At 44.1% G+C, this 42618-nt stretch carries 32 protein-coding genes and 3 tRNA genes; 12 read left to right on the top strand and 23 right to left on the bottom strand.

Features of this window, described 5'->3' with window-relative positions; translation table 11 throughout:
* The first annotated feature begins 237 nt into the window (after window positions 1-237).
* Window positions 238-313 (top strand) — tRNA-Thr (locus AB5627_RS07070).
* 137 nt (window positions 314-450) lie between these two features.
* On the opposite strand, the gene AB5627_RS07065 is transcribed toward AB5627_RS07070, so the two are convergent.
* The 11 genes from AB5627_RS07065 to iorA all read right to left on the bottom strand — a co-directional run bounded on the left by AB5627_RS07065 (window position 451) and on the right by iorA (window position 16113).
* Window positions 451-1935 (bottom strand): glutamate synthase subunit beta, encoded by a 1485-nt coding sequence (locus tag AB5627_RS07065; protein ID WP_117903829.1) that lies wholly within the window; start codon window positions 1933-1935, stop codon window positions 451-453.
* Window positions 1936-2012: 77 nt separating this feature from the next.
* Window positions 2013-6554, bottom strand: coding sequence for a glutamate synthase large subunit (gltB, locus tag AB5627_RS07060; protein WP_195249714.1), 4542 nt, complete (start codon window positions 6552-6554; stop codon window positions 2013-2015).
* A 439-nt stretch (window positions 6555-6993) separates the two neighbouring features.
* Window positions 6994-7560, bottom strand: coding sequence for a M15 family metallopeptidase (locus AB5627_RS07055; protein WP_368369757.1), 567 nt, complete (start codon window positions 7558-7560; stop codon window positions 6994-6996).
* 53 nt (window positions 7561-7613) lie between these two features.
* Window positions 7614-9164, bottom strand: coding sequence for a L,D-transpeptidase family protein (locus AB5627_RS07050; RefSeq protein ID WP_368369756.1), 1551 nt, complete (start codon window positions 9162-9164; stop codon window positions 7614-7616).
* Between the two features lie 220 nt (window positions 9165-9384).
* Window positions 9385-10590 carry a transglutaminase domain-containing protein gene (locus tag AB5627_RS07045; protein WP_368369755.1) on the bottom strand — a complete coding sequence of 402 codons (1206 nt, stop codon included), beginning with the start codon at window positions 10588-10590 and terminating at the stop codon, window positions 9385-9387.
* 543 nt (window positions 10591-11133) lie between these two features.
* The gene (locus AB5627_RS07040) at window positions 11134-11304 is read right to left on the bottom strand and encodes a DUF362 domain-containing protein (protein WP_022287477.1); all 171 of its coding nucleotides are present in this window, start codon (window positions 11302-11304) and stop codon (window positions 11134-11136) included.
* A gap of 155 nt (window positions 11305-11459) precedes the next feature.
* Window positions 11460-11894 (bottom strand): ACT domain-containing protein, encoded by a 435-nt coding sequence (locus AB5627_RS07035; protein ID WP_022287478.1) that lies wholly within the window; start codon window positions 11892-11894, stop codon window positions 11460-11462.
* 18 nt (window positions 11895-11912) lie between these two features.
* A complete protein-coding gene (locus AB5627_RS07030) occupies window positions 11913-13220 on the bottom strand; it encodes a phenylacetate--CoA ligase family protein (RefSeq protein WP_041337511.1) in 1308 nt (435 codons plus the stop codon).
* A gap of 64 nt (window positions 13221-13284) precedes the next feature.
* Window positions 13285-13782: an HD domain-containing protein gene (locus AB5627_RS07025; protein WP_117856671.1), complete on the bottom strand. Its 498-nt coding sequence runs from the start codon at window positions 13780-13782 to the stop codon at window positions 13285-13287.
* A complete protein-coding gene (locus tag AB5627_RS07020; protein WP_022287481.1) occupies window positions 13782-14357 on the bottom strand; it encodes an indolepyruvate oxidoreductase subunit beta in 576 nt (191 codons plus the stop codon). Before AB5627_RS07020 ends, AB5627_RS07025 begins: the two co-directional genes overlap by 1 nt.
* Window positions 14358-14385: 28 nt before the next feature.
* Window positions 14386-16113 (bottom strand): indolepyruvate ferredoxin oxidoreductase subunit alpha, encoded by a 1728-nt coding sequence (gene iorA / locus AB5627_RS07015; RefSeq protein WP_022287482.1) that lies wholly within the window; start codon window positions 16111-16113, stop codon window positions 14386-14388.
* Window positions 16114-16704: 591 nt separating this feature from the next.
* Here iorA and AB5627_RS07010 point away from each other — a divergent pair.
* From AB5627_RS07010 to AB5627_RS06985, 6 genes are all read left to right on the top strand, one after another.
* Window positions 16705-17946, top strand: coding sequence for a galactokinase family protein (locus AB5627_RS07010; protein WP_330042906.1), 1242 nt, complete (start codon window positions 16705-16707; stop codon window positions 17944-17946).
* A gap of 13 nt (window positions 17947-17959) precedes the next feature.
* Window positions 17960-18496 (top strand): hypothetical protein, encoded by a 537-nt coding sequence (locus AB5627_RS07005; RefSeq protein WP_051706951.1) that lies wholly within the window; start codon window positions 17960-17962, stop codon window positions 18494-18496.
* Window positions 18497-18514: 18 nt separating this feature from the next.
* On the top strand, window positions 18515-19183 hold the full coding sequence (gene trmB / locus AB5627_RS07000; protein WP_041337508.1) for a tRNA (guanosine(46)-N7)-methyltransferase TrmB: 669 nt from the start codon (window positions 18515-18517) through the stop codon (window positions 19181-19183).
* A complete protein-coding gene (locus tag AB5627_RS06995) occupies window positions 19183-19677 on the top strand; it encodes a hypothetical protein (RefSeq protein ID WP_041337507.1) in 495 nt (164 codons plus the stop codon). Before trmB ends, AB5627_RS06995 begins: the two co-directional genes overlap by 1 nt.
* 111 nt (window positions 19678-19788) lie before the next feature.
* Window positions 19789-20280: an RNA polymerase sigma factor gene (locus AB5627_RS06990; protein ID WP_117864722.1), complete on the top strand. Its 492-nt coding sequence runs from the start codon at window positions 19789-19791 to the stop codon at window positions 20278-20280.
* Window positions 20277-21806: a hypothetical protein gene (locus AB5627_RS06985; RefSeq protein WP_022287488.1), complete on the top strand. Its 1530-nt coding sequence runs from the start codon at window positions 20277-20279 to the stop codon at window positions 21804-21806. The genes AB5627_RS06990 and AB5627_RS06985 overlap by 4 nt, the downstream gene beginning before the upstream one ends.
* Before the next feature lie 264 nt (window positions 21807-22070).
* Here AB5627_RS06985 and ilvC read toward each other — a convergent pair whose 3' ends face one another.
* From ilvC to ilvB, 3 genes are all read right to left on the bottom strand, one after another.
* Window positions 22071-23096, bottom strand: coding sequence for a ketol-acid reductoisomerase (ilvC, locus tag AB5627_RS06980; protein ID WP_022287489.1), 1026 nt, complete (start codon window positions 23094-23096; stop codon window positions 22071-22073).
* Between the two features lie 68 nt (window positions 23097-23164).
* Entirely contained in the window at window positions 23165-23662 is a 498-nt protein-coding gene (gene ilvN, locus AB5627_RS06975; protein ID WP_022287490.1) for an acetolactate synthase small subunit, read from the bottom strand.
* 118 nt (window positions 23663-23780) lie between these two features.
* Window positions 23781-25406: a biosynthetic-type acetolactate synthase large subunit gene (ilvB, locus tag AB5627_RS06970; protein ID WP_022287491.1), complete on the bottom strand. Its 1626-nt coding sequence runs from the start codon at window positions 25404-25406 to the stop codon at window positions 23781-23783.
* Between the two features lie 245 nt (window positions 25407-25651).
* On the opposite strand from ilvB, the gene AB5627_RS06965 reads away from it, so the two are divergent.
* Together AB5627_RS06965 and AB5627_RS06960 are read left to right on the top strand one after the other, a co-directional pair.
* Window positions 25652-25740: transfer RNA gene (locus AB5627_RS06965), tRNA-Ser, on the top strand.
* A gap of 22 nt (window positions 25741-25762) precedes the next feature.
* Window positions 25763-25852 (top strand) — tRNA-Ser (locus AB5627_RS06960).
* 109 nt (window positions 25853-25961) lie between these two features.
* On the opposite strand, the gene AB5627_RS06955 is transcribed toward AB5627_RS06960, so the two are convergent.
* The 5 genes from AB5627_RS06955 to AB5627_RS06935 all read right to left on the bottom strand — a co-directional run bounded on the left by AB5627_RS06955 (window position 25962) and on the right by AB5627_RS06935 (window position 34431).
* Complete coding sequence (locus tag AB5627_RS06955) at window positions 25962-26612, bottom strand: YitT family protein (RefSeq protein WP_022287492.1); 651 nt, start codon at window positions 26610-26612, stop codon at window positions 25962-25964.
* Between the two features lie 121 nt (window positions 26613-26733).
* A complete protein-coding gene (gene pckA / locus AB5627_RS06950; RefSeq protein WP_022287493.1) occupies window positions 26734-28338 on the bottom strand; it encodes a phosphoenolpyruvate carboxykinase (ATP) in 1605 nt (534 codons plus the stop codon).
* 508 nt (window positions 28339-28846) lie between these two features.
* The gene (locus AB5627_RS06945; RefSeq protein ID WP_368369754.1) at window positions 28847-30385 is read right to left on the bottom strand and encodes an NPXTG-anchored protein; all 1539 of its coding nucleotides are present in this window, start codon (window positions 30383-30385) and stop codon (window positions 28847-28849) included.
* A gap of 206 nt (window positions 30386-30591) precedes the next feature.
* Entirely contained in the window at window positions 30592-32508 is a 1917-nt protein-coding gene (locus tag AB5627_RS06940; RefSeq protein WP_368369753.1) for a GLUG motif-containing protein, read from the bottom strand.
* 204 nt (window positions 32509-32712) lie between these two features.
* Window positions 32713-34431: a GLUG motif-containing protein gene (locus tag AB5627_RS06935; RefSeq protein WP_333635024.1), complete on the bottom strand. Its 1719-nt coding sequence runs from the start codon at window positions 34429-34431 to the stop codon at window positions 32713-32715.
* A gap of 225 nt (window positions 34432-34656) precedes the next feature.
* On the opposite strand from AB5627_RS06935, the gene AB5627_RS06930 reads away from it, so the two are divergent.
* Both AB5627_RS06930 and AB5627_RS06925 read left to right on the top strand, forming a co-directional pair.
* On the top strand, window positions 34657-35370 hold the full coding sequence (locus tag AB5627_RS06930; protein ID WP_022286578.1) for a LytTR family DNA-binding domain-containing protein: 714 nt from the start codon (window positions 34657-34659) through the stop codon (window positions 35368-35370).
* Window positions 35370-36692, top strand: coding sequence for a sensor histidine kinase (locus tag AB5627_RS06925; RefSeq protein WP_022286579.1), 1323 nt, complete (start codon window positions 35370-35372; stop codon window positions 36690-36692). The genes AB5627_RS06930 and AB5627_RS06925 overlap by 1 nt, the downstream gene beginning before the upstream one ends.
* Window positions 36693-36760: 68 nt before the next feature.
* Here AB5627_RS06925 and AB5627_RS06920 read toward each other — a convergent pair whose 3' ends face one another.
* Both AB5627_RS06920 and AB5627_RS06915 read right to left on the bottom strand, forming a co-directional pair.
* On the bottom strand, window positions 36761-38320 hold the full coding sequence (locus AB5627_RS06920) for an RNA polymerase sigma factor (RefSeq protein WP_022286580.1): 1560 nt from the start codon (window positions 38318-38320) through the stop codon (window positions 36761-36763).
* Window positions 38307-38456, bottom strand: a complete 150-nt coding sequence (locus AB5627_RS06915; RefSeq protein ID WP_022286581.1) for a hypothetical protein — start codon at window positions 38454-38456, stop codon at window positions 38307-38309. Before AB5627_RS06915 ends, AB5627_RS06920 begins: the two co-directional genes overlap by 14 nt.
* A 345-nt stretch (window positions 38457-38801) precedes the next feature.
* Here AB5627_RS06915 and AB5627_RS06910 point away from each other — a divergent pair, with 345 nt between their 5' ends.
* Window positions 38802-39899, top strand: a complete 1098-nt coding sequence (locus AB5627_RS06910; RefSeq protein ID WP_022286582.1) for a glycerol dehydrogenase — start codon at window positions 38802-38804, stop codon at window positions 39897-39899.
* A gap of 161 nt (window positions 39900-40060) precedes the next feature.
* Here the strand turns inward: AB5627_RS06910 and AB5627_RS06905 are convergent, their stop codons facing one another.
* Window positions 40061-40831, bottom strand: a complete 771-nt coding sequence (locus AB5627_RS06905; RefSeq protein ID WP_265291073.1) for a hypothetical protein — start codon at window positions 40829-40831, stop codon at window positions 40061-40063.
* A gap of 664 nt (window positions 40832-41495) precedes the next feature.
* On the bottom strand, window positions 41496-42618 hold a 1123-nt coding region (locus tag AB5627_RS06900; RefSeq protein WP_368369752.1), incomplete at its 5' end, for a fibronectin type III domain-containing protein.

The raw sequence follows: 42618 nt of genomic DNA, 5'->3' as shown, positions 1-42618 counted from the left end.
GCGTGTTTACTTGCCTTACTGCCTGCTTGTGCGATTGTGCGATAGGGGGTAAAGGGTAATACTAACCTTTACCCCCTGCATACCTACTTCCGATTTTTTCGGATTTAGGCATAAAAAATAGATGTGATACGTTTCGTAACACATCTATTGTAAACCAACAGAATAGAGTAAAAAAGTTGTGAAAAGGGCTTGACAAAGCGGCAGAGATAGTGTATAATATATTACTGTAATTGGTTTGCTGCTATGGCTCAGTAGGTAGAGCACGTCCTTGGTAAGGACGAGGTCACCGGTTCAAGTCCGGTTAGCAGCTCCAGCAGGGACGTGTCCCTGCACCCAAATCCGCTATCATTTATGGTAGCGGATTTTTTTGTCGCCGCCCATGGGTACGATACCCTACACACAAAAAACACCGCCCGAACTCCTCGGACGGTGTTATATTTTTATCTCGTATTACAGATTTGTATACTCCATAAGGCTCTTATCCACCTCACGGGCAACATCTCTGCCCTCTCTGATAGCCCATACTACAAGTGACTGTCCTCTGCGCACGTCGCCTGCGGCAAAGACGTTCTTCACGTTCGTCTGATGTGTGCCGTCGGCTGTTGCGATATTCGTTCTGCCGTCTACCTCAACGCCAAAAGCCTTTGTGAGATAGCTTTCAGATCCCAGAAAGCCTGCCGCAATAAGAACAAGCTCGGTTTCTACCTTGTATTCGCTGCCCTCAACAGGCTTCATTATCGTTCTGCCTGACTTAGGGTCTTTCTCTGGGGAGAGCTTTACAAGCACTGCGCCCTTAAGATTGCCCTTTTTGTCTTTGAGAAACTCCTTGACAGTTGTCTGATAAACTCTCGGGTCATGACCGAACACACCGATAGCTTCCTCCTGACCATAATCTGTCTTGCAGACCATTGGCCACTGCGGCCATGGGTTGTTCTCAGCTCTCGTGTCAGGAAGCTTTGGCATCATTTCAAGCTGCAAAACGCTCTTTGCGCCATGTCTTACGCTTGTACCAACGCAGTCATTTCCTGTATCTCCGCCACCTATTACCATGACGTTCTTGCCCTTTGCGGAAATGTGGTTTTTATCCGTAAGACCGCCGTTCAGCAGCGCCTTAGTTGTGGATTTCAGAAAATCCACTGCAAAATAGATACCCTTTGCATCTCTGCCCTCGGCTTTGATATCTCTAGGATTTGAAGCACCACAACAAAGTATTACTCTGTCGAAGTCCTTGAGAAGCTCAGCCGCTGTGATATCCTTGCCCACATTAACGCCTGTGCGGAACTCGATGCCCTCTTCTTTCATTATGTTTATCTTGCGCTCGATTATCTGCTTTTCAAGCTTCATGTTCGGTATGCCGTACATAAGCAGACCGCCCACTCTGTCCTCACGCTCGAAAACCGTTACACTGTGACCTCTCTGATTGAGCTGGTCAGCGGCAGCAAGACCTGACGGGCCTGAGCCTATAACAGCGATAGTCTTTCCTGTCCTTACCTTTGGCACTCTTGCTGACGCATATCCGCAGGCATAGGCATTTTCAATAATGCCGTATTCGTTAGCCTTTGTGGTAACAGCGTCGCCGTTAGCTCCGCAGGTGCAGGCTTTTTCGCAAAGTGCAGGACAAACTCTTGATGTGAACTCAGGAAAATTGTTCGTCATATGAAGTCTGTAATATGCCTGCTCCCAGTTGCCCTTGTATATAAGGTCGTTCCATTCAGGGATAAGATTGTTAAGCGGACAGCCCGAAAATGCGTTGCCTATCTTCATTCCTGCCTGACAGAACGGCACACCGCAGTCCATACATCTTGCTCCCTGCTTCTGCTGCTCCTCCTTTGAAAGAGGAGTGTGAAATTCATTAAAATTCTTTATACGTTCCTCAACAGAGAACGCTGCTGCGTCCTCACGCTTATAGTCCATAAAACCAGTTGGCTTTCCCATATCTCAACTATACTTGCTTTCACGGCAAGTATATCCTCCTTTCGATTTTAAAAGTACAATATCTCATGTGCGCAGGCTTACTGCTTGCCGTTGATGATCTGATAGAATGCTTCTATCTGCGCCTGATCACTACTCATACCCTTTTCTTCCATTGAAGCTATAGCAGACATCATCTTCTTGTAATCGTGAGGGATTATCTTCTTGAACTTAGGCAGATATTCCTCAAAGTTATCAAGAATACGCTTGCCCTTTTCAGAGCCTGTTGCGTCAACGTGCTGCTGGATAAGGTCTTTGAGCTGAATTATATCGTACTTCTCCTTGACCTCAGAGAAAAGTACCATTTCCTTGTTGAGTCTTGTGTAAAGGTGTCTGTCCTCGTCAAGAACGTAAGCTACACCGCCCGACATACCTGCCGCAAAGTTTTTGCCCGTCTTGCCGATAACTACCACACAGCCGCCTGTCATATACTCACAGCCGTGGTCGCCAACGCCCTCGACAACTGCCACTGCGCCTGAGTTTCTTACGCAGAAACGCTCGCCTGCAACACCGTCGATGAACGCCTTACCGCTTGTTGCGCCGTAAAGTGCAACGTTACCGATAATGATATTGTCCTCGGCTTTGAAAGTGGAATCCTTTGGAGGATAAACAACGAGCTTACCGCCTGAAAGTCCCTTGCCGAAATAATCGTTAGAGTCGCCCACAAGCTCGAGGGTCAAGCCGTTCGGGATAAATGCGCCGAAGCTCTGTCCGCCTGAGCCGTTGCAGACTATCTTGTATGTATCGTCAGCAAGTGTGTTATAATACTTTCTTGTTATCTCTGAGCCGAAGATAGTACCGAATGAACGGTCTGTGTTCTTGACATTTACTGTGATAGACTTCTTCTCACCACTCTCAAGATTTTTCTCGAACTCCTTCATGAGTACCTTTTCATCAAGAGTGTTTTCAAGCTTGAAGTCATACTTGGATTTCTTGTTGTATTCTACCTTTTCTGAAACGTAATCAGAGTTGATGATATTAGAAAGGTCAACTTGTGCCGCAGTGCCTGTGATACCAGCCTTTGGCTTGATAAGGTCAATTCTTCCCACAAGCTCGTCAACTGTTCTTACGCCAAGCTTTGACATATATTCTCTAAGCTCGGAAGCCACGAATATCATAAAGTTCATTACATATTCAGGCTTGCCGGGGAACTTCTTTCTAAGCTCCGGGTTCTGTGTTGCAACACCAAATGGGCAAGTATCAAGATTACATACTCTCATCATTGCACAGCCGAGTGTTATCAGCGGAGCTGTTGCAAAGCCGAACTCCTCTGCGCCAAGGATCGCTGCGATAACAACATCACGGCCTGTCATGAGCTTGCCGTCTGTTTCGATAACGACCTTGTTTCTAAGACCGTTCTTGATAAGGGTCTGATGTGCTTCTGCAAGTCCAAGTTCCCATGGAAGTCCTGCATTGTAGATAGAGTTTCTCGGAGCCGCACCTGTACCGCCGTCATAGCCTGAGATAAGGATAACACCTGCGCCTGCCTTTGCAACGCCTGCCGCAACTGTACCAACACCGCACTCAGAAACAAGCTTTACAGAAATTCTTGCGTTCTTGTTTGCGTTTTTCAGGTCATAGATAAGCTGAGCCAAGTCCTCGATAGAGTAGATATCGTGGTGTGGCGGAGGTGAGATAAGCGACACGCCAGGTGTGGAGTGTCTTGTTTTAGCTATCCATGGATAAACCTTTTTGCCAGGGAGATGACCGCCCTCGCCAGGCTTTGCTCCCTGTGCCATTTTTATCTGTATCTCATCAGCAGATGTGAGGTATCTTGAAGTTACACCGAAACGTCCCGAAGCCACCTGCTTGATAGCTGAACATCTGTCCTCAGAAGTACCCTTTGTGAGAAGTCTGTCAAGGCTCTCACCGCCCTCGCCTGAGTTTGACTTGCCGTGAAGTCTGTTCATTGCGATAGCAAGTGCTTCATGAGCTTCCTGCGAGATAGAGCCGTAGGACATAGCGCCCGTCTTAAATCTTCTTACAATAGAATCAACGCTCTCAACTTCCTCCAGTGGAACAGGATTTTCAGCAAAGTTGAAATCCATAAGACCTCTGATGTTCACAGGGTCCATTTCCTCAGAGATAAGCTTTGAATACTTCTTGTATGTTTCATAGTCACCAGTCCTTGCAGCCTGCTGGAGCAGATAGATAGACTGAGGATTGTAGAGATGCTCCTCCTTGCCGCTTCTGAACTTGTGGCTTCCTCTTGATTCAAGCTCTGTGTCTGTGCCAAGTCCAAGAGGGTCAAAGGCTGATGTATGAAGTCTGTCAACATTTTTCTCGATGTCAGATATTGTGATACCGCCTATTCTGCTGACAGTACCTGTGAAATACTTGTTTATAACGTCCTGACCGATACCGATAGCCTCGAATATCTGTGAGCCTTGATATGACTGTATAGTAGAGATACCCATTTTTGAAGCTATCTTTACGATACCATGGAGAACAGCCGCATTATAATCGTCAACAGCGGCATAGTAATCCTTGTCGAGAAGGTCGTCAGCAATAAGCTCGTGGATAGTTTCCTGAGCAAGATAAGGGTTGATAGCGGAAGCACCATAGCCAAGCAGTGTTGCAAAATGATGAACTTCTCTAGGCTCGCCGCTTTCGAGGATAATAGCAAGAGATGTTCTCTTCTTTGTAACAACAAGGTGCTGATGAAGCGCTGATACTGCAAGCAGTGACGGGATAGCAAGGTGGTTCTCGTCAACTCCCCTGTCTGAAAGGATAAGGATATTTGCGCCCTCGCTGAACGCCTTGTCTGCTTCTATATAAAGTCTGTTTATAGCCTTTTCAAGTCTTGTGTTCTTATAATAAAGTATAGGGATAACAGCTACCTTAAAGCCAGGAATGTGCATATTCTTTATTTTAAGGATATCTGTTGAGGTAAGGATAGGGTCGTGTATCTTCATTACCTTGCAATTTTCAGGCTTTTCTTCAAGAATGTTGCCGTCCTCACCGATATAGACAGTTGTGGAGGTAACTATTTCCTCTCTGATAGCGTCTATAGGCGGATTTGTTACCTGTGCAAAGAGCTGTTTGAAGTAGTTGAACAGTGGCTGAGGCTCTTTTGAAAGCACCGCAAGCGGGCTGTCTGTACCCATAGCGGCAATAGACTCAGAGCCGTTCTTTGCCATTGGCAGGATAGATGTCATAACGTCCTCATAAGTATAGCCAAAAGCTTTCTGAAGTCTTTGTCTTTCCTCGTAGCCGTGTTCCTCTACCTTGATGTTTGGTATCTTAAGGTCTTTAAGTCTGACAAGGTTGCTGTCAAGCCACTCGCCGTAAGGCTGCTTTGAAGCGTAGTATTCCTTAAGCTCGTCATCGTCGATAACTCTGCCCTGAACAGTATCAACAAGAAGCATTTTGCCTGGGCGAAGTCGTTCCTTTTCAACGATATTGTCTGACGGGATAGGAAGTGCGCCAACCTCAGATGAAAGGATAAGATTGCCGTCCTTTGTGATATAATATCTTGACGGACGCAGACCGTTTCTGTCAAGCACTGCACCCATGATATCTCCGTCAGAGAAAAGGATAGAAGCAGGTCCGTCCCATGGCTCCATCATAGTTGCGTAATACTGATAGAAGTCTTTCTTAGCCTGACTCATCGTGCCGTTGTTATCCCATGGCTCAGGGATCGTTATCATGACAGCCAGTGGCAGATCCATTCCACTCATGACCAAAAATTCAAGTGTGTTGTCGAGCATTGCTGAGTCAGAGCCTTCTGTGTTTACAACAGGTGTGACTTTATCAAGGTCTCCCTTCAAATGCTCAGACTTCATCGTTTCCTCACGAGCGAGCATTTTATCAGCATTGCCTCTGATAGTGTTTATCTCACCGTTGTGAACGATCATTCTATTAGGATGAGCTCTCTGCCAGCTTGGGTTTGTGTTGGTAGAAAATCTTGAATGTACCATAGCGATAGCAGACTCGTAGTCCTTATCCTGAAGGTCAGGGAAGAACTTTCTGAGATCCTGCACAAGGAACATTCCTTTATATACTATAGTTCTGCTTGAAAGCGATACAACGTAGGTGTCCTCATTCGACTGCTCGAACACACGTCTTGCAACATATAGCTTGCGGTCAAAATCAAGACCCTTTTTAACGCCCTTTGGACGCTTGATGAAGCACTGCATTATGGCAGGCATACACTGGGCAGCTCTCTTGCCAAGCACCTCAGGCTTTGCAGGAACGACTCTCCAGCCAAGGATCTCCAGACCCTCTTTTTCGGCGATTATCTCAAACATCTTCTTTGCCTGATTTCTCGCAAGCTCGTTCTGTGGGAAGAAGAACATACCAACGGCATAGTCTCTCTCCTCGCCAAGCGTGATTCCAAGCTCAGCGGCGGCGATCTTCTTGAAGAATTTATGTGAGATCTGAAGCAGGATACCTACTCCGTCACCTGTTTTGCCCTCTGCGTCCTTACCAGCACGATGCTCAAGCGTTTCAACGATAGTCAGCGCATTTGCAACAGTATCGTGGCTCTTTTTGCCCTTAATGTTCACAACAGCACCTATTCCGCAGTTATCATGCTCGAATTTCGGTGAATACAGGCTTTTTACATTAGTCATATCCTCCATGCGTTCCATTTTTATCACCCTTTCCTGCCAAACTGTAAAAAAATTATAGCTTATCGTTCAGCAACGTATGTTATTTCACGGCTCATAGCCGATTTTTAGCTGTTTTTAATAAAAAAATTTGCAGGAAGAAATTAAAATCCTGCAATCCTGCATAAGCGCAAGTAAACCCAAAGCGTGGTTTTTCACACAAATGCAAGAAAATAGCCTTTTGCCGTCTTTTTTGGCGGCTTAATCATTATAACACACATTACAGCAAAATGCAAGAGCGAATGATAAAACTTGCATAAATTCATTATTAATTTTTAGTTAATCGGTATACATATATAACTTATGATTTCATATCGCTTTCCTAGGTAAACCTTGCAAACTAACGTAACAACGCTCTTTTCAGCTTATTTACAGCCATTTTCAGCGGAGAATCGTACTCTTTGTAAAAATGCTAATAATCCTTAGAATTGTTCCAGTCACCACCCCATTTCCAGCCATGACGCCTGAAAATGCAATAGCAAAGGTCTGTTCTGTCAATCTTGTGATCAAAAGCCTTGTCACGGTCTGCATACTCTGTAGCATTGGCAGGCATGACCTTATCCCCCACTATATAGGGATTTATAAGAGGGTTTATGTCTATCGCCCTGCCGTAACTGTGAGCCGAAATAGTGTTTGTACCAGCCACCACCCTATAGTTGAAGGCAGAGGAATTGTTATCCGCCATTGACCTTTCATCATCAGCGTCATACTCGTCCACGAGCTTGATTTTTTCTATCTCATAACCGCCCTCGAAAAGCTCATAGAAGATATCCAGAACCTCCTGCGCAAGCTTCCTCGCCACGATAAGCTCCCCAGACTGCACCTTATGCTCAAAGTCATAATATCTCACACGCAGATAGGCAAGGTCGCCCAGCTTCACATAGGGATTTTCCTTATAGGAAACGCCTTTGATACGCTCTATCACCTCATTTGGAAGCTCCTCAGCCGTAAAGCCCTCTCTGTATAATATCTTTTCCATAAAAAACACTCCTTACAAAAAGCGGTCAAGGCATGATACCTTGACCGTCCTTATTATTTATCCGCAGACTTGTAGTACATAACAACAGGCGTACCGTAAGGCACGTTGTCATAAACATATTTGGCGTCGTCATAGCTCATATTTATACAGCCGTGAGAGCCGTTGTATTTGTATATCTCACCGCCGAAATATCCGCCTCGCCACGTTGAATCGTGAAGACCTATTCCGCAGAGAGAAACGTTGTTCCAGAAGTTGCACTTTGTATCCCACTCGTCGCCATCGGCATTTGTGTCTTTCATACGCTTGTTGGTCTCCTTTGACCACAGCTTATAAACACCGGGGAGAGTTGTTCTCGCCTTAGATGTGGTCTGACCTGAAACTATATAGGTATCGAGCTTTTTCTTACCCTTTTCATAATACCACAGGTGCTGGTCGGTAAGGTCTATCTCGATATAAGTGTCGCCTATATCATCGTCCTTGCTTCTCGCAGACTCAACGCCTGTAAAGTCATAATAGCCGGTACTGTAATAGATAGGGTCTACCTTGTCAACGCTCTCGCCCTTTTCAAGCATATCCACAAGATCGTCACAAGTCTTTTCCTGATCTATCCACCAGCCGTATTTAGCATCAGAGCTTGTCGGCACGATTATGTCGCCCTGCAAAGTGGCGTGGAATTTTCTCTTAGTATTATATGTATCATACTTCTTTGCGAGCTTTTCCACATACTCCATGGCTTTCTTTCTGTCCACAGTGTAGCTTCCGTCATCTTTGAGCTTTATGATCTTCATAAGCTCCTCGCCCGTGAGAGTTTCTGTGGTGTAGTCAAAATCATATGTGACAGAAAGCTGGAAAACATCATTTCGTTTCTTGCAATCGTCCTCAAGGTCTGCGCTCTTCACCTCAGGAAGGGAATAACAACCTGTGTCTTTGTCAAGCTCAACGCTAAGCTCACCTGTCGCCACGCTTTGCGTAACATAAGCTTCAAGCTTTTTCATATCGGTTATCTTGTTTCCCTGCACCTCAGGGGTGATAACATAAGCCGTCTTATCCTCGTTAAGACCAAGCTTTGCATCGGCAGTTTCAACATCGCCCCAGTTTGCTTTCTCCACAAGTTTCTGAAGCTTCTCAACATCAAATGTGATGTCCTCATTAAAACTATAGGTGGAGTTCTGTATAAATCCAGAGAACCATGTTTTTCTGTTCACGCTGTCATAGATCTTCTGAAGCTCGTCCTTGCCGCTTAGTCTGTAATCAAAATCAGCTGTCTTGAAAACAACAGGCGTGCCGTCGATAGTTTTGACCGTAAGCTCATAAGGCATATCGTTCACCCCGAGCAGATCGCAAGCCTGTTCAAATGTCCTTCCGCCCACGTCAATGCCATTCACTGTTGTGCCGCTCAGGAATCTGTTGCTATAGTAAGCTCTTCCAATGAAATATCCTCCGCCCACAACTATCACGATAGCCGCTGCCGCAGTGCCGCAGATAATGCCGATATTGTTGCGTTTTTTCTTTCTTTTCTTATTCTTTGATGAACCTTTGACAGAGCTGTTTTTCTTCACAGATGCCGCAGTCTTTTTCTTTATTTTTGTGGAATTTTCCGTCATCAATTATCCTCCTGTACAAAATGACGTTCGGCATTTGCCGACAATGTATCAAGAATAATTATATCATGCTTTTTTCCTTTTGTCTATAGGATAGACTGAAAAATTTGTCACAAAAAGAGTGCCGGATATTATTATTTAATGTACAAATAAACGTACTGCAAACAAACTGCACGCAAACACAGAAAAAAATATCGGGCAGATAACTCCACCCGATACAATATCAATCTTTTATATACTTGTTCTTGACCTCGCTGTAGGTCTTGCAGAAGCGGTCATGGGAGATATACGCTCCCCAGCTCATGTTATCGTCCACCTGAGGGTCCATAACATATACCTGACCGTTTATCGTTACCTCCACCCACATATGATAGCCGTAACCGCCTGCCGCCATAGCGGTCTTGCCGTCAACGGTCTTTGCGTCAAAGCCTATGTAGCCAAGCATTGCGGCGTAAACGTAAGAATATTCTGTGCAAGTGCCGTAACCGTCCTCAAGAACAGCCTTGACAGGATTTGCCCAGCCGCCGTAATCGTAGACCGTGTTCTTTATAATATAATCGTAGCAAGCCACAGCCTTTTCGTAGTTTGTCATATCATCTGATATTATCTTATGGAGATATTTCAGAAGTATCTTTTCTTCCTTTGCGCTGAGCGTCGCCTTTGGATCAAGCACTGCAGAATTAAGTCGCTGTGCAGGGGTCTTGCCGTTGTCGACAACAGGCGCAGTGGTTGTAGTTGTAACAGGCTTTTTAGTTGTTGTCACCTTAGTGGTGGTGGTCTTTTTCTTGGTAGTAGTCACCGCAGGCGTTGAGGTCGTAACAGGGGCAGTTGTTGTCTTTGCAGTGGTAGTAGTTTTTGCAGTAGTAGTTTTCACTGTTGTAGTCTTTTTTGTAGCCTTTGAGGCAACAGTATCGCTGTCAGTAGTGCTGACAGGGGCGGAAGTAACAGCAGAAACCTTTGTTTCAGACTTTGAAGCCTGCTGAGTTTTCTTTGTCACAAGGCTTACTGATATGCTAAGCTTTGTGTCAGCGGAAGTCACGCTCTGCACTGCGGTCACTGACGCTGGCTTCTGTGATACTACAGAGGTCGTTACGCTCTCTGATCTCAAAGCTGTTTCGGAAGCTGACTTTGTTGCCTTTGTTGTTTCGCTTTTTGCAGTTTTTACAGCCTTTACAGCCTCGGTCTGAGAATTTTTCGCAGTTTCCTTGACGGCTGATGTTGTAAGAACAGTTGTGATATCCCCGATCTGCTCAGATGTTTCCTTGTCAGAAACAGCAGAAATGACCTTTGCATTTTCAGGCGGCATGACCGCACATGGCTGGATAACGTTTTTATCAAGTGTCGCAAAAGTCACAGCAGATACTGTCACAACTCCGCAGGCAGAAAGCACAGCCACACAGCGGGATATTCCCGACTTCAAATAACCCAATTCAGAACGCTCCTTTCAAATGTGATAAACTACACCATATTATAATGAATAAGGTTACAAAAGTCAAGGGGTGTTGTAATCAAATTGTAATTTTCAAGCCGTTTTTTCGCTCGTTTATGAAGTTTATATGAACGTCAAGTTACAACCATTGTACATTTTATATCCCAGGAACGACAATAAGGGTTCTATTTTTATCACTTTTAACAAATTTCGCAAAACTTTTATTAATAATACCGAAAAACGGACACCTGCGTTACAAAAGCCCATATTTTCCACGATATTTTACATATCTATCCACAAAATCACCCACGCAAAAAAAGAACGCAGACACAAGCCAGCGTTCCTTTTTTTGAAGTATATGAAGTATATATGGAGAAAAAAGTATATGTGTAAATTTCATCTTTTTGTCTTTCTCTTATTGTGTTTATATTATACTCCGCCAATGTGACAGTTTTATGATAATGTGCTGAAAACTAATACACAAAAAATAAGTGCAAAAAAACGCCTGCCATACGACAGACGTTTTCTCTTAGTTTAAGTAAATTACTCAGCCTGAGGTGCTCCTACAGGGCAAGTACCTGCGCAAGAACCGCAGTCGATGCACTCGTCAGCGTTAATAGCACACTTACCGTCAGCCTCGGAGATAGCTCCTACTGGACATGCGTCCATGCAAGCGCCGCAGCCGATGCACTCATCACTAATCTTATAAGCCATTTTCACAGACCTCCTTGCATAAATTCTACAAGTATCATATCAAATACTATACTTATATAATAACACATTTTCTGAAAAAATCAAGAGGTTTTCGGCATTTCATAAAAATTTCACATAGATTTTAAGTGATTTTTCGGTTAGTATTCACTAATCAGCTAGATGCTTGCCAATTCCTGCTGTGAGATAAGTGCAAATCCTGCTTCACTCAAAGCTTCCAGAGCGGCTGTAACGTTCTCTACTCTAAGGATAAGATAAGCCGTGTTTTCCTTAGTGTTTATGAATGCAGAATACATATACTCAACGCTGATGTTGTCATTGTAGAGAGCTTTCATTGCTTCTGAAAGTCCGCCTGGGCGGTCATTTATCTCCACTGCAAGCACCTGAGTGGTGGTAACGGAAAAGCCCTCTGTTTTCAAGGCTGAAACTGCTTTTTCAAAATCGTCAACGATAAGTCTGAGAATACCGAAATCCTTTGTGTCAGCAAGCGACATTGCACGGATATTCACATCATTATCCCCAAGTATTTTTGTAACGGCAGACAATCTGCCAGGTCTGTTTTCAATAAAAACCGAAAGCTGTTTTACTGTCATAAAATTACCCCCTGTCTTTTAGACAAGCTTTCTCTTGTCGATAACTCTTACTGCCTTGCCCTCAGAACGCGGAATGCTCTTTGGCTCAACAAGTCTTATCTTCGCCTTGATGCCAAGGATATTATGGATATCGTTGGATATCTTCTTTTCAAGATCCTCGATAGACTTGACAGTATCAGAGAACATATCGTCATTAAGCTCGACTCTTATCTCGAAAGTATCAGAATTGTTCACCCTGTCAACGACTATCTGATAGTTAGGGCTTGCCTTTGATATCTTAAGAAGCACTGACTCTATCTGCGATGGGAACACGTTTACGCCCTTAATGATGAGCATATCGTCGCTTCTGCCCATTGGCTTGCACATTTTGACAAGAGTTCTGCCACATGAGCATTTCTCTCTTGTAAGAATACAAATATCTCTTGTTCTGTATCTCAGCAGAGGGAAAGCTTCCTTTGTGATACTTGTGAATACAAGCTCGCCCTTTGAGCCTTCAGGAAGCACCTCTCCTGTGTCAGGGTCGATTATCTCTGCGATAAAGTTGTCCTCATTGATGTGCATACCGGACTGTGCTTCGCACTCGAAAGCTACGCCAGGACCGCTTGTTTCTGTCAGACCATAGATATCGTAAGCCTTGATACCAAGAAGCTTCTCTATCTCATGACGCATTTCCTCCGTCCAAGGCTCAGCACCGAAGATACCAGCTTTGAGTGTAAGCTCCTCTGGCTTTATGCCCATTTCCTTTACAGTTTCACCTATATAAGCGGCATATGACGGAGTACAGCACAGGATAGTAGAACCGAGATCCTGCATGAACTGTATCTGTCTTTCTGTGTTTCCTGATGACATTGGCAGAGTAAGACAGCCCACCTTATGAGAGCCGCCGTTAAGACCTGCTCCGCCTGTAAAAAGTCCATAGCCATATGCAACGTGGCAAACGTCGTCTTTTGTTCCGCCTGCGGCAACTATAGCTCTTGCACAGCAATTTTCCCAAAGGTCGATATCATGCTGAGTGTAGAAAGCCACAACTCTCTTGCCTGTGGTTCCGCTTGTGGAATGTATTCTCACGCACTCTGAAAGCGGCTTTGCAAGCAGACCGTAAGGATAAGCCTCACGCAGATCAGCCTTTGAAAGGAACGGCAGCTTGTGCAGGTCCTCAATGCCGTGGATATCATCAGGCGTTACGCCCTTTTCTTCCATAAGCTTCTTGTAGTATGGCACATTGTCCCAGACGTGCTTGACCTGCTTGACAAGTCTTTCGCTCTGGAGCTTTTTCATGTCCTCGTGCGCCATGCACTCGATCTCTTCGTTCCAATATTTTCCCATTGGAACACACCTCCTGTTAAAATGGTTTCGGTCATATTACTCGGGTATCAACTTTGCACAAGTATCATACGCCGTACATTTCTTCAAGCATCTTAATGCCTGTTTTCGTTTTGAACACCTTGTCACGGAAGCTTTTTATGCTCTCTTTGGAAAGGCTGTCCTCGAAAGCGTTCACAAGGAAATCTGCTTCCAAGAGTATCTGCCAGTCAAGCCCCTGGGCGCCCTCATAGGTGTGATGATGTGCGATAAGAAAGCACACCCTGTCTATGATATCCTCGTCAAAGTCAAGCTCTGTGAGCATTTTCCGTGCAGGCTCAGGACCTAACTGTTCCTGAAGCTTTCCGCCGCAGTGACCCTTGCCGTATCTCTCCTCCGCAGGCTTTATGCCTATATCATGCACCACCGACGCAACGTCAAGACAGTACATAGCACGGATATCAAGCCCCTCTGCCCTGCCGATAACACGGGCAAAGGTATGCACCTTTATAAAGTGCTGTATACGCTTAGGGTCGCCGCTGAAAAACTCGGTCATTTTTATGATAAGACCGCTTATCTCGTCCATTATTTTACCTCTCTGCCGAGAGCGAACGCCTTTTTATTCAGTTCAAGGAACTTTGCAGGAACACAGTTTTCAAGAGCCTTCTGCCAAACGTCCTCGTCAAAAGCCATTTTAGTTGACACAACACCCATGAGAACAACGTTTGAAGCCTTTGCAGTACCAGCCTGCTCTGCAAGTGCCAGTGCGTCAACAGCGATAACGTCAACGCCCTCTGCTTTAAGCTTGCCTATGATATCCTCAGGATAAACAGCCGCACCTGTGATAACAGGCATTGGGTCTATCTGCTGAGTTGAAGTGATGATATGTCCGCCCTTCTTGAGATATGAAACATATCTTGCGGCTTCAAGCTGTTCAAAGCTGATGATGATATCAGCTTCGCCTTTTTCAACTACAGGCGAGCATACCTCGCTGCCGTACTTAACGTATGTAACAACAGAGCCGCCACGCTGGCTCATTCCGTGTACCTCGCTGACCTTGACATCAAACCCCTGTGAGAGAAGCACGTTTCCTATTATTCTTGACGCAAGCAGTGAACCCTGTCCGCCTACGCCCACTATCATAATTGATCTTGTTTTCATTATTTACACCTCGAAATATATGTTATCATTAGTCGCATATCGCACCCAGCTTACACATTTCCTTGCATATGCCGCAGCCTACGCACTGTGTATGGTCGATAACGCACTTGCCGTCATGGATAGATATAGCAGGACAGCCTATCTTCAAGCACTGCTTACAGCCAACGCACTTATCCTTGTTTACCTTGAGAGGTGGATTGTGCTTTACATATTTAAGAAGTGCGCATGGACGTCTTGAAATAATAACGCTTGGTTCTTCCTTGGCAAGCTCTTCCTTGATAACAGCCTCTGTTTCAGCCATGTGATATGGGTCAACGACTCTTACGCTCTTGATACCAAGTGAATGGCAGAGCATTTCAAGGTCAACGGCATAAGCAGGGTCGCCCTTAAGGTTTTTACCGGTTGTAGGGTTCTGCTGATGACCCGTCATACCTGTGATAGAGTTATCGAGAATGATAACAGTTGAATTTGTGGAGTTATATGCAACGTTCACAAGACCTGTCATACCGCTGTGCATGAATGTAGAGTCACCGATAACGGCAACAGACTTCTTCTCAGCCTCTGCACCTCTTGCCTTGTTAAATCCGTGAAGTCCGCTGATAGAAGCACCCATGCAGATAGTTGAATCCATAGCACAAAGCGGTGCTGTTGCGCCGAGAGTGTAACAGCCGATATCGCCTGATACCATAACGCCCAGCTTATGCAGGCAATAGAACAGACCTCTGTGAGGACATCCCGGACACATAACAGGAGGTCTTACAGGCACGTTATCCTCAAATGTGATATACTCAGGCTTCTCGCCAAGTATCTTTTCAGCAACGATAGTCTGTGATATCTCGCCCATAAGGCTGAAAAGCTCCTTGCCGATAACGTTCACACCGTTCTTCTTGCAATGTGTTTCGATAACATCGTCAAGTTCCTCGATCACATAGACCTTTTCGCACTTTGCGGCAAAGTCCTTTATTATCTGAATTGGCATTGGGTTTACGATACCGAGTTTGAGATATGAAGCCTTGTCGCCAAGTGCTTCCTTTGCATACTGATATGAGATACCGCTTGTGATAACGCCTATCTTTGTATCGTTCATCTCTACCTTGTTGAGTGGTGAAGTTTCGGCATAATCAGCGATAGCTTTCATTCTTGCCTCAACAACAGGGTGACGGCGGATAGCGTTACCAGGCATCATAACATACTTCTGGATATTCTTTTCATATGGGATATTCTCCCTTTCCTCTCTCTCGCAAAGCTCAACAGCTGACTGAGAGTGAGAAACTCTGGTGGACAGTCTTACGATAACAGGAACATCGAACTTTTCAGAAAGCTCGAAAGCAGCCTTAGCAAACTCCTTGCACTCTCCTGAATCGGAAGGCTCTATCATCATTGTCTTAGAAGCGATAGCATGGTGACGTGAATCCTGCTCGTTCTGTGACGAGTGCATACCAGGGTCATCGGCGACAGCTATTACCATACCTGCCGTTACGCCTGTGTAGCCTGCTGTGTAAAGAGGGTCAGCGGCAACGTTAAGACCAACGTGCTTCATTCCGCAGAAGCTTCTTGCACCACCTATAGAAGCACCAAGAGCAACTTCCATTGCCACCTTTTCATTAGGCGCCCACTCAGCATATACCTCGTCATATTTTGCAACAGCTTCTGTTATCTCAGTTGACGGAGTACCAGGGTAAGATGATACAACCTTACAGCCTGCCTCATACAGACCTCTTGCAAACGCCTCGTTTCCAAGCATTAGTTTTTTCATACAATAAATCTTTCCTTTCACTGCACCGACCATTTTTTCGTGGTCGGTAGAAATAAACAATAATTAAAATAGATACAAGTAATTATACCACAAATTTCACCAAAATGCAACAACTTTTTTGATTTAAAGCACCAATAGAGCGTTATAAAAAGTTTGCTTACGGCAATTTTGTCAGTTTGCATAAAATATCAAGGGAGCTTCTGTGCAAAAATTCACCTATAGGCACACATACACGCACACATGAAACGTGCAGCGCACGTTTTGAGCAACAAAAAATAGATTGCCGACAGGCGATACAAGAGTGTTGCAAAAGGCTTAAACAAGCGGGACGTCGAGGGCGCCGTCCCCTACAATCAACGTAAATACGCTGTTTGTATGTAGGGGCGAACAGTGTTCGCCCGTTGATTTGACATTTTTGCAATAAAATAAATCGCCGCCAGGCGATACCATAATTCCTCATTCCTCACTCTTAACACTCCTCATTCCTCATTCTTACCTCCTCACTTGTTTAAAAAATTGTACTTGAAAAAAGAGCATAAATGTTGTATAATAACAAGGTATACTTATATTTACGTTCGGAGGATATACATAATGAAAAAATACACACTTGACGAGGTCTACACAGCCGATATGACAGCGTTTCAGAGAGAAAGATATAACAGAGTTGCAGATGAATTTGAAAAGCTTTTCGGTGAAAAGCCAACTGCTTTCTTCTCAGCTCCAGGCAGAACTGAGGTAGGCGGCAACCACACCGACCACAACTTCGGCTGTGTTCTTGCAGCAGGCGTTTCACTCGACGTTATTGCCGCTGTCGCTCCTGACAACGAAGAGAACGTTATTACAATAAAGTCCGAGGGCTTCCCAATGGACACTGTGAACGTTGATGACGACACTATCTACGAAGAGCAGAAAAACACATCTGCGGCACTTATAAGAGGTATGTCCGCAGGCTTTAAGAATAATGGTCACAATGTCGGAGGCTTCAAGGCTTATGCTACTTCAAACGTGCTCAAAGGCTCTGGACTTTCTTCATCTGCGGCTTATGAAGTGCTTATCGGAACTATCCTCAACGGTCTTTACAACGAGGGCGAGGTTTCTGCTGTGGAAATAGCTCAGATAGCTCAGTTTGCGGAAAATGTATATTTTGGCAAGCCGTCAGGTCTTATGGACCAAATGGCTTCATCAGTAGGCGGATTTATCACTATCGACTTTGCTGACGAAAAGCACCCTGTTATCGACTCTGTAAAGTTCGATTTCACAAAAAGCGGTCACGCACTGTGTATCGTTGACACAAAGGGCAACCATGCCGACCTCACCCCTGAGTATGCGGCTATCCCTGCGGAAATGAAGTCTGTTGCGGCTTTCTTTGGAAAAAAGGTGCTGAGAGAGATAACAAAGGAACAGCTTCTTGAAAACATCTGTGCCGTTAGAGAAAAGTGCAGTGACAGAGCTGTGCTTAGAGCGCTCCACTTCTTTGACGATAACGAGAGAGTTGGCAAGGAAGCTTCCGCACTTTCAGATGGCGACTTTGACGCTTTCCTTAGCCTTATCAATGAATCAGGCGATTCATCATTCAAATATCTTCAGAACATCTATGCTTCTTCTGCCCCAAACGAGCAGGGTCTTTCACTTGCTTTGTATCTTGCAAAGCAGGCTCTTGGCGGTGAGGGTGCTTGCAGAGTACACGGCGGTGGCTTTGCAGGAACTATCCAAGCGTTCGTACCTGAAAAGAAGCTTGAAGCTTTCAAGGCTGAAATGGAGAGAGTATTCGGCGAAGGCTCATGCTATGTGCTGTCCATAAGACCTGTTGGCGGCGTGCAGATCGACCTTTAATATAGGAGTTGTCATGAAAAATCCATTTGCAGGCTTGAAGAAAAAGCAGGTGAAGTTGCAGTTTTCCACCTGCGGAGAGATAATGATAGACGGACTTCCCTTTGCTTTCGGAGTGGAGAGTGCAGGGAAAGCGTCAGACAAAGGGCTTTGCGTTTCGATATCTGGTGAAGCTGTCAATGACGGACGTGTTACCTTTTCAAACCTTGAATACTACGAAAACCATGGCGGAAAGATAACCATTGTGAAGCATGGCTTTTCACTTGTCACCAAAAAGGACGGCAAGAAAATTTATCAGGCGAAGTTTACCAAAATACCTATCACCGAAAAGGACACCTCAATGCTTTTCAGAAAGCTCACCGAGGAAGAGGTCGTCCAACGGCTCAACTGCGAGATAGCTTTTAAGGTGACCCCTCATTTCAGCGGTGAGGACACACCCGAAGTCATGCTTACAGTTTATCCTTATGAAAATATGCTCACAGGGTCGGCTGTGCAGTGGCTAAAGGTCACGTCTGACAAGGACTATTTTCTGCACAAATATTCTAATAAATAACAGGAGAGTTTATCCCATATGAGAATGAGAAGAAAGAAAAATCTTGAGGCACGTCTTGAAGCCTGCGGAGATTATATTTTATATCTTGACCGTGACGAGAAGAATTTTCAGGACAAATCAAACAAACAGCTTATTGACTTTGAGAAGATATTCGGAAACAGCAATCCCCTTGTGCTGGAAATAGGCTGTGGAAAGGGTCAGTTTGCAAGAGAGATAGCAAAGAGAAATCCTGACAAGAATTTCCTTGCAGTAGAAAAAAGCAGTAACGTTATAGTTGATGCCGCACAAATGGCTATAGACGAGGGCATACCGAACCTGAGATTTGCAAGGGGCGAGGCTGAATATCTGGATTGCTTTATCCCTGAAAAGTCAGTGGAGTGTATCTATCTTAACTTTAGCTGTCCGTATCCTAAAAATACATATGCACGTCATAGGCTCACATACCGAGCTTTTCTTGAAATATACAGACGTATTCTTGTGGACAAGGGCGAGATATACCAAAAGACCGACAATATGCACTTCTTTGAGTTCTCCTTGGAGGAGTTCTCTGCGGCAAATTACGGACTTAAAAACATTTCTCTCGACCTTCACAACAGTGGCTTCGAGGGCAATATCGTAACGGAATATGAGAAGAAATTCTCAGACATGGGTATGCCTATCTACAGATTGGAGGCGTTCGTAAAATAATGAGCGAGCAGATAAATCCAATTGTCAGCGAGAAAGATATGGGTACTGACGGCAAGCTTCGCAAATGGTCAACAGGCAGAAAAGCCAAGTGGATAATTTGGATAGTCATAATCTTAGCAGTAGCACTCGGCTTCTGGCATCAGCACTATATGCGCTCCGACAGCCAGATAAAAGCCGTTTTCAATGACAATAAGACTAACTTTCAGACCACTGCGGAGTTTATGATAGAAAGCATTTCATGCGAAAAGCCGACACTACCAAAGGGCAAATGCTCCATTAAATCGCTCACTGAAAACAATGCCTGCAAGTCTGTGAAGAAAGAACTTGAGGAGTTGGAGCGCAGGAACGTTACATACATCGACAGCGACGGCTTGACAGTGAAATTCTATACCATTTATGATCATTACTATATTTACCGCTCACCCATAAGCTCATCAGGGGGCGAGGATAACCTCGGTGACGGGTGGTCTTATGTAAAAACAAGTAAAAGCTGATTTTTTATGGACGAAAAAAATTTTTTCGTCCATTTTTTTATGCAATCAAACGGTCTTTACATTCGTGTTATAGATGAAAGGCTTTTCAAAACAACAAAGGAGGTGACAGCTTTGACAAGAGATATTGACTACATAGTTGACAAATTTTCAGACGATATCTACCGAGCGGCACTGGCAGTCACAGGCAGCGTTCACGAGGCGGAGGATATAGTCAGCGAGGTCATAATAAAATATTTCACAAGGCAGGGTGAGCTTTTCTTCAATGATGACGAGCATCTTAAAGCGTGGCTGCTGAGAACGGCGATAAATCTATCCAAAGACCTGCTAAGGTCGGCAGGCAGACGTCTGCGTGCAGAAAATGAGGTAAGTGCAAGCAGCGATTTTTCATCACCTGATATGCAGATAGATGTGCAAAACGCTATAAACAGGCTGGATAAAAAATACAGGATAGTGCTTTATCTTTTTTATTATCAAGGCTGCAAGACCGATGAGATAGCCGACATTTTGGGAACAAGCAAGGGCACGGTCACATCAAGGCTGAAAAGAGCAAGAGAAAAACTAAAGCTTTCACTTTCAGACTACGAAAAGGAGATGAGCGTATGAACGAAAGAGATATAAAGAATTATTTTGCAAACGCAAGCCTATCGGAACAAAAGAAAGATCAGCTCAAAGAAACGCTCAAAAAGCGTTTTCCACAACAAAACGGAGATATAAATACGGATACTTTCACACCACAAACCGAGCCGACACAGCCTGCCATAGTCGCAAGACACAAGGGTGCAAAGGTAGTTGCGGCAGCGGCGGCAGTGGCGCTTGTAATGTCAGGCGGAATTTACATGACAAGAAATATCCATGACTACGAGCCGAACGCAGGCACAGCTCCACCTGCAAACAGCAGTGTATCCGGCGATACAGGTACACTGCAGTTGTGTTCAGCAGACTTTATAAAGCTTGCAGACACAGTGCTTGAAAGCGCAAATTTTACGGTAGGAAATCTCGACATAATACAAAACAGCCCTGCATACTGCGATATTGTCTACAGCGGCAACTATGACGAAAATATCGAGGGCAAGGAACACGGCACAAGGTATTACGTTGACCTGCTGGAGAAAACCGACAGCGGACTTCCAAGCGTGGATTTTTTGACAGATGATAACAGCTATGAGCCAAATTCTTTGGTAATCGATATCCTGTCGGAGATAAAAACCCTTGATGAGGACGCTTTTAACAAGGCGGTGAATTGCAGAATAGAAGCCCATATTGAGAATAACAACTGCAAGATAACCATTTCAGACAGCGATAACAGCGTTTCTCTCAAATACGGAAGCGGCGAAAGCTTCACTGAAAATGCCAAAATTATAGCTCAAACCCTCAAAAATGACCTGCTGGATATCTATGACGAAAGCTCTATGAAAAACCCAGACAATGCCATTTTTAGCTACTCCCCTGCTGACTATAATTATTACAACGATATCATGAACAGCAACAATACAACAGAATATGTAAAGTCAGACTATGCGCAAAATGGATATATCACAAACGAAAGTCTGAACCTCCTGACCCTGAATATCGTCAACGATTCGGACATACAGTTCAATATGGCGACAGATTATTTCACTGTGGATATGTTCACAAACAGATTTACTCTGTATAGCTACGCCAATGACGGAAGCTGGGCGGTGTATGATTCCGCTCCGTTTTCAAGCACCAGCACTGTGGAAGCTGACCCGTCAGCCACGGCGCAGTATATTTTTGAAAAGGCGCAGGCGCTTGTAACAAAGTATAACACCAGCGGCAAGAAGCTTCACTTTGACAATGTGACCTCACTCGACCTTGCGAAAGAGCTTGCAATGTCGTATGTGCCAGATATGGACAAAGAAGATAACATCACGCCGGAGCTTTTCGCATATGGACTTTGGGTAGAAACTCTGCCATATGACAAAGAGTCCAGCTCCTATGATTTATCCGGACTTGACTTTTCAATATACTTTGAAAAGGATAAGGACGGCAGTGCATATGATGTAACCCAGGTGGATGTCACAGTTGAGGGGGATATGGTTTATTCATACACCACTGATGAGCATGACAGCGTTGAAACTTATGACCAAAATGACAGTGCATTATCTTAACAAAACAATGTTGGTAGCTCGGTTGCTCACTAAACAAAGGTAGAGTTACCGAGCCACAAAATAATAGCTATACTCTAAAATAGAGTAGCGAGATAAAAAAACAAAGTTAGTCAACAAACTTGCTAATTAAACAATGGTAAAGTCACCGAGCCACAAAATAAAAGCTATGCTCCAAGATAGAGTAGCGAAGTAAAAAAAGAAAAAAGTGACCTGCAAAGTTAATTGCAAGTCGCTTTTCTTTATGCAATAATATTTATCTGCAAATTAGTTGTTGATGAGCTTCTCGTCATCGTTGTTCCAGCTGTAGAGCTTTCTGATCTCCTTACCAACCTTCTCAGAAGGATGCTCAGCGTGGAGCTTTCTCATAGCCTTGAAGTGTACCTGTGAACCTGCGTCAGACATATCAAGGAGGAAGTCCTTAGCGAATGTACCGTCCTGAATGTCAGACAGAACCTTCTTCATAGCCTTCTTAGTGTCCTCAGTAACGATCTTTGGACCTGTGACATAGTCGCCGTACTCAGCTGTGTTAGAGATAGAATATCTCATGCCCTCGAAACCTGACTGATAGATAAGGTCAACGATGAGCTTCATCTCATGGATACACTCAAAGTATGCGTTTCTTGGGTCATAACCAGCTTCGCAAAGTGTTTCAAAACCAGCCTGCATAAGTGCGCAAACACCACCGCAGAGAACTGCCTGCTCACCGAAGAGGTCTGTTTCTGTTTCTGTTCTGAATGTTGTCTCAAGAACACCTGCTCTTGCTCCGCCGATACCAAGTGCATATGCAAGTCCGATATCCTGTGCGTTGCCTGTTGCGTCCTGCTCAACTGCGATAAGGCAAGGTGTACCCTTACCAGCCTGATACTCAGAACGTACTGTGTGACCAGGAGCCTTAGGCGCGATCATGATAACATTGACATTCTTTGGTGGTACGATGCAGCCAAAGTGAATGTTAAAGCCGTGTGCGAATGCAAGAGTCTTACCCTCTGTGAGGTATGGCTCGATAGATTTCTTATAAAGTGCAGCCTGCTTCTCATCAGGAATAAGGATCATGATGATGTCAGATGTCTTTGCAGCTTCCTCAGTTGTCATAACTGTAAGACCCTGCTGCTCAGCCTTTGCCCAGCTCTTAGAACCTTCGTAAAGACCTACTACTACGTCAACACCGCTCTCCTTAAGGTTGAGTGCATGAGCGTGACCCTGTGAACCGTAACCGATAATGGCAACTCTCTTACCCTTGAGTACGTTAATGTCGCAATCCTGCTGATAGAATATTCTTGCCTGTGCCATTGTTAATTCCTCCAAATTCAGAAATTTAAGATTTATTTTATGTAGCCTTTCGGCTATATAATCAAAGTTTATTTGCCTGCATTGAATGTGTCAGAGCCTTTCTCTATTGCGATAGTGCCTGTTCTTACCATTTCGATTATTCCGTAAGGTGCTATGACCTCCTCAAATCTGCAAAGGTGAGCGTAAGTGTCGCAAAGCTCCAATGTCATTGTCGTAAGCGTTATATCCATGACCTTAGCCCCTGTGATATCCGCAATAGTCATTATCTCACTGCGTCTGTTTGCGACCGCAGACACCTTGACTATCATAAGTTCTCTTGCGAGATACTCATTAGCCTCAAATGTCTTTACCTTGATGACCTCTATAAGCTTATTGAGCTGTTTCTCGATCTGCTCAACTGTATGCTCGTCACCGTCAGCAACTATCGTTATTCTTGAAACGTCAGGGTCATGAGTTGGACCTACTGCAAGGCTCTCGATATTGAACCCACGTCTTGAAAACAGTCCGGAAATTCTTGATAGAACACCGCTGTGGTTTTCTACAAGAACTGAGATCGTATGTTTCATAAATCAACCTCCATAAGGAAACCTTTCCTTGTTTATTTATTATATCAGCTTATTATTAAAATTTTTTGAACGCAAACGCTATATACTGTAAACGCTACAGATAGTTAAAATATTGGCCTTATAATGTTGGCATATCCTTATCCACAACGACTTCAACAAGGCAAATGCCTTTATGTTCAGCAAGCATCTCGACGCCCTTTTCCATGGTCGCATCGTCATAAACTCTCATTGCAGGTATGCCATAAGCTTCTGCAAGCTTAATAAAGTCAGGAGAGCCGTCAAGAAAAACTGCTGTCTGTCTGTCATGATAGCCGTTTGTCTGAAGCTCTCTTACCATGCCAAGGCGGTTGTTTGTCATTACTACCACCTTTATATCAACACCGAACTGAACGGCTGTTGCAAGCTCCATGAACGACATCTGAAAAGCTCCGTCACCGCATATAGCAACTGTTGCTCTGCTGTTGTCAGCCATTTTTGCACCTATTGCCGCAGGCACAGAATAGCCCATCGTACCCATGCCGCCTGAGGTAAGAAGTCTGCCCTCTTTGCGGAACTTATATTCAGTGCAGGTCCATATCTGATTTTGTCCAACGTCCGCCACAACAGTAACATTGGCAGGCATTTTCTTTGCAAGCCTGTCGATAAACACCCTCGGATTAACAGTACCCTTTGCAGGCTCAACATACTTTCTCTCGCCCCCAAGGGTCTTGATGTGAGCTATCCACTCATCGTGCTTCATAGGCTTTGCAAGCTCCGTCATTTGCTGTAAAACAAGCTTTGCGTCACCAACGAGAGGCAGGTCAGCACCGATATTCTTGCCTATCTCCGCAGGGTCGATATCTATATGTATTATCTTAGTAGTTTTCTCCAGAGCCAAAGGTGTTTTAACGGCTCTGTCGCCAACTCTTGCACCCACAAGGAACAGCACGTCGCACTCGTTCACAGCGGCGTTTGCCATTTTAACACCGTGAGTTCCTATCATGCCGCAGAAAAGCTGGTCGTCATCAGGAAAAACAGAAATGCCCATCATAGTTGTGATAACAGGTATCTGCATAAGGTCGGCAAGCTCTCTTATCTCGTTCTCAGCGTGAGCGGCAAAAACGCCTCCGCCAATACAGATAAGCGGCTTCTCAGCCTCTTCCAGTGCCGCCATTACACGCCTTACCTGAACGTAGTTGCCCTTTGTGGTAGGCTTATAGCTTCTTATCTCGCACTTTTCAGGATACTCAAAGTCGATAACAGCTTTCTGAACGTCCATAGGGATATCTATAAGCACTGGACCCGGTCTGCCCGTACCTGCGATATAGAAAGCTTCCTTGAACACTCTCGCAGTGTCCTCAGGGTCTTTGAGAAGATAGCTGTGCTTAACGAACGGCTCAGCCGAGCCTGTAATGTCAGCCTCCTGAAAAACGTCAGAGCCTATCTGGTCGGTATTCACCTGACCTGTTATGCACACGATAGGTATAGAATCCGCATAAGCGGTAGCAATAGCAGTAATAAGATTAGTTGCACCCGGACCTGATGTAGCGATACAGACCGCAGGCTTGCCTGAAATTCGTGCATAGCCGTTAGCCGCATGACCACCGTTAGCTTCCTGTCTCACGAGCACCTGCCTGATGTCGTTTTCAGCATCCAGCAAAGCGTCATAGAAAGGACAGATAGCAGCTCCGGGATAGCCAAAGACGACTTTTACGTTCTCAGCTTTCAAACATTCAACCATAGCCTGACTTACAGTCATCTTCATAATAAAGTCGCCTCCATAAAAAATTTTCTGTATAAATTATCATATAAAGTGATAAAACATACAAAGCTGTGATTTATTATACCATATTTATAAGATTTCGTCAAGTATCGTTAGCATACGAAGGAATATTTATGCTTCAAAAAATTTCGCAAAAAATTTTGAAAAAGGGGTTGACAAGACAGATGAACTGTGCTATAATAATTAAGTCGCTGAGAGAGAACGACACAAAAACAAATAATTAATGTGGACAGGTGTCCGAGTGGTTTAAGGAGCTGGTCTTGAAAACCAGTGATACGGCAACGTACCGTGGGTTCGAATCCCACCCTGTCCGCCACATTTTTTATATATACAGGTTTGCGGATTTACCCAAGTGGTGAAGGGGCTCCCCTGCTAAGGGAGTAGGTCTGGAAACGGGCGCGAGAGTTCAAATCTCTCAATCCGCGCCAGCAAAAGTCTAAGCTTTTGCTTGTATCCGCTTTACGTTATGTAGAGCGGATTTTTTTATTATATAAATACACAAATGCCGCAGAGATATCTGTCCTCTGCGGCGTTTTTTTATTCTGCAAGCCCTGCGGCACTTTTCATTCTGTTTTTGAAGAAATGGTCGAATACTGCCACACACCTTCCCACAAGGAGCATTGCCGCCACCGTTCCGATACCGATACCTATTATCCGCTTGTCAAACAGCAGACCTATCACGCAGGCAATGGCAACACACGATGCGTCAAGAATATTCTTGCCAAAGCCCATGTTCTTTCCAAAGGCTTTTCCTATAGCCTGGGCAAGACCGTCGGCTGGGTTCGGCACGAACTTCATGGCTATCATCATTGACATTCCCGCACCCGTGCAGATTATCGCTGCTGCAAGATACAGCGTGTTTTCCCACAAATGTCCGAAATTGAAATCAAGCAGCTTTGAAAACATATTCAGCAGCAGGCTGAACACAATACTGAATGGTATTTGCAGCCAGTCTATAACAGTTCTGTCGCTACCTTTTATTATCATTTCTATCACAACGAACAGTGCATATGTAGCAAAAGTCACAAGAGAAAAATTCACGTCCCATATACTCGATATGGCAAATGGCACTGATATAATAGTGGATACACCTAGCCCTGTTTTGATGTTCATCGTTATCCCTGCGGCAAGTATCACAAGCCCCATGGCATATATAGCCGCCCTTGCGGCATAATTCTTCTTTTCCAAACCAAATTCGCCTCCATACCAATTATACCACCTTCATCACACTTTTTCAAGAGCACAAAAAAGCTGCCGCACCAAAAGGCACAGCAGCTTTTATACTATATAATAGTATCAGAGTTATTGATTATTCCTTTGGACCTGCTGATACAAGAGCCTTACCTGCTGGGTTGCCCTCATACTTAGCAAAGTTCTTAACAAATCTGCTTGCAAGATCCTTAGCCTTTGTCTCCCACTCGGAAGCGTCAGCATATGTGTCACGAGGATCGAGAATTGCAGGATCAACACCTGGAAGCTCTGTTGGAACTTCAAAGTCAAAGTGTGGTATCTTCTTTGTAGGTGCGTTGAGAATATCGCCGTTAAGGATAGCGTCGATAATTCCACGAGTATCCTTGATAGAGATTCTCTTGCCTGTGCCGTTCCAACCTGTGTTTACCAGGTATGCCTTAGCACCGCTCTTCTGCATCTTCTTAACAAGCTCTTCAGCATACTTTGTTGGGTGAAGCTCAAGGAAAGCCTGACCGAAGCAAGCTGAGAATGTTGGTGTAGGCTCAGTGATTCCACGCTCTGTACCTGCAAGCTTTGCAGTAAAGCCAGAGAGGAAGTAATACTGTGTCTGCTCTGGTGTGAGGATAGATACTGGAGGCAGTACACCAAATGCGTCTGCTGAAAGGAAGATAACGTTCTTTGCAGCAGGTGCAGAAGAAATAGGTCTTACAATGTTCTGGATATGGTCGATAGGATAAGATACACGAGTGTTCTCTGTAACGCTCTTATCAGCAAAGTCGATCTTGCCGTTCTCGTCAAGAGTTACGTTCTCAAGAAGAGCGTCTCTTCTGATAGCGTTGTAGATATCAGGCTCAGAATCCTTATCAAGGTTGATTACCTTAGCATAGCAGCCGCCCTCGAAGTTGAATACTCCGTTGTCGTCCCAGCCGTGCTCGTCGTCACCGATAAGAAGTCTCTTAGGGTCTGTAGAAAGTGTTGTCTTACCTGTACCGGACAGACCAAAGAAGATAGCTGTGTTCTCACCGTTCTTGTCTGTGTTAGCTGAGCAGTGCATTGAAGCCATGCCCTTGAGTGGAAGGAAGTAGTTCATCATTGAGAACATACCCTTCTTCATCTCTCCACCGTACCAAGTGTTGATGATTACCTGCTCACGGCTTGTGATGTTGAACATAACAGCTGTCTCAGAGTTAAGACCAAGCTCCTTATAGTTCTCTACCTTAGCCTTTGAAGCGTTGTATACAACGAAGTCAGGCTCAAAGTTCTCAAGCTCCTCAGCAGTTGGCTTGATAAACATATTTGTTACAAAGTGAGCCTGCCAAGCAACCTCAACGATGAAACGGATAGCCATTCTTGTATCCTTGTTAGCGCCGCAGAATGCGTCAACTACGAAAAGTCTCTTATTTGAAAGCTCCTTGATAGCGAGTTCCTTAACAGACTTCCAAGCCTCCTGTGAAGCTGGGTGGTTGTCGTTCTTGTACTCGTCAGAAGTCCACCAAACAGTGTCCTTAGAATTTTCGTCCATAACGATGAACTTATCTTTAGGTGAACGGCCTGTATAAACGCCTGTCATAACGTTTACTGCGCCAAGCTCACTTTCCTGACCCTTTTCATAGCCTTCGAGTGTTGGCTTTGTTTCTTCCTCGAACAGCTGCTCGTAAGAAGGATTGTAAACAACTTCTGTAGTTCCGGTGATACCGTACTTGCTCAAATCGATCTTTGACATGTTGCAATAACTCCTTTTCAAAAAAATATCGTTAATAGGCGCTATAATGAAACAGCACACGCCGGCACATTCATTTTCTTTCCTTATTATAAAGCATAAGCTATACAGAAATTCATCTGACAATTGAAAACACACTGCCAGCATTTCATGCTGTGCTCCTATTACAGCAATATAATTATACCACATATTTTTCTGAATTGCAAGGGTAAACGCAGATTTTGTGAGCTGATTTTTTACATTTCGCTTAAATCTATAACGATTTTTTATGAATAAATGTAATTTCATGGTATAAAATAGATAATAAAAGATATTGACTATTATCAATAGTTAGTCTAAGCTTGCGCGGACGATTTTGCAGTATCAATATAAAATAATTGCATTTTTATGCTTCTTTGCAAAAAAAATGCCCCAAATTATGCAGGCAAATCCCGCTTTCCTGCAAACAGAAAAAAGGCAGTCCACAAGGAACTGCCCTTCTCCGAAATATCAACAATAGGGGAGATCTTATTTACTTTTTCTTCTTAGCCATGACCACAGCCGCACCGCTCAGAAGTGCAAGAGCGAATGCTCCTCCAGCAACGCCGGTTGATGGGTTTGTGTTTGAAGCGTTTGAAGCTGCCTTTGAGCTGCTGTCTGACTTGCTGTCAGTTGCCTTGCTGTCAGAAGATGAGCTGTCGGAAGATGAGCTGTCGGAAGCAGAACTGCTCGTATCTGACGAAGCATCAGAACTGCTTACGCTGTCAGGCTGTGAAGAAGCAGGTGCTTTCTTTACAAGGTTTGCCACGGCGTCATTTATAGCCTTTACCATAGCGTCCACATCAGCCTGCTCTGTGATGTTCTTTGTTCTGTCAATAGCGGCAAGAGCCTTTTCGACTTCTGAGAAGTCCTCATAATCGTCTTTGTTGAGAGCCTTTGCGGCTTTCTCTGCCTTGTCAAGCTCTGTATAGTCTGCTGACTTGTAAACAAGTGCCTCAACAGCATCGTTTATGTCTTTCGCCATTTTGTCAACATCTGACTGCTGTGTAAGGTTTTTAGTTCTGTCGATAGCTTCAAGTGCCTTTTCTACGGCTGTAAAGTCCACATAGTTGTCCTTATTAAGAGCCTTTGCAGCTTCTTCTGCTTTGTCTACTTTTGTGTAGTCAGCGTCAGCTATCTCAAAAACACCTGAGCTGTCCTTATGTGCCATAAACGGATCCTCGCACTCATCAACATGGAAGGTTCCGCCTGTTATCTCGCACTTTTCACAATCATAGAGGAAAATACCTTTTTTGCCTTTAAGCGTTATATCGCCTGCTGAAATAATGCCATTCTTAACATTACCAGAACCCAGATATACGTCAGCGAGGCCACCCTCAAGATCAAGCTTGCCGCCCTCTATTCTAAGACCTGTCTTTGGCTCAGGAGCACCTATGCCAACAACAAACAGACCTATTCTTCCGGCCTTAACATTGACCTCTCCACCGTATATCTCGATAGAACCGTTAGCATACAGACCATCGTTCCAACCATCTTGAGGGTCTGCCATAGTTGTATCAATATTCACAGCCGCTTCCATTACTTTTATGGTATACAAAGTAATGGCTGCACCGCCCTGAATATCAACTGTACCTGACTCAAAGGTGATATTTGGCTGATCCATTGAAGGAAGATTGCCTGTTTCAACAAGGCTAAGCTTACTTTCTTTAGCTTCGCCTTTTAAAGTCAAACCAGTATCTTTTGAGCCTCTATCCGTCCTGCTAATAATAGTTGCTGATGATTCAAGCTTGTTTTCACCCTTGAAAAGTATCGTTGTAGACTTTAAGCCGTCAACTTTTATACTCGACTTATTTCCTGTAGAAAAATCTACATTGTCAAGAGTAAGCGTCAGAGTATCAGCGTCCCAGCTCCAGCCCTCGTCTTCATTTTTCTGATCGTTCTGAAATCCTGCCACTGTAAGGTCAAGAGTTGTAGTTCTCTGCTGATTTGCCGCAAAAACATTTATTGCAGGCAAAGATGCCATACATATGACTGTTGCGAGCATCGTGCTAAAAATTCTTGTCTTTTTCATATTTATCCTCCCGAAATATAAGACTTCATATCATATTTGCATTGCGATATAAAACCGCCCTGCTTATAATTATGATAGCAGAGCGGTAATAATTTTTCAACTGTTTTGACACAAACGGTCAAAAATCAGCACAAGCGGTATTCATTTAAACAAATAATGTATGAAAGTCCCACTTACTTCCTTTATATATCTATTTAATGGATATATTACTTTTTCTTCTTAGCCATGACCACAGCCGCACCGCTCAGAAGTGCAAGAGCGAATGCTCCACCTGCAACACCGGTCGATGGGTTTGTGTTTGAAGCGTTTGAAGCCGCCTTTGAGCTGCTGTTTGACTTGCTGTCAGAAGATGAGCTGTCAGAAGTGGAACTGCTCGTATCTGACGAAGCATCAGAACTGCTTACGCTGTCAGGCTGTGAAGAAGCAGGAGCTTTCTTTACAAGGTTTGCCACAGCGTCGTTTATAGCCTTTACCATAGCGTCCACGTCAGCCTGCTCTGTGATGTTCTTTGTTCTGTCGATAGCGGCAAGAGCCTTTTCGACTTCTGAGAAGTCCTCATAATCGTCCTTGTTGAGAGCCTTTGCGGCTTTCTCTGCCTTGTCAAGCTCTGTATAGTCTGCTGACTTGTAAACAAGTGCTTCAACGGCATCGTTTATGTCTTTCGTCATTTTGTCAACATCTGACTGCTGTGCAAGATCTCTATACCCTCTTAAAGCCTCAACTGCACTGTACAAGTTTGCAACGCTTTCATTTGTGTAGACAGAAAGGTCGGCAGGAATATTACCCAGCACTTCATAAACATTGCTGTAGTCAGCAGGCTCAGCACCGCAGGCAGGAGTATCGTTATTACGCTTAGTCCATACGTTTGATGAGCCGTTGAGCACATTTAAAAAGCTGTCTGTTTTCATATCGTCAATAGTAAGAGAAGCTGCTGATTCCGTATTTTTTGCTGTATTTTGTATGTTGTAGTAGCAATTTTGAATCGTACTTCTATTCATCGTATCTTGCATTGCAAAAGCATAAGCGGAAGAAGAAATATCAGATACAAGACCTGTTGCATAGCAATTCTTTACAGTGCCATAATAGTTATTGCTTGCAGCGTCAGTACCCATGAATGACGCACCAACAAAACTATTGCTTACATCACCCTTTGCATAGCAGTTGCTGATGTTAAGACCTGAGATGTTTCCAACAAAGCCGCCTGCATATTCTGCACCTGTTATATTGCCTGTGGCATAGCAATTTTCTATCAAAGTTTCATCAATTGTCACTCCATTACCTATTCCAACGAAGCCACCTACTGCAATGCCACGTCCGTTTCCTGTTACCTCAACAGAAACGTCTGCACCGCAATATTTAGCAGATGAGCCTTTTGCGAGCGTACCAACAAAGCCACCAACATTGCCCTTTTTTGTTGATTCCTCTATCTTTCCAGAAACACGGCTGTGGCTCACTGTTGTACCTCCGTCCTGAATGCCTACTAATCCGCCTATGCTGTTAAGAGCAACATAGCTGCCGTCAGAGCCTGCCTTCATGTCAAGACCGATAACAGTACAATTTACTATATCGCCCATAGAATAACCTACAAGCGCACCTCCCATGCGGAAGCCATATCCACTGCTGTGATTTCCGCCAACATAGTTTATAGAAACATTTTCAAGAACTACGTCCTCGATAGTGCCGCTGGTCGCACCGAACAAGCCGCATACATCGCCAATGTATGGCGATGTTTCTGTTCCAATGGTAAGATTTTTGATAGTATAACCATTTCCGTCAAAGTTGCCAGAGAAAACAAAATATTCATGACCACCCATAATAAGATCCGCCACAGTTTCTCCTACTGGAGTCCACTCTTTTCCACCGAGGTCGATATCCTCTGTAAGCTCAAAGTATGTGTCTGCATATTTTTCACCATATTCCTCTGCGTTCACTCTTTTCGCAAAATACGCAAGCTGTGAGCCAGTAGCTATTTGATAAGGGTCATCTTTTGTGCCTTTTCCTCCTGCAAAAGACTCCGCTACAGAGCCGTCCCAGACCTCTGTACCGTCAGCAAAAACAGAAACAGGCACTAAGCTTGCCGCAAGACCCATCGTCACCAAAAGACTTAAAATCTTCTTTTTCATTCTAATTCCTCCATTATATTTTTCGGGGTTGATATTTCTTTTTTACTCAGAACATAAATTTTTCACGATTATTTTAACACAACCCACATACTTGTCAACAAGTTTGACACAAACGATCAAAAATCTGCACAAGCGGTATTCATTTAAACAAATAATGTATGAAAGCCCCACTTAATTGCTTTATATATCTATTTAATGGATATATTACTTTTTCTTCTTAGCCATGACCACAGCCGCACCGCTCAGAAGTGCAAGAGCGAACGCTCCGCCAGCAACGCCTGTTGACGGGTTTGTGTTTGAAGCGTTTGAAGCCGCCTTTGAGCTGCTGTCTGACTTGCTATCGGCTGATGAGCTGTCAGAAGCGGAACTGTCAGGCTGTGAAGAAGCAGGTGTTTTCTTTACAAGGTTTGCCACAGCGTCATTTATAGCCTTTACCATAGCGTCAACATCAGCCTGCTCTGTGATGTTCTTCGTTCTGTCGATAGCTGCAAGGGCCTTTTCGACTTCTGAGAAGTCCTCATAATCGTCTTTGTTGAGAGCCTTTGCGGCTTCCTCTGCCTTGTCAAGCTCTGTGTAGTCTGCTGACTTGTATGCAAGTTCAAAAACCTGTGTATGTGTTGCGATATCTGCTGAAATAGTTATTTCCTTGCTGAGAGGCTCGCAATCGTCAGCAGTTACCTCTACTGTGTAAGTGCCTGATGTAAGCATTGCAGTATTGTTTGTTATCTCTTTTCCGTCTACCTTTATTACAACATTTTTCAGGTCAGCAGGTGTTACTTCAAAATCAACTGCATATTCCTTAGTTGGCAGGACAGGCGTTTTTCCCTCAACATACTGATACTTTGCACCGTCGGCTGTCAGCTCGTCATAAAATTCTTTTGTTGTCATATAGTCATATGATTTAGCCTTGCCTGCTTCTTTATTTGAACCGCAAGCTTCAACATTTTCTGTTTCTGTGAAATAGTTGTTTTTAAAGTCAGTTGTAGACGAGGAATCCTTCCCCACTATTCCGCCGAAACGTGTATATGGCTTTTTGGCTGAGTACTGTGAAAGGTCAATTTCTCCTGCAAAATAGCAATCACTTACAGAACCGCCGGCTACTGAACCAACAATACCGCCTACATCTGTGGTTCCGTTGCCAACCGGCGTGAGTTTTCCTGTAACATAGCTGTTTATAACCTTGGAATCGCCATACAAACGTCCTACGATACCGCCGGCGTCTGGTGCAGCATATACCATATCGCCTGTGCTTGAACAATAGCGGACTTCCGTTCCAATCTGCGCATATCCAACTATACCGCCGACATAAACACTTTCGTTGTCGCCTGAGATAGTTATGTCTGCTGTGTTCTCACAATATTCAAAAGTTGTGCCGTATGCCTGACCTACCATGCCTATGAAGCCATAAACATATTTGCCGTTATTGTTGAACGATACGTTTGACACACAATCAGAAATAGTACAATCACCTGCAAATCCTGCAATAGTGCCATAAACAGTATATTCGTTATCAGTATTTGTCACATCCAGATTTCCCTCTATAGTCAGACCTGATACCTCTGCTTCCTCGATATCGCCAAAGAAACCGACCAACAAATCTTTACCATAAATAGACGTAAAATCAATGTTTGAAATAGTATGACCGTTTCCGTAGAATTTGCCGCTGAAACAATGTTCAATATAGCCGTTTTCATCGAAAACGTTTCCGATAGGCGTCCATACAACACCTGTCAAGTCAAGGTCATTTTCAAGAACAACAACTGCGTCCTTATTCTTGTCATAATCTCCGTTGTTTACCGCTTTTGAAAACGCCAACAGGTCGTCAACAGTTTTTATTACCGTCTTATTATCGTCTGCAAATGCCGTTGTCGGCACAAACAAAAGACAGCCCGTCACCAAAAGACTTAAAATTTTCTTTTTCATTCTAATTCCTCCATAATATTTTTCGTTGCTGATATTTCTTTTTTACTCAGAACATAATTTTACACGATTATTTTAACACAGACTACACACTTTGTCAATAAATTTAGCACAAACGGTCAAAAATCTGCACAAGCGGTAACAAAATAAATGAATAATGCTTGAATTTTGCTTTGATGTGTGTTATTATATATTAAGAAATCATGTATAAGAAAGGATTTTTACAGTATGAGAGTGGCATTGGTAGACGATAATAAAAACGACCTTGCACTTCTTCATGAATATATTTCCGAACAAACCGCTCACAGCTGTCAGATAGATACGTTTTCAAGCGGAGAAAGCTTTTTATCATGTTGGCAGATGGGAGCTTATGATCTGGTGGTGCTTGATATATTCATGGGGAAAATGACAGGGATAGAGGTCGCAGAAAAGCTTCGTGAAACAGACAAAAACGTGCATATCGCATTCGGCACTTCAAGCAACGAGTTTGCAAGCGAAAGCTACGACCTCAACGCCTGCTACTATCTTTGTAAGCCCTTTCAGGCTGACAAAGTAAAAGCAATGCTCGACCGGATCGGTTCTGATGAAATTGATCGTATGCGTTCAGTTAAGCTTCCCGACGGTCAGAACGTGATACTCAGAAATGTTATCTACATAGACTGTGCGTCACATATCGTGACAATCCATTGCACAGACGGTGAAAGCATAGTTTCAAGAAATTCTTTCGCTGAGATCGAGAGCATTTTTTGCAGTCATTCATACTTTTACACCTCCACCAAAGGCGTCATCGTGAATTTCTATGAGATAGCCCAGCAAAAAAGCGACCTTTTCATAATGAGCGACGGCACACATATCCCCATAAGCCGCCGAAAATCCAGAGAAACATTAGACGCCTTCGCTCAGTTTCGCTTCAGTGATCTGCGAAAAGGCGGTGAGCAGTAATGCCTCCTTTATACCGCCTTGTGGAAGTGGGCATATATTCCCTTCTGAATTTTCTGCCACTTATGGTGCTTGCCCTTTATCCCTTCCGGCATAGGCTTCGCTTTTCCAAAACAGCTACTGTGGGACTTGTTGTGGCTCTTTCACTGGTGCAGATCTTCTTAGGCTGGCAGGCGGCATTTTTCAGCACAAATGCAGGTCTGCTAAGTGCAGTCAGCACCCTGCTCTATGCGGCTTTTTACTTTTTCGCTGTGAAGGTCAAGGTCGGCAAAACAGGCTTCACACTGCTTCTGCTTTCAAATAACGCAAGCTTTATCGTCATTACCTCAAAGTGTCTGGAGGGCATTCTGTTCCCGTCACTTGCCTATGAGTCATACCGCTGGTCGTTTTCCCTTTGTATGCTTATGACAGAAGCCGTGGTATGGGGGCCGCTTTTTATCTACATGAAAAAGGTCTACACACCTGCGGTGGAAAGAGAGCCGTCAGGTCTGGAGTGGCGCTATCTTTGGCTTATCCCATTTACGTTCTATATAATATGGTACTATACTCTCTACGGCAACTCTACGAAAAGCAGCTTAGAGCTTGCTCTGGAGCCAAAGAACACCATAGCTCTGTTCTTTATAAATGCAGGAGCGTTTCTGGTGTATTACATCGTGGCACTGCTGGTCAGCGAACAGCAGAAAAATCTGCGGCTTCAGGAAAATAACCACCTGCTTGAAATGCAGAACCTGCAATATGACTATTTGCAGGATAAGATAAAAGAAACAAGACGCTATAAGCATGATGTCAGACATCATATCGCTCTTATGCAGGAGCTTCTGAAAAAGGGCGAATACGATAAGCTTTCGGAATATCTCAATTCTTTCAGGGATTCTATGCCCGATATATCAGAACACATTTACTGCAAAAACACATCTGTAAGCGCACTTCTTGCATATTTTGCTCAAATAGCGGAAAGCAGCGGCATTGAATACAAGGTGAGTGCTGACATCCCAGATGACATAAAAATAGACATAACCGACCTCTCTGTGCTTTTCGGAAATCTTATCGAAAATGCCATTCACGGCTGCGTGTCTGACAGTGCAAAGAATAAAAAAATAATAATCAGAGCAAAGGCTGACATCTATTCCCTTTGCCTAGCGGTGGACAACACCTTCACCGGAACTATACTCACCGACCCAGAAGGCGGTTTCCTTTCCTCAAAACGCAATGGCAAAGGGATCGGCACAGAGTCTGTCAAGAACATTGCCGCCAAATACAATGGCGTAGCTAAATTTGAATACGGTGACGGAATGTTTTACGCTTCCGTAATGCTGAACATATGAAAAAGGCGGAAAGCTCGCAAAGAGCCTCCGCTTTTTCTATTATATATAGTATATCCGTTTTGCTGTTCTTAATTGTCGCTTATATCACACACTGCCACGCTTGTAACAGGGTCAATGTCAGAGATGTCAACGCCGTATTGATATGGGTTGAGTTCAAAAGTCTCGCTGTCCGTCTGAGCCTGCATTCTTTTATATGTTTCATCAAGCTGTTCGTCAGTGAGGTCAAAGCCGAACCACCATGTTCTGCCGTTTATTGTCGCTGATACGATTCGGTTTCTGTCTGTATTTGAAAGATACATAAGTGGCTTTTCACCCAGAGCGTTGCAAAGCTCGTTGTATGTCATGCCCACATAGATATTCTTTGTGATGTATGCACCATTGTAAAGCTCCACCCTTGTGACAGGCAGGCTTTCGTCAACATAGCCCTTGCCTGTTTCGGTATTCAAAGCCGCCCTGCCGAAGTGATACTGCGGAAAAGCCGAGCACTGATACATAGAATCATAGCCGTTTTGAACGAATGTTGGATAAACAAACTCATAGTTGTTGTCTGCCATTTTGAGCATATCCCCCACTGTATTTGAAAACAGCTCCTCGCCTGGTTTGTCTGCACTTGGGAGGACAGCGCTTGTATTTTCGCCTTGCGTATCTGTAACAGGAGTATCGGTTTGCACAGGTGCAGGTGCAGTTGTCACGGCGGTGTCTGTTACCTTTTCAGGCTCGCTTGACGGCTCAGATATGCTGTCTGTTTCAGCTTTTGACGAACTGATTTCAGGTATCTTCTCTGATGAAGCGTCTGCCATACTGCTGTCAGAAAGGTCAAGGCTATCGTCATTTAAGCTGTCTGAAACACTGCTGTCATCGTGAACGCCGAAGCCGTTGTTGTTCACTCCACGGAGAGCCAATGGTATGCTCACTGCCACCACCACAGCCGCCGCAGTTCCCACTATCTTTATAGCAGCGGAAGAGGTTTTCAACGCTGTAACAGGTGAAGCCGCTGTCATTGCATACTTTTTCGGCAGAGCCGCTCTCATCATTGCGCTCATAGGCACAGCCGCAAATGCGCCGCCCTCAAAGATACGCTCTATCTCTTTCTTTATCTTTGCCCTCGCCTTAAAAAGCTTCTGCTTGGCGGCATTCTCGCTTATCTCCAAAATCTCGGACACTTTTTTCAGCGGCATGCCGTCATAATAATAAAGTATCACCGCCGACCTCTGCTCAGGCTTCAGCCCCTCTATGACCTTTTTCAGACAGCGTTTAAGCTCCTTGCTATCGGCATAATCCTCAGGGAGCATAACAGTATCGTCAGCATGGATATCCTCGCTGAGGTTTTCGTCATCAAGGCTTATGTTATCCTCTCTGCCCTTTTGTCTGAAATACATTCTGCACTTGTTGAAAGCGATAGAGTGAAGCCACGTTTCATAATGCTCAGGCTCTTTCAGCGACCCTATCCCCTCCATTGAAGCCAAAAAGCTGTCCTCGGAGATATCCTCTGCGGTATGCTTATCCCCAACGTTTTTCAGCACGAAGAAATAAAGCTTCTCGTGGAACTCTTTGTACAGCTTCTCAAAAGCTGTCTTTTCACCATTTTGAGCCTTTTCTACAACGGCTCTCAATTCATTCTTGTTCATTCACATATCCCTCCAAGACAAGTATGCGTATCAACCTTTTCATCTGCGCCTCTGCCTCATCGTCTGTCTGACGAGTTTCCTCGTTCATGGACCTTAGGACAAAGGCGATGACATCTCCAAGCTTTGCATTTTTCATTTTTATCTCCGTTTCATGCTCTCTCGTTTTTGCCCTTTCATATACTTAGTTGCAGTTATCCCGATATGGTTATCATAACATCACACTTTTGTATATCTGCACAAAAACGCACCCCACAGCCTATGAAAAATACACAACCTTATGACGCATACTGTCTTAATACTCATTATACTATATTTATGTATATTAAGCAACTATTTTTCAAAACTTGCCATAATAGATAATTCACATATCATTAATAAAATGCTTCTTGTATCTCTTGTGCAATATGCTATAATCTAGTTGAAAATACGGAAAGAATTCCGTATAAAGTTAATAAATCAAACAAATCGGAGGTAATTCATTATGATGGGAAGACTCAGAGCAATGCGTGAGCCGCTCAAATATGTTCAGGGCAGAGATGCTACACTTAAGTTTCATGAAGAAATGGGCTATATGGGCAAAAGGTGGCTGTTTGTATGTTCAAACAGTGGCTACAAAGCCTGTCATGACAAGATAGAGAAAAGCTTTGGCGAACTTGACGATTACAGACGCTATGAAGTATTTGGTGGTATATCAAGCAAGGGCGAGATAGCCAAAATGGAAGAGATAGTAAAGGCTGACAACATCGACACAGTAGTTGCAGTTGGCGGCGGAAGCGCAGTTGATACTGCAAAAGCTACAGCATACTACACAGGCAAGCACATTGTTATCGTGCCTACAGTTGCGGCAACAGATGCGCCATGTACAGGTCTGTCAGTAATATACAATGATGACCACAGCTTTGACAAATATCTTTTCTATCCTACCAATCCAGACGCAGTAATGGTAGACACAACAGTTATCGCAAACGCACCTGTAAAGTTCCTTATTGCAGGCATGGGCGATGCACTTGGTACATATTTTGAGGGCAGAGCTTCCATAAGAACAGAGTCCGCAAGCCTTGAAGGCACAGGCATCACAAGAGCAGGACAGGCACTTGCAAGACTTTGCTATGACACGCTGAAAACATATGGCAAGCAGGCAGTTGAGGCTTGCAAGGTACACGCAGTTACACCTGCTCTTGAAGCTATCTGCGAGGCTAACGTATATCTTTCAGGTGTTGGAGCAGACAACGTAAACTGTGCGGCTGCACACTCGTTCTACAATGGCGTAACATCATTGGGAATCAAGCACGCAGACCACGGCTGTTGTGTAGCCCTTGGTACACTGGTTCAGCTTGTACTTGAGGGTGCGCCAAAGGAAGAGTTTGAAGAGGTACAGAACTTCTGCCTTGAAGTGGGACTTCCTGTCACACTTGAAGAGATCGGTGTAACTACACCTGAGCAGGTAGAAACTATCGCAAAGAACGCTTGTATTCCAGGCGAAACTATCCACAATCTTGCAGGCGACGTACAGCCTATCGAACTTTATGACGCTATCATGCAGGCAGACGCAATGGGCAAGATAGCACTGGGAAAATAAAGAATAGTATATATTTAAAATAATATTGCCACCCACGGCTGATTTAGCTGTGGGTGGTTTTCTGTGCGAAAAAAAACAGAGAAACCCGATCAATGGGTTTCTCTGTTTGGATCAACTTATTAAATCATAATATCTTAGTAAAGTATATCTTCCTGCGAAGCTCAGTTGTCTGCAACGTCCATAAGCTCAACAGCAATATCGTCAGACCCGGTATCATCTGCATCAGCCTGAATATCGTCCGGCTTATCGTCCTCTATGACAGCTCCTGTAAAATCAATACAAACATTCTCGCTTTTGCCAAAACGAGCCATTGTGAGCAGATCGGTGACAGTCGAGCGTGTGACATGAGCGCCTGTGAAATCCATCACCACATTTGCAGAATTATCCTCGCTGTTTTTGCTGTTGATCTCATCACGAAGCTGGTCAAAATTCGTATCCTCAAGGTCTGCATAAGCTGAAAACTTTTTTGGCGCATAGAGCGTTGCAACAGCGTGCATAGCAATGAATACAAACCTGAAATCTTCGCAATCAAAGGTTCTGAAAGGTATCTCAAAAAGCCTCAGCATACCCTCGTCGGTCTTTTTGCATAAAACAGGCTTATATCTGTTCTGAGCCAGATCATAGGTGTATCTGTCTTCGTAAGCTTCATCGGTTAAGCTACCGTCTGGCATAGGCACGATCTCAAAGCGAGAAGTTTCATTGCACGTATTACAATAGCCTCCGACTATCACAAATCTGAAAACATAGTCGGTATTTTTCTCAAGTTTTTTGTCACAGCATATCTGCGTCCAGTCCCAATTCCAGTTTCCAATAGAATAGGCAATAACGTTTTCGCCGTCCTCATCGGTCACAAAATATTTAGCTATGACATTGTTTTCGCAGGACTTATCTGCCTTAAAATCTCTAGGATCAAAATCTATTACTTTACCCATATTGTTTACCTCCGTAACATCCACGGTCGGCTTATGAGTATCCAACATTCTTATAGTACATTTTTCACAGTCGCTTGCATACTCTGCCCGACCGTTCTTAACAAGCCCCTTAGCCCTTTTGGGATAGGTGGCTCCGATTCGTTTTCCGTTTATGTCTGTAACAATAACGTTTTTTTCTATGGGTATCTCCCCCTTGCACAGCAATATTAAATTAGTGCCTGTATTACACAGGCTTGCGTTTAGCTCCGACGCTGTTATTTTCTATGGGTGTCGTCCCCGGTCTTTGCTTAGGATAAGTTTAACAGACGTCCGGTCTTTTGTCAAGACTATATGCACCTTTTTGACATTACATACAATTGCGATCTTGCGGGCTTAGCACATATGCACAAGGGACATGAGTACATAAAATGCCCGTCACGGCGAGTGATTTCAAAATTTATCATAACGCAATTCTATCTCACCGGGAACAAAAAAATCCGTCCTGCCCAAAGTAAGACGGAAATTGGGTGCAGGATCGAAACTTTCGGAAAAAGGCCAGCGATTGGTGCTTGAAGTTTCTGAAAGACTAGGAAAAGAATAATTTTTGAAGCCCCGAACTGCAATATCAAAGTAAAAATAAAACAGCGTACCGCAGCCCCCTGCGATACGCTGTTCTCATATAAAATTACTTCTTTGTAGTAACACTCTTTGAAGCCGACCAAGCGCCGTAGTATTTCGTACCCTTTACAGTTGTGTAAGAACGAACACGAACGTAATATTTCTTTTTGCCCGAAAGCTTTGAAATAGTCTTGGTGTCGGTCTTGTTGTTTGTTATGGTAACTTTCTTTGCACTTGTGAACTTTGAGTTGGTAGCATACTGAATCTCGTATCCGGTAGCAGAGCCTTTCTGCGCCCAATCCACAAAGAATGCCTTTGACTTTGCCGTGAGCTTCTGTATCTCCTGCTTGGCAGGATTTATCTTGAACGTCTTTGTGATAGTGCCTGTGTAAGAGCCTTTTCCTGTGATTTTTACAGTGGCAGTGCCTATGCTCTTGTTGTTAGAGTATGAAACTGTGTAGTCAGTGCCTTTTTTCAATGTTTTGCCATTGTATTTAACAGTAATGCTCTGAGTGATGTTCTTGCCAGTGAAAGCCTTTGTGGAAATGCTCGAAACTGTGGCTTTCTTGAAGTTATTTTTGATACTGTAGGTCTTAGAAACTGAGCCAGTGTAATTGCCCTTGCCCTTAATAGTGACCTTTGCTGTTCCAACCTTGGTGTTGTTTGAATAGGAAGCTGTGTAATCTGTACCATTCTTCAAAGTTTTGCCGTTTAGCTTGACCGTTACACCAGGCTTCTTTGCCTTGCCGTCATAAGCGTAGGTCGAAGTTGAAAGTGTCACGCTTGCCTTTGAAATGCTAATTCTTGAAAGTGCAGGAATTTCAGCCGTTTCAAGAACTTTCTTGCAGACTGTACATTCCTTGTGCTTTGAGCCTTTAACTCCGATAGAAGCCGCCTTGTCGACTATCCAACCGCTTGACTTGTGACCTGTGGCATTTATCACTGTCTGAACTTTGATAACAGTATTGCAAACTGAGCAATGTGAGCCGTCTGTTTTGCCTGCGGTGGTGCAAGTAGCAGGGTAGCCCTTGTCGGTAACTGCGGTGTGACCCTTTGCAGGAAGCTTTTCTGTAACTGTTGCATTGCACTTTGTGCAAGTCTTTGTTTTTGTACCCTCTGATGTGCAAGTCGGCTGTTTTGTTACAACAGAATTTCCGTAGCTGTGACCTGTTGCCTTAGTTGTGCTATCC

It is taken from the genome of Ruminococcus sp. RTP21198st1_G1_RTP21198_201120, from assembly GCF_040924265.1.
Taxonomy (GTDB): Bacteria; Bacillota; Clostridia; order Oscillospirales; family Ruminococcaceae; genus Hominimerdicola; species Hominimerdicola aceti.
The sequence above is the reverse complement of the archived record's forward strand: the minus strand, read 5'-3'. Positions and strand labels throughout refer to the sequence as shown.

Bases quoted from the DNA above. Each gene is read 5' to 3' on its own strand.
- AB5627_RS06920 (WP_022286580.1), bottom strand. From the start codon at position 38,320: ATGAACAAGAATGAATTGAGAGCCGTTGTAGAAAAGGCTCAAAATGGT.
- AB5627_RS06930 (WP_022286578.1), top strand. From the start codon at position 34,657: ATGAGAGTGGCATTGGTAGACGATAATAAAAACGACCTTGCACTTCTT.
- pckA (WP_022287493.1), bottom strand. From the start codon at position 28,338: ATGTCAAAGATCGATTTGAGCAAGTACGGTATCACCGGAACTACAGAA.
- AB5627_RS07020 (WP_022287481.1), bottom strand. From the start codon at position 14,357: ATGAAAACAAGATCAATTATGATAGTGGGCGTAGGCGGACAGGGTTCA.
- AB5627_RS06910 (WP_022286582.1), top strand. From the start codon at position 38,802: ATGATGGGAAGACTCAGAGCAATGCGTGAGCCGCTCAAATATGTTCAG.
- AB5627_RS07040 (WP_022287477.1), bottom strand. From the start codon at position 11,304: ATGGCTTATAAGATTAGTGATGAGTGCATCGGCTGCGGCGCTTGCATG.
- AB5627_RS07030 (WP_041337511.1), bottom strand. From the start codon at position 13,220: ATGGGAAAATATTGGAACGAAGAGATCGAGTGCATGGCGCACGAGGAC.
- AB5627_RS07005 (WP_051706951.1), top strand. From the start codon at position 17,960: ATGAAAAATCCATTTGCAGGCTTGAAGAAAAAGCAGGTGAAGTTGCAG.
- ilvN (WP_022287490.1), bottom strand. From the start codon at position 23,662: ATGAAACATACGATCTCAGTTCTTGTAGAAAACCACAGCGGTGTTCTA.
- AB5627_RS06985 (WP_022287488.1), top strand. From the start codon at position 20,277: ATGAACGAAAGAGATATAAAGAATTATTTTGCAAACGCAAGCCTATCG.
- AB5627_RS06945 (WP_368369754.1), bottom strand. From the start codon at position 30,385: ATGAAAAAGACAAGAATTTTTAGCACGATGCTCGCAACAGTCATATGT.
- iorA (WP_022287482.1), bottom strand. From the start codon at position 16,113: ATGAAAAAACTAATGCTTGGAAACGAGGCGTTTGCAAGAGGTCTGTAT.
- AB5627_RS07010 (WP_330042906.1), top strand. From the start codon at position 16,705: ATGAAAAAATACACACTTGACGAGGTCTACACAGCCGATATGACAGCG.
- AB5627_RS07035 (WP_022287478.1), bottom strand. From the start codon at position 11,894: ATGACAGTAAAACAGCTTTCGGTTTTTATTGAAAACAGACCTGGCAGA.
- AB5627_RS06935 (WP_333635024.1), bottom strand. From the start codon at position 34,431: ATGAAAAAGAAAATTTTAAGTCTTTTGGTGACGGGCTGTCTTTTGTTT.
- AB5627_RS07050 (WP_368369756.1), bottom strand. From the start codon at position 9,164: ATGACGGAAAATTCCACAAAAATAAAGAAAAAGACTGCGGCATCTGTG.
- AB5627_RS07055 (WP_368369757.1), bottom strand. From the start codon at position 7,560: ATGGAAAAGATATTATACAGAGAGGGCTTTACGGCTGAGGAGCTTCCA.
- AB5627_RS06995 (WP_041337507.1), top strand. From the start codon at position 19,183: ATGAGCGAGCAGATAAATCCAATTGTCAGCGAGAAAGATATGGGTACT.
- AB5627_RS06925 (WP_022286579.1), top strand. From the start codon at position 35,370: ATGCCTCCTTTATACCGCCTTGTGGAAGTGGGCATATATTCCCTTCTG.
- ilvC (WP_022287489.1), bottom strand. From the start codon at position 23,096: ATGGCACAGGCAAGAATATTCTATCAGCAGGATTGCGACATTAACGTA.
- ilvB (WP_022287491.1), bottom strand. From the start codon at position 25,406: ATGAAGATGACTGTAAGTCAGGCTATGGTTGAATGTTTGAAAGCTGAG.
- AB5627_RS06915 (WP_022286581.1), bottom strand. From the start codon at position 38,456: ATGAAAAATGCAAAGCTTGGAGATGTCATCGCCTTTGTCCTAAGGTCC.
- AB5627_RS06940 (WP_368369753.1), bottom strand. From the start codon at position 32,508: ATGAAAAAGAAGATTTTAAGTCTTTTGGTGACGATGGGTCTTGCGGCA.
- gltB (WP_195249714.1), bottom strand. From the start codon at position 6,554: ATGGAGGATATGACTAATGTAAAAAGCCTGTATTCACCGAAATTCGAG.
- AB5627_RS06905 (WP_265291073.1), bottom strand. From the start codon at position 40,831: ATGGGTAAAGTAATAGATTTTGATCCTAGAGATTTTAAGGCAGATAAG.
- trmB (WP_041337508.1), top strand. From the start codon at position 18,515: ATGAGAATGAGAAGAAAGAAAAATCTTGAGGCACGTCTTGAAGCCTGC.
- AB5627_RS07025 (WP_117856671.1), bottom strand. From the start codon at position 13,782: ATGGACGAGATAAGCGGTCTTATCATAAAAATGACCGAGTTTTTCAGC.
- AB5627_RS07065 (WP_117903829.1), bottom strand. From the start codon at position 1,935: ATGGGAAAGCCAACTGGTTTTATGGACTATAAGCGTGAGGACGCAGCA.